66 protein-coding genes, 2 tRNA genes and 2 pseudogenes (1 of these 70 running past the window's edge) are annotated in these 55685 nt (G+C 72.6%); 59 read left to right on the top strand and 11 right to left on the bottom strand.

The annotated features are described in order from the left end of the window. From ACFXAM_RS06230 to trxA, 3 genes and pseudogenes are all read left to right on the top strand, one after another. Positions 1-605 (top strand): annotated as a pseudogene (locus ACFXAM_RS06230) (hypothetical protein); the annotation flags it as partial. 173 nt (positions 606-778) lie between these two features. Then, a complete protein-coding gene (gene trxB / locus ACFXAM_RS06235; protein WP_380287927.1) occupies positions 779-1744 on the top strand; it encodes a thioredoxin-disulfide reductase in 966 nt (321 codons plus the stop codon). Positions 1745-1881: 137 nt separating this feature from the next. Then, complete coding sequence (gene trxA, locus ACFXAM_RS06240) at positions 1882-2208, top strand: thioredoxin (protein WP_376086399.1); 327 nt, start codon at positions 1882-1884, stop codon at positions 2206-2208. A gap of 76 nt (positions 2209-2284) precedes the next feature. Here trxA and ACFXAM_RS06245 read toward each other — a convergent pair whose 3' ends face one another. From ACFXAM_RS06245 to rpmH, 9 genes are all read right to left on the bottom strand, one after another. Further along, positions 2285-2902, bottom strand: a complete 618-nt coding sequence (locus ACFXAM_RS06245) for a GNAT family N-acetyltransferase (protein ID WP_380287930.1) — start codon at positions 2900-2902, stop codon at positions 2285-2287. Positions 2903-3026: 124 nt separating this feature from the next. After that, positions 3027-4106 (bottom strand): ParB/RepB/Spo0J family partition protein, encoded by a 1080-nt coding sequence (locus tag ACFXAM_RS06250; RefSeq protein WP_380287932.1) that lies wholly within the window; start codon positions 4104-4106, stop codon positions 3027-3029. Then, on the bottom strand, positions 4103-5077 hold the full coding sequence (locus ACFXAM_RS06255; RefSeq protein ID WP_380287934.1) for a ParA family protein: 975 nt from the start codon (positions 5075-5077) through the stop codon (positions 4103-4105). Before ACFXAM_RS06255 ends, ACFXAM_RS06250 begins: the two co-directional genes overlap by 4 nt. Positions 5078-5368: 291 nt before the next feature. Further along, positions 5369-6211, bottom strand: coding sequence for a 16S rRNA (guanine(527)-N(7))-methyltransferase RsmG (gene rsmG / locus ACFXAM_RS06260; protein WP_380287936.1), 843 nt, complete (start codon positions 6209-6211; stop codon positions 5369-5371). Positions 6212-6385: 174 nt separating this feature from the next. Beyond that, positions 6386-6916 (bottom strand): protein jag, encoded by a 531-nt coding sequence (locus ACFXAM_RS06265; protein WP_380287938.1) that lies wholly within the window; start codon positions 6914-6916, stop codon positions 6386-6388. Positions 6917-7001: 85 nt separating this feature from the next. Then, positions 7002-8216 carry a membrane protein insertase YidC gene (gene yidC / locus ACFXAM_RS06270; RefSeq protein WP_380287940.1) on the bottom strand — a complete coding sequence of 405 codons (1215 nt, stop codon included), beginning with the start codon at positions 8214-8216 and terminating at the stop codon, positions 7002-7004. Continuing rightward, positions 8213-8584: a membrane protein insertion efficiency factor YidD gene (yidD, locus tag ACFXAM_RS06275; protein WP_380287942.1), complete on the bottom strand. Its 372-nt coding sequence runs from the start codon at positions 8582-8584 to the stop codon at positions 8213-8215. Before yidD ends, yidC begins: the two co-directional genes overlap by 4 nt. Further along, entirely contained in the window at positions 8581-9009 is a 429-nt protein-coding gene (gene rnpA, locus ACFXAM_RS06280) for a ribonuclease P protein component (RefSeq protein ID WP_380287944.1), read from the bottom strand. The genes yidD and rnpA overlap by 4 nt, the downstream gene beginning before the upstream one ends. 18 nt (positions 9010-9027) lie before the next feature. Continuing rightward, positions 9028-9165: a 50S ribosomal protein L34 gene (gene rpmH / locus ACFXAM_RS06285; RefSeq protein ID WP_030059672.1), complete on the bottom strand. Its 138-nt coding sequence runs from the start codon at positions 9163-9165 to the stop codon at positions 9028-9030. Between the two features lie 354 nt (positions 9166-9519). Here rpmH and dnaA point away from each other — a divergent pair, with 354 nt between their 5' ends. The 14 genes and pseudogenes from dnaA to ACFXAM_RS06355 all read left to right on the top strand — a co-directional run bounded on the left by dnaA (position 9520) and on the right by ACFXAM_RS06355 (position 26545). Next, complete coding sequence (dnaA, locus tag ACFXAM_RS06290; RefSeq protein ID WP_380287946.1) at positions 9520-11346, top strand: chromosomal replication initiator protein DnaA; 1827 nt, start codon at positions 9520-9522, stop codon at positions 11344-11346. A gap of 951 nt (positions 11347-12297) precedes the next feature. Next, positions 12298-13428, top strand: coding sequence for a DNA polymerase III subunit beta (gene dnaN / locus ACFXAM_RS06295; RefSeq protein WP_380287948.1), 1131 nt, complete (start codon positions 12298-12300; stop codon positions 13426-13428). A 188-nt stretch (positions 13429-13616) separates the two neighbouring features. Continuing rightward, positions 13617-14513 (top strand): annotated as a pseudogene (gene gnd, locus ACFXAM_RS06300) (phosphogluconate dehydrogenase (NAD(+)-dependent, decarboxylating)); the annotation flags it as partial. A 43-nt stretch (positions 14514-14556) separates the two neighbouring features. Beyond that, entirely contained in the window at positions 14557-15690 is a 1134-nt protein-coding gene (recF, locus tag ACFXAM_RS06305; RefSeq protein WP_380287950.1) for a DNA replication/repair protein RecF, read from the top strand. A 154-nt stretch (positions 15691-15844) separates the two neighbouring features. Beyond that, on the top strand, positions 15845-16366 hold the full coding sequence (locus ACFXAM_RS06310) for a DciA family protein (RefSeq protein ID WP_350543082.1): 522 nt from the start codon (positions 15845-15847) through the stop codon (positions 16364-16366). Between the two features lie 278 nt (positions 16367-16644). Beyond that, the gene (gyrB, locus tag ACFXAM_RS06315) at positions 16645-18675 is read left to right on the top strand and encodes a DNA topoisomerase (ATP-hydrolyzing) subunit B (protein WP_380287953.1); all 2031 of its coding nucleotides are present in this window, start codon (positions 16645-16647) and stop codon (positions 18673-18675) included. Between the two features lie 121 nt (positions 18676-18796). Next, positions 18797-21337, top strand: a complete 2541-nt coding sequence (gene gyrA / locus ACFXAM_RS06320) for a DNA gyrase subunit A (protein ID WP_380288087.1) — start codon at positions 18797-18799, stop codon at positions 21335-21337. Between the two features lie 157 nt (positions 21338-21494). Next, positions 21495-22229 (top strand): DUF3566 domain-containing protein, encoded by a 735-nt coding sequence (locus ACFXAM_RS06325; RefSeq protein ID WP_380287955.1) that lies wholly within the window; start codon positions 21495-21497, stop codon positions 22227-22229. Positions 22230-22505: 276 nt separating this feature from the next. Next, positions 22506-23900: a class I SAM-dependent methyltransferase gene (locus ACFXAM_RS06330; protein ID WP_380287957.1), complete on the top strand. Its 1395-nt coding sequence runs from the start codon at positions 22506-22508 to the stop codon at positions 23898-23900. Positions 23901-23916: 16 nt separating this feature from the next. Further along, positions 23917-23993 (top strand) — tRNA-Ile (locus ACFXAM_RS06335). A 140-nt stretch (positions 23994-24133) separates the two neighbouring features. After that, positions 24134-24469 carry a DUF6191 domain-containing protein gene (locus ACFXAM_RS06340; RefSeq protein WP_380287959.1) on the top strand — a complete coding sequence of 112 codons (336 nt, stop codon included), beginning with the start codon at positions 24134-24136 and terminating at the stop codon, positions 24467-24469. Between the two features lie 257 nt (positions 24470-24726). After that, entirely contained in the window at positions 24727-24855 is a 129-nt protein-coding gene (locus ACFXAM_RS06345; protein ID WP_014137031.1) for a DLW-39 family protein, read from the top strand. Positions 24856-25037: 182 nt separating this feature from the next. Next, positions 25038-25110, top strand: a tRNA-Ala gene (locus tag ACFXAM_RS06350). Positions 25111-25258: 148 nt separating this feature from the next. Further along, positions 25259-26545 (top strand): tyrosine-type recombinase/integrase, encoded by a 1287-nt coding sequence (locus ACFXAM_RS06355; protein ID WP_380287961.1) that lies wholly within the window; start codon positions 25259-25261, stop codon positions 26543-26545. 55 nt (positions 26546-26600) lie between these two features. On the opposite strand, the gene ACFXAM_RS06360 is transcribed toward ACFXAM_RS06355, so the two are convergent. Then, positions 26601-26858: a hypothetical protein gene (locus ACFXAM_RS06360; protein ID WP_380287963.1), complete on the bottom strand. Its 258-nt coding sequence runs from the start codon at positions 26856-26858 to the stop codon at positions 26601-26603. A gap of 127 nt (positions 26859-26985) precedes the next feature. Then, the gene (locus tag ACFXAM_RS06365) at positions 26986-27417 is read right to left on the bottom strand and encodes a hypothetical protein (protein WP_380287965.1); all 432 of its coding nucleotides are present in this window, start codon (positions 27415-27417) and stop codon (positions 26986-26988) included. 281 nt (positions 27418-27698) lie between these two features. On the opposite strand from ACFXAM_RS06365, the gene ACFXAM_RS06370 reads away from it, so the two are divergent. The 42 genes from ACFXAM_RS06370 to ACFXAM_RS06575 form a co-directional block, all read left to right on the top strand. Continuing rightward, complete coding sequence (locus ACFXAM_RS06370; protein WP_380287967.1) at positions 27699-27938, top strand: helix-turn-helix domain-containing protein; 240 nt, start codon at positions 27699-27701, stop codon at positions 27936-27938. A gap of 292 nt (positions 27939-28230) precedes the next feature. Next, positions 28231-28563: a hypothetical protein gene (locus tag ACFXAM_RS06375; RefSeq protein ID WP_380287969.1), complete on the top strand. Its 333-nt coding sequence runs from the start codon at positions 28231-28233 to the stop codon at positions 28561-28563. Then, positions 28560-29171 carry a hypothetical protein gene (locus ACFXAM_RS06380; RefSeq protein ID WP_380287971.1) on the top strand — a complete coding sequence of 204 codons (612 nt, stop codon included), beginning with the start codon at positions 28560-28562 and terminating at the stop codon, positions 29169-29171. The genes ACFXAM_RS06375 and ACFXAM_RS06380 overlap by 4 nt, the downstream gene beginning before the upstream one ends. Beyond that, complete coding sequence (locus tag ACFXAM_RS06385) at positions 29168-29533, top strand: hypothetical protein (RefSeq protein WP_380287973.1); 366 nt, start codon at positions 29168-29170, stop codon at positions 29531-29533. The genes ACFXAM_RS06380 and ACFXAM_RS06385 overlap by 4 nt, the downstream gene beginning before the upstream one ends. Then, positions 29533-29724, top strand: a complete 192-nt coding sequence (locus ACFXAM_RS06390; RefSeq protein WP_380287975.1) for a hypothetical protein — start codon at positions 29533-29535, stop codon at positions 29722-29724. Before ACFXAM_RS06385 ends, ACFXAM_RS06390 begins: the two co-directional genes overlap by 1 nt. Before the next feature lie 222 nt (positions 29725-29946). Continuing rightward, complete coding sequence (locus ACFXAM_RS06395) at positions 29947-30372, top strand: hypothetical protein (RefSeq protein WP_380287976.1); 426 nt, start codon at positions 29947-29949, stop codon at positions 30370-30372. Next, on the top strand, positions 30369-30860 hold the full coding sequence (locus tag ACFXAM_RS06400) for a hypothetical protein (protein WP_380287977.1): 492 nt from the start codon (positions 30369-30371) through the stop codon (positions 30858-30860). The genes ACFXAM_RS06395 and ACFXAM_RS06400 overlap by 4 nt, the downstream gene beginning before the upstream one ends. Before the next feature lie 81 nt (positions 30861-30941). Then, on the top strand, positions 30942-32567 hold the full coding sequence (locus ACFXAM_RS06405) for a hypothetical protein (protein ID WP_380287979.1): 1626 nt from the start codon (positions 30942-30944) through the stop codon (positions 32565-32567). 17 nt (positions 32568-32584) lie between these two features. Then, on the top strand, positions 32585-32764 hold the full coding sequence (locus ACFXAM_RS06410; protein WP_380287981.1) for a hypothetical protein: 180 nt from the start codon (positions 32585-32587) through the stop codon (positions 32762-32764). Next, positions 32761-34293, top strand: coding sequence for a hypothetical protein (locus ACFXAM_RS06415; RefSeq protein ID WP_380287983.1), 1533 nt, complete (start codon positions 32761-32763; stop codon positions 34291-34293). The genes ACFXAM_RS06410 and ACFXAM_RS06415 overlap by 4 nt, the downstream gene beginning before the upstream one ends. A gap of 55 nt (positions 34294-34348) precedes the next feature. Further along, a complete protein-coding gene (locus ACFXAM_RS06420) occupies positions 34349-34528 on the top strand; it encodes a hypothetical protein (protein WP_380287985.1) in 180 nt (59 codons plus the stop codon). A gap of 61 nt (positions 34529-34589) precedes the next feature. After that, positions 34590-35252: a hypothetical protein gene (locus tag ACFXAM_RS06425; RefSeq protein WP_380287987.1), complete on the top strand. Its 663-nt coding sequence runs from the start codon at positions 34590-34592 to the stop codon at positions 35250-35252. A 62-nt stretch (positions 35253-35314) separates the two neighbouring features. Next, positions 35315-35911 carry a hypothetical protein gene (locus ACFXAM_RS06430; protein ID WP_380287989.1) on the top strand — a complete coding sequence of 199 codons (597 nt, stop codon included), beginning with the start codon at positions 35315-35317 and terminating at the stop codon, positions 35909-35911. After that, complete coding sequence (locus tag ACFXAM_RS06435; RefSeq protein ID WP_380287990.1) at positions 35908-36198, top strand: hypothetical protein; 291 nt, start codon at positions 35908-35910, stop codon at positions 36196-36198. Before ACFXAM_RS06430 ends, ACFXAM_RS06435 begins: the two co-directional genes overlap by 4 nt. After that, complete coding sequence (locus ACFXAM_RS06440; protein WP_380287992.1) at positions 36195-36404, top strand: hypothetical protein; 210 nt, start codon at positions 36195-36197, stop codon at positions 36402-36404. The genes ACFXAM_RS06435 and ACFXAM_RS06440 overlap by 4 nt, the downstream gene beginning before the upstream one ends. A 119-nt stretch (positions 36405-36523) precedes the next feature. Then, entirely contained in the window at positions 36524-37258 is a 735-nt protein-coding gene (locus ACFXAM_RS06445) for a DNA-methyltransferase (RefSeq protein ID WP_380287994.1), read from the top strand. An 18-nt stretch (positions 37259-37276) separates the two neighbouring features. Beyond that, entirely contained in the window at positions 37277-37996 is a 720-nt protein-coding gene (locus ACFXAM_RS06450) for a hypothetical protein (protein ID WP_380287996.1), read from the top strand. Then, positions 37993-38283: a hypothetical protein gene (locus tag ACFXAM_RS06455; protein ID WP_380287998.1), complete on the top strand. Its 291-nt coding sequence runs from the start codon at positions 37993-37995 to the stop codon at positions 38281-38283. Before ACFXAM_RS06450 ends, ACFXAM_RS06455 begins: the two co-directional genes overlap by 4 nt. 2 nt (positions 38284-38285) lie before the next feature. Then, positions 38286-38561 (top strand): hypothetical protein, encoded by a 276-nt coding sequence (locus tag ACFXAM_RS06460; RefSeq protein WP_380288000.1) that lies wholly within the window; start codon positions 38286-38288, stop codon positions 38559-38561. Between the two features lie 3 nt (positions 38562-38564). After that, complete coding sequence (locus ACFXAM_RS06465; protein ID WP_380288002.1) at positions 38565-38789, top strand: hypothetical protein; 225 nt, start codon at positions 38565-38567, stop codon at positions 38787-38789. 2 nt (positions 38790-38791) lie between these two features. Then, complete coding sequence (locus ACFXAM_RS06470; protein ID WP_380288004.1) at positions 38792-38959, top strand: hypothetical protein; 168 nt, start codon at positions 38792-38794, stop codon at positions 38957-38959. A 97-nt stretch (positions 38960-39056) separates the two neighbouring features. Continuing rightward, positions 39057-39335, top strand: a complete 279-nt coding sequence (locus ACFXAM_RS06475; RefSeq protein WP_380288006.1) for an HNH endonuclease — start codon at positions 39057-39059, stop codon at positions 39333-39335. 259 nt (positions 39336-39594) lie between these two features. Further along, entirely contained in the window at positions 39595-40083 is a 489-nt protein-coding gene (locus tag ACFXAM_RS06480) for a phage terminase small subunit P27 family (RefSeq protein WP_380288008.1), read from the top strand. A 22-nt stretch (positions 40084-40105) separates the two neighbouring features. Next, positions 40106-41938: a terminase large subunit gene (locus ACFXAM_RS06485; RefSeq protein ID WP_380288010.1), complete on the top strand. Its 1833-nt coding sequence runs from the start codon at positions 40106-40108 to the stop codon at positions 41936-41938. A gap of 19 nt (positions 41939-41957) precedes the next feature. Further along, on the top strand, positions 41958-42149 hold the full coding sequence (locus ACFXAM_RS06490; protein WP_380288012.1) for a hypothetical protein: 192 nt from the start codon (positions 41958-41960) through the stop codon (positions 42147-42149). Then, on the top strand, positions 42140-44176 hold the full coding sequence (locus ACFXAM_RS06495) for a phage portal protein (protein ID WP_380288014.1): 2037 nt from the start codon (positions 42140-42142) through the stop codon (positions 44174-44176). Before ACFXAM_RS06490 ends, ACFXAM_RS06495 begins: the two co-directional genes overlap by 10 nt. A gap of 13 nt (positions 44177-44189) precedes the next feature. Beyond that, positions 44190-44837 carry a hypothetical protein gene (locus tag ACFXAM_RS06500; RefSeq protein WP_380288016.1) on the top strand — a complete coding sequence of 216 codons (648 nt, stop codon included), beginning with the start codon at positions 44190-44192 and terminating at the stop codon, positions 44835-44837. Positions 44838-44873: 36 nt separating this feature from the next. After that, positions 44874-46094, top strand: coding sequence for a phage major capsid protein (locus ACFXAM_RS06505; protein ID WP_380288018.1), 1221 nt, complete (start codon positions 44874-44876; stop codon positions 46092-46094). A 16-nt stretch (positions 46095-46110) separates the two neighbouring features. Further along, positions 46111-46497, top strand: a complete 387-nt coding sequence (locus tag ACFXAM_RS06510) for a hypothetical protein (RefSeq protein WP_380288020.1) — start codon at positions 46111-46113, stop codon at positions 46495-46497. Then, on the top strand, positions 46494-46919 hold the full coding sequence (locus ACFXAM_RS06515) for a Rho termination factor N-terminal domain-containing protein (RefSeq protein ID WP_380288022.1): 426 nt from the start codon (positions 46494-46496) through the stop codon (positions 46917-46919). Before ACFXAM_RS06510 ends, ACFXAM_RS06515 begins: the two co-directional genes overlap by 4 nt. Positions 46920-46921: 2 nt before the next feature. Beyond that, positions 46922-47473: a hypothetical protein gene (locus tag ACFXAM_RS06520; protein WP_380288024.1), complete on the top strand. Its 552-nt coding sequence runs from the start codon at positions 46922-46924 to the stop codon at positions 47471-47473. Beyond that, positions 47470-47805: a head-tail adaptor protein gene (locus ACFXAM_RS06525; protein WP_380288026.1), complete on the top strand. Its 336-nt coding sequence runs from the start codon at positions 47470-47472 to the stop codon at positions 47803-47805. Before ACFXAM_RS06520 ends, ACFXAM_RS06525 begins: the two co-directional genes overlap by 4 nt. Continuing rightward, entirely contained in the window at positions 47806-48144 is a 339-nt protein-coding gene (locus ACFXAM_RS06530) for a hypothetical protein (RefSeq protein WP_380288027.1), read from the top strand. A gap of 2 nt (positions 48145-48146) precedes the next feature. After that, the gene (locus ACFXAM_RS06535; protein WP_380288029.1) at positions 48147-48569 is read left to right on the top strand and encodes an HK97-gp10 family putative phage morphogenesis protein; all 423 of its coding nucleotides are present in this window, start codon (positions 48147-48149) and stop codon (positions 48567-48569) included. A gap of 17 nt (positions 48570-48586) precedes the next feature. After that, positions 48587-48988, top strand: a complete 402-nt coding sequence (locus ACFXAM_RS06540; protein WP_380288030.1) for a DUF3168 domain-containing protein — start codon at positions 48587-48589, stop codon at positions 48986-48988. Positions 48989-49010: 22 nt separating this feature from the next. Further along, positions 49011-49424: a phage tail tube protein gene (locus ACFXAM_RS06545; RefSeq protein WP_380288031.1), complete on the top strand. Its 414-nt coding sequence runs from the start codon at positions 49011-49013 to the stop codon at positions 49422-49424. A 38-nt stretch (positions 49425-49462) separates the two neighbouring features. Continuing rightward, positions 49463-49867 (top strand): hypothetical protein, encoded by a 405-nt coding sequence (locus ACFXAM_RS06550; protein WP_380288033.1) that lies wholly within the window; start codon positions 49463-49465, stop codon positions 49865-49867. Between the two features lie 68 nt (positions 49868-49935). Next, on the top strand, positions 49936-50172 hold the full coding sequence (locus ACFXAM_RS06555; RefSeq protein ID WP_380288035.1) for a hypothetical protein: 237 nt from the start codon (positions 49936-49938) through the stop codon (positions 50170-50172). Between the two features lie 3 nt (positions 50173-50175). Continuing rightward, positions 50176-52137, top strand: coding sequence for a hypothetical protein (locus ACFXAM_RS06560; protein ID WP_380288037.1), 1962 nt, complete (start codon positions 50176-50178; stop codon positions 52135-52137). Positions 52138-52158: 21 nt separating this feature from the next. Further along, the gene (locus ACFXAM_RS06565) at positions 52159-54891 is read left to right on the top strand and encodes a hypothetical protein (RefSeq protein ID WP_380288039.1); all 2733 of its coding nucleotides are present in this window, start codon (positions 52159-52161) and stop codon (positions 54889-54891) included. A gap of 11 nt (positions 54892-54902) precedes the next feature. Next, positions 54903-55415, top strand: coding sequence for a hypothetical protein (locus ACFXAM_RS06570; RefSeq protein WP_380288041.1), 513 nt, complete (start codon positions 54903-54905; stop codon positions 55413-55415). 78 nt (positions 55416-55493) lie between these two features. Further along, a protein-coding gene (locus ACFXAM_RS06575; protein WP_380288043.1) for a peptidoglycan-binding protein crosses the window boundary here: on the top strand, positions 55494-55685 show its 5' portion. The gene runs 897 nt beyond the window's last position; only the first 192 of its 1089 coding nucleotides appear in the window; its start codon is at positions 55494-55496; the stop codon falls past the right edge of the window.

The following is a 55685-nucleotide window of genomic DNA, read 5'->3' on the forward strand; positions in this document are numbered from 1 at the left end:
CCACCGGACCGGGCCGGGCCGCCCGGCCCCGCCGCCGGCGGGCCCTGCTGCTCGGCTCGGCCGCCGCGCTGCTCGCCGTCGGCCTCGGCGGCGTCCTCCTCGCACGGCCCTCCGCCCCCGAGCGGCAGGGCCTCGGCGTCGCCGCCGACGCCCCCGCCAACGCCCCCGCAGCCGCCTCCGCGGCCCCGGGAACCTCGCAGGGCTCCACCGGCGACGGCAAGGCCGACCACGGCCCCGGCGCCACCGTCTACCGGGAGGAGCAGCTCGCCGCCCAGGTCCGGGAGCTGCTCGCCGGTACCGCCCCCACCCGGCCCGAGCGACCCGTCGGACCCTCCACCGGCGACGGCGCCGCCCCCTCGGACGGCTCCGGGGCGACCGCCGTCCCGCCCGCCGAGGGCGGCCAGGGCCTGACCGGCGGCCGCTCCGCCCCGGCCTGCCCGCCGCCCAGCACCGCCGCCCTGCTGGCCGGCGACCTCGGCAGCTACGCCGGGGCCCCCGCCGAACTGCTCGTCTACGCCCTGCCCGGCCGCCCCGACCAGCTCGACGTCTACCTCCGCTCCCCCGGCTGCGCCATCCTGCTCCACCGCACGGTCCCGGCCGGCTGACCGGTGGTTCCCGTGCGATCCATGCCACCGACCGCGCGACACTCCCAGAGTCCGGGCGCCTGGTACTGATCCTCCTGGGAATGCGAGACACTGGTCAGTCGTTGTCCCGGGCGGCGGAGCAGGACCGCCCTCCCCGCAGCAAACGCGGGTCGCGATGCGAACCAGGAGATGCAGTGAGCGACGTCCGTAACGTGATCATCATCGGTTCCGGCCCGGCCGGCTACACGGCTGCGCTCTACACGGCCCGTGCCTCCCTCAAGCCGCTGGTCTTCGAGGGAGCCGTCACCGCCGGTGGTGCGCTGATGAACACCACCGAGGTCGAGAACTTCCCGGGCTTCCGGGACGGCATCATGGGCCCCGAGCTGATGGACAACATGCGGGCGCAGGCCGAGCGCTTCGGCGCCGAGCTGGTCCCGGACGACATCGTCGCCGTCGACCTCACGGGCGACGTCAAGACCGTCACCGACTCCGAGGGCAACGTCCACAAGGCCCGCGCCGTGATCGTCACCACCGGCTCCCAGCACCGCAAGCTGGGCCTTCCCAACGAGGACAAGCTGTCCGGCCGCGGCGTCTCCTGGTGCGCGACCTGCGACGGCTTCTTCTTCCGCGACCAGGACATCGCGGTGGTCGGCGGCGGTGACACCGCCCTGGAGGAGGCGACCTTCCTGTCCCGCTTCGCCCGCAGCGTCAAGGTCATCCACCGCCGGGACACCCTGCGCGCCTCCAAGGCGATGCAGGAGCGCGCCTTCGCCGACGAGAAGATCAGCTTCGAGTGGGACAGCGCGGTCGAGGCCATCCACGGCGACCCCAAGCTGTCCGGCGTCACCCTGCGCGACACCACCACCGGCGAGACCCGTGAGCTCCCGGTCACCGGCCTGTTCATCGCCATCGGCCACGACCCGCGCACCGAGCTCTTCAAGGGCCAGCTGGAGCTCGACGCCGAGGGCTACCTCAAGGTCGAGGCGCCCTCCACCCGCACCAACATCCCGGGTGTCTTCGCCGCCGGCGACGTCGTCGACCACACCTACCGCCAGGCCATCACCGCCTCCGGCACCGGCTGCTCCGCCGCCCTGGACGCCGAGCGCTACCTGGCCTCGCTGGCCGACCTGGAGGCCCAGGCCGCCACCGTCGCGGTCTGACCCCACCGACCCCACCGTCCGGGTGGGCGTGTTCCACGTGAAACACGCCCACCCCCGCCGGGCCGAAACAGAACCGCCCCGCGCGGTGTTGTAGACCTGGCAGAGCCCCCCTCCCGCTTGACCCCTTAGGAGTGATCGTGGCCGGCGCCACCACCACCGTGACCGACGCGACGTTCGATGCCGACGTCATCAAGAGCGACAAGCCCGTCCTCGTCGACTTCTGGGCCGAATGGTGCGGCCCGTGCCGCCAGGTGGCCCCGGTCCTGGAGGAGATCGCGGCCGACGAGAGCGACAAGCTCACCATCGCCAAGCTCGATGTCGACGCCAACCAGCAGACCGCCGCGGCGTACAACGTCATCTCCATCCCGACCCTGATCCTCTTCAAGAACGGCGAGCCGGTGAAGCAGATCACCGGTGCCCGTCCGAAGGCCGCGCTGCTGCGCGAGCTGGACGGCCTGATCTGAGGCGGCTCCCCCGCAACGCCACGAGGGGCGGGACTCCCCACCGGGAGTCCCGCCCTCGTGGCGTTGCCGGCCGCGTTCAGAACGGCCGCAGCGCCGGTTCCTTCCGCCCGCCGCCCAGCAGCCGCTCCAGCGCCCCTTCGACGTCCCCCCGCCAGGAGAGGGTGGTCCGCGCCTCCAGCCGCAGCCGCGGGTAGCGGTGGTGCGGACGGACCGTCTTGAAGCCGACCGCCAGCAGGTGCTCGGCCGGCAGCACACAGCTGACCGGCTGCCGCGCCACCGACCCGAACGCCTCGATCGCCCGGAACCCCCGCCCCAGGAGGTCCTTGGCCACCGTCTGCACCAGCACCCGCCCGATCCCCTGCCGCTGGAAGCCCGGCAGCACCCGGCTGACCATCAGCTGGACCGCGTCCGAGGAGACCGGACTGGTCGGGAAGGACTGCGCCCGCGGCACGTACGCGGGCGGGGCGTAGAGCACGAAGCCGGCCGGCCGGTCGTCCACGTAGACCACCCGGCCGCAGGAGCCCCACTCCAGCAGCACCGCGGAGATCCACCCCTCCTTCTCCAGCTCGGGCTTGCCGGACTCGACCGCCGCCCGGCCGCTGACCGGGTCCAGCTCCCAGAACACGCAGGAACGGCAGGTCGACGGCAGGTCCGCGAGGTTGTCCAGCGTCAGCGGAACGATCCGGCGTCCCATGCCCCGCACCTCCTCGTCCACTCCACAGTCGAGCATTCCCCCCGAACGCCGACGGGTGCATGTTTCACGTGAAACAGCGCTCACGCGGAACATGCACCCGTCTCCACCGCACGGTCGACCGGCCTCAGCCCTGCGACAGCCGCAGCCCGTCGTCGCCGGGCGCCATGCTGTCCAGGATCCGGTTGAGGTCCTCCACCGAGCCGAACTCCAGGACCACCTTGCCCTTGCCGAGCTTGCCGCCCCGCTGCGAGACCTCGACCTTGACCCGGGTCTCGAAGCGGTCGGAGAGCCGGCTCGCCAGGTCGTTGAAGGCCGGCGACAGGATCTTGCCCGCCTTGGGCGAGGGCCGCCTGGGCTTCTCCTCGCGCTCCATCAGCGCGACGATCTCCTCGGTGGTCCGCACCGAGAGCCCCTCCGTGACGATCCGCTTGGCCAGCTCCTCCTGCCGCTCGACGTCCGGAGCACCGAGCAGGGCCCGGGCGTGGCCGGCCGTCAGCACCCCTGCGGCCACCCGCCGCTGCACCGCCGGCGACAGCTTCAGCAGCCGCAGGGTGTTGGACACGTGCGAGCGCGAGCGCCCGATCCGGTCCGCCAGCTCGTCATGGGTGCAGGAGAAGTCCCGCAGCAGCTGGTCGTAGGCGGCCGCCTCCTCCAGCGGGTTGAGCTCGGCCCGGTGCAGGTTCTCCAGCAGGGCGTCCAGCAGCAGCTTGTCGTCCTCGGTGGCCCGGACGATCGCCGGGATCTGCTCCAGCCCGGCCTCCCGGGAGGCCCGCCAGCGCCGCTCGCCCATGATGAGCTCGAAGCGTCCCGGCGCCGCCTGGCGCACCACCACCGGCTGGAGCAGGCCCACCTCCTTGATCGAGGCGACCAGCTCGGCCAGCTTGTCCTCGTCGAACACCTCGCGCGGCTGGCGCGGGTTCGGGGTGATCGCGTCCAGCGGCAGCTCGGCGAAGTAGGCGCCGGCCACCCGCGCGAGCTCCGCCTCGGCGGCCTGCTCCCGCAGGCTCTCCGCGGCCGCCTTGGCCGCCAGCGTCCCCCGGCCGGACGGCAGCACCGGCACCGCGGTCGGCGAGACCGCTCCGGGCGAGGCCACCGGGGCCGCCGCCGGCTGCGCCGCGGCGCCGGTCCCGGCTCCACCGCCCGCCGGGGCGGCGGGGCCGATCAGCGCCCCCAGCCCTCGTCCCAGACCCCTGCGACCACTCACCGATTGCCCTCCGTCGTACCGTGCTGTGCTCCCGGGGCGCCCTGCCCCGAACCGTCCCGCTGCTGCCCCACCAACGAGCCGCCGGCCCCCGCGGACACCGCCCGCAGCGCCAGCTCCCGGGCGGCCTCCAGGTAGGAGAGCGCACCGGTGGAGCCCGGGTCGTAGGTGAGCACCGTCTGACCGTAGCTGGGCGCCTCCGAGATGCGGACCGAACGCGGGATCGCGGTGCTCAGCACCTCCTGGTGGAAGTGCGTCCGGACCTCCTCCGCCACCTGGGCGGCCAGCCTGGTCCGGGCGTCGTACATGGTGAGCAGGATGGTGGAGACGTGCAGCACCGGGTTGAGGTGCGCCCGGACCAGCTCGACGTTGCGCAGCAGCTGGCCGAGGCCCTCCAGCGCGTAGTACTCGCACTGGATCGGGATCAGCACCTCCTGGCCGGCGACCAGGGCGTTGACCGTCAGCAGGCCCAGCGAGGGCGGACAGTCGATCAGGATGTAGTCCAGCGGCTGCTCGTAGGCGGCGATGGCCCGCTGCAGCCGGCTCTCCCGGGCCACCAGCGACACCAGCTCGATCTCGGCGCCCGCCAGGTCGATGGTGGCGGGGACGCAGAACAGCCCCTCGACCTCGACCACCGGCTGCACCACGTCGGCCAGCGGCTTGCCCTCCACCAGGACGTCGTAGATCGACGGAACCTCGGCGTGGTGGTCGATGCCGAGCGCGGTCGAGGCATTGCCCTGCGGGTCGAGGTCGATCACCAGGACGCGCAGGCCGTGCATGGCGAGCGAGGCGGCGAGGTTGACGGTGGTGGTGGTCTTGCCCACCCCGCCCTTCTGGTTGGCCACCACCATCACCCGGGTGGCAGCGGGGCGGGGAAGTCCTTCGCCCGCTCGGCCGATGGCCTGGACCGCAGCCTGGGCAGCACGCGCGATGGGCGTGTCATCGATCTGGTCGATGGTCTCCGAGTCCTGCATGGGGCTCAGTGTTTCACGTGAAACCGGAGCGGCAACAGTCGCCGCCCGGCTGCGCGAGAGGATTCCCGAGAGGAGAGAGCGACGTTTCACGTGAAACACCATGCCCGCAATGTCGGAATTCTGACGATGCGACACTCCGGTGGTCCGATGTCGACCTCTCGGCCTTCCCCCCGTCACCCGGATGCGGGAGAACCCGCCGCCACCCCGGGCCGGAGGACCGCGCCGGTGCCGGAACGAACGGGCGGGGAGGTCCCGAGGACCTCCCCGCCCGTGGCGGTCGTCACGTCCGGCTCAGCGGCCGCGCCGCCGGGGGCTGCGGCCCCGGTCGCCCCCGCGCACGGGGCCGCCACCGGCCCGGCCGGCCTTGGCCGCGGCCCTGGCCCGGCGGGTCGCCGCCTTCACACCGCCCGGGCTCTCCCCCACCTTGACCTGGACCACCCGGGTCGAGGTCTCCAGGGTGCCCTCGCCGACCGCGATCACCGACCACTCCACCGCACCGAGCTTCGCCAGCCCGGCCCGGGAGTCGGCCAGCTCCTGCTCCGCGCTGTCGCCCTTGAGCGCCAGCATCTGGCCGTGCGGCCGCAGCAGCGGCAGCCCCCAGCCGGCCAGCCGCTCCATCGGGGCCACCGCCCGCGCGGTCACCACGTCCACCGCCAGCTTGCCGACCATCTCCTCGGCCCGGCCGCGGAGCACGGTGACGTTCTCCAGCCCCAGCTCGCGGACCACCTCCTCCAGGAAGGTGGTGCGCCGCAGCAGCGGCTCCAGCAGCGTCACCGAGACGTCCGGCCTCGCCAGCGCCACCGGGATGCCGGGCAGACCGGCGCCGGAGCCGACGTCGCAGAGCGTCGTCCCGCCCGGCAGCAGCTCGGCGAGGACGGCGCAGTTCAGCACGTGGCGGTCCCAGAGCCGGGGCACCTCGCGCGGCCCGATCAGCCCCCGGGTCACCCCCGAGGTGGCCAGCAGCTCGGTGTAGCGGACCGCGGCGTCGAACCGCTCGCCGAAGACCTCCCGGGCCACGGCCGGCGGTGCGGGCGGCGGCTCGACCGCCGGACGCCCGCCGACGGCCGCGCCCTCGGCACCCGGACCCCCGGCGCCCGTCTCCGGCCCGCCGGCAGGCGCGCTCTCCGTGTCCATCTCGAACTCTCCGCTCCCCGGATCCACCGACCCGCTCCTGCACCGTTTCACGTGAAACATCTCTCGCCGGGCCACCGCCCGCGAAGGGACGACGACCCCGTCCGCGCGGGGCGGACGGGGTCGGGTCCTCGTGTCGCATACCGACCGCCAAAGCCGCCGGCGGTCACCCTGCCGTCAGGCCGGGAGCACGACCACGCACCGCTGGGGCTCCTCGCCCTCCGACTCACTGCGCAGACCGGCCGCGGCCACCGCGTCGTGGACGACCTTGCGCTCGAACGGGGTCATCGGGCGCAGCTTGACCTGCTCCCCCGAGCTCTTCACCTGGTCGGCGGCCTCGGCCCCGAGGGTCGCCAGCTCCGAACGCTTGCGGGCCCGGAAGCCGGCGATGTCCAGCATGAGGCGGCTGCGCTCGCCGGTCTCCCGGTGGACGGCCAACCGGGTCAGCTCCTGCAGCGCCTCCAGCACCTCGCCGTCCTGGCCGACCAGCCGCTGCAGGGAGCGGTCGTTGCCGTCGCTGACGATGGAGACCAGGGCGCGGTCGCCCTCGACGTCCATGTCGATGTCACCGTCGAGGTCGGCGATGTCGAGCAGACCCTCCAGGTAGTCCGCCGCGATGTCGCCCTCCTGCTCCAGGCGGGCGACGAGGCTCTCGTCGGCGCTGTCGGCGGCCTCGGCCTCGACGGCGGAGGTGGTGCCTTCCGTCACTGATGGACTCCTTCGGAGATGGGGCCCGGGTGGTGGGCCGGTAACGAGGTTCAGGGGGCCGTGGGACCGGTCCGGTGCGGACCGGTCACTTCTTCTTCGGCCGCTGACCGCCGCCGCGCTTGGGCTGCTGCCGGCCACCGCCCTGCTGACGGGCCGGGCCCGACTTGGCACCGGCGGGGCGCGCCGCGGTCTGCTTGGCCGCACCCGTGGCACCGGCCGCACCGGTGCCGGAGGTGCCGCCGGAGGTCCCGGTGCCGGAGGTCCCGGTGCCGGCGGAGTCCGCCGGGGCGGCGTCGGCGGGCTGCTCGTCCGGGGCGTCCTTGGTCAGGCTGGTGGTCTGGCCGCCGGTGTGCTGGCGCTGCGACTTCGTCTGCTTCCGCGGCTGCTGCCGGCGCACCTGCACCGACTCCTCGACCACGGCCTCGGCGGTGACGGCGGACTTCTTCGCGGGGAGCAGGCCGAAGAGCGGGCCCTTGATGACCGAGCCGTCCGGGTTCAGCCGGCCGGCCTTCTTCAGGCGGGCCTGACGCTCGTCCCAGGCCTTGCTGCCCGGCGTCGGGTTGTTGCGGATGACGATCAGCTGCTGGCCCATCGACCAGACGTTGGTGGTCAGCCAGTAGACCAGGACACCGACCGGGAAGTTGATGCCCATCACGGCGAACATGATCGGGAAGACGTACATCAGCATCTTCTGCTGCTGCATGAACGGCGTCTTCACCGTGAGGTCGACGTTCTTGGTCATCAGCTGGCGCTGGGTGACGAACTGCGACGCCGACATCAGGATGATCATCACCGCGACGACGATCTTGACGCTGACCTCGCTGCTGCCCACGAAGGTGGCCGAGAGCGGGGCACCGAAGATGTGCGCCTTGCCGGCGCTCACCAGCAGGTCGCCGTCGATCACGCCGATGGCCTTGCCCTTGGCGACCGAGGCCAGCACGCCGTAGAGCGCGGTGAAGAACGGCGCCTGCACGAGGATGGGAAGGCAGCTGGAGAACGGGTTGGTACCCGCCTCCTTGTACAGCTTCATCATCTCTTCGGACTGGCGCTGGCGGTCGTTCTTGTACCGCTCCTGGATGGCCTTCATCTTCGGCTGGATCGCCTGCATGGCCCGGGTCGCCTTGATCTGCTTCACGAAGAGCGGGATCAGGCAGATCCGGATGACGACCACCATCGAGGCGATGGCCAGACCCCAGGCCCAGCCACCATCCGGGTCGAAGACGTGGCTGTACAGCGAGTGGAACTGGACGATGATCCAGGACACCGCTGTGTACAGGGGGTTGAGGAAGGAGAACGTCACCGGTCAGGCTCCTTGGACATTGGGATTGGCCCCATGGGGCCAATGGTCGCCGGGCCCTCTGGGTCCGGACCGGCGGGGGGCGTGATCACCGGCTGTTCGGCGGCGGCCCGGCCGTTCAGCCGGTCCCGCAGCCGGCGGTGCCACGCCGGATGCTTGCGCGGCGGGACATGATCGACCCCGCCGGGAGTCCACGGATTGCAGCGCAGGATGCGCCACACGGTCAGGGCGCCGCCCTTCACCGCCCCGTGCGTCTTCACGGCCTCGAAACCGTAGTGCGAGCAGGACGGGTAGTAACGGCACACCGGACCGAGCAGTGGGCTGATGGTCCACTGGTACACCCTGATCAGACCCATCAGCAGGTACTTCATCGCCCTGCTCCCGTCGGCGCCGAGGCGGCGTGCTCGACCTTGAGCAGCCGTTTGAGCGCCGCGTCCAGGTCGCGTTCGAGTTCCTGGTACGAGGCGGACGCGGCCGGGGGCAGCGCACGCACCACTATCAGGCTACCGGCGGGCAGCCGGGACAGACGATCACGCACGAGGTGACGCAACCGGCGCTTGACCAGGTTGCGGGTGACCGCCGGGCCGACGGCCTTGCTCACGACGAAACCCGCACGCGCCGAAGGAGTCCCCTCGGCGACGTGCGGGCGGATGTCGCTGGTCCGGTCGGTGCGGCCCCCGGGGGCGTCCTCTCTGGCGAGGTGGACGACCAGCAGGGGCCTACCGGCCCGGCGACCGCGTTTGACCGCGGTCGCGAAGTCCTGGCGCCGCCGCAGCCGATTCTCGGAGGGCAGCACAACAGACTCTGGTGCGGATCAGGCGGACAGGCTGGCGCGGCCCTTGCCACGGCGGGCGGCCAGGATGGCGCGGCCGGCGCGGGTACGCATACGCAGCCGGAAGCCGTGGGTCTTCGCGCGACGACGGTTGTTCGGCTGGAAGGTGCGCTTGCTCACTCGGGGGCTCCTGAGGTGAATCGTAGGATGACGGGGAGTCGCTTGGCCGTCACCGTGCGTCCGCGTGATCTCCCCATGTATCGGAAATCCGGCCCATCGCCCCAGTTCGGCTGGGGTTGGAGGCAATCCACGGCGCCCGTGCTGCGCGCCTTATGGAGCGGGTGGACCCGCGGACATGCGGCAGCGGCCATCGACAACTCGACCTGGTTACGGTACGCGGGACGGGGCGCGAGGGTCAAACCAGCCGTCCGGAGGCCGCTTACCCACAGCCTGTGGACAACGACTTGATCCGGCTCTGTTCGCTGACTACCGTTGCAGGACTTGTCTGGTTTGTTCATCGGAAAGCGTGCACCAGTGGCTGATGTCAACAGCGACCTCGTCCCGGTCTGGGCGAGGGTCGTCGAGCGGCTGGTCGGCGACCCGGACATCGGGGAGATGGACAAGCAGTGGGTGCAGCGCACCCAGCCCATGTGGATGATGCACGACACCGCCCTGCTGGCGGCCCCCAACGAGCGGGCCAAGCAGGTGCTGGAAGGGCGGCTGCTGCCGCAGCTGACCGAGGCGCTCTCCCGCGAGCTGGCCCGCCCGGTGCGGATCGCCGTGATGGTCGACGCCAACGCCGTGCCGACCGCCCCCGCGTCGCAGGCCCCCGCCGAGCCGTACCCGAACCCGTCCGAGCAGGACGCCGGCGGCTACGGCGGCCAGGGCTACCCGCAGCAGTCCTACGACCAGGACTACGAGCAGGGCTACGACCAGGGCTACGAGCGGCCCCGCTACGACGACGGCGGCTACCAGCAGCACCCCGCCCCGTACGGCGGCCCGGCGGGCGGCGCCCAGGCCTGGCCCGGCTACCAGGAGCAGCCGCCGGCCTACCGCGAGCCCGAGGAGCCGGCCCCCCGGCCCGCGCCGCGGCACGTCCCCGCGCCGCCCTCGACCACCCAGGGCGACCTCTTCGGCGGCGCCTACGGCCCGGGCCCGGGCGAGCACCCGCGGACCGCCTCCGGCCGCCGCTCCCCCGGGGCCCGCCCGGCCGCCGCCCGCGGCGCGGACAAGGCCCCCGCGGAGCGCGCCACCGACCGCCCCGCGGTCCCCGGCGTGCCCGCCCCGCCCGGCGCGCCCCCGGCCGGCGGCTCCCGCAAGGACGAGCCGGCCGCCAGGCTGAACCCCAAGTACCTGTTCGACACCTTCGTCATCGGCGCGAGCAACCGCTTCGCGCACGCGGCGGCGGTGGCGGTCGCCGAGGCCCCGGCCAAGGCGTACAACCCGCTCTTCATCTACGGCGAGTCCGGGCTGGGCAAGACCCACCTGCTGCACGCCATCGGGCACTACTCGCGCAGCCTCTTCCCGGGCACCCGGGTGCGGTACGTGTCCTCCGAGGAGTTCACCAACGAGTTCATCAACTCCATCCGGGACGGCAAGGCGGACACCTTCCGCAAGCGCTACCGGGACATGGACATCCTGCTCGTGGACGACGTGCAGTTCCTGGCGAGCAAGGAGTCCACGCAGGAGGAGTTCTTCCACACCTTCAACACCCTGCACAACGCCAACAAGCAGATCGTGCTCTCCTCCGACCGGCCGCCCAAGCTGCTGACCACGCTGGAGGACCGGCTGCGCAACCGCTTCGAGTGGGGACTGATCACCGACGTCACCCCGCCGGAGCTGGAGACCCGGATCGCGATCCTGCGCAAGAAGGCGATCCAGGAGCAACTCAACGCCCCCGCCGACGTGCTGGAGTTCATCGCGTCCCGGATCACCCGGAACATCCGGGAGCTGGAGGGGGCCCTGATCCGGGTCACCGCCTTCGCCAACCTCAACCGGGCCCCGGTGGACCTGGAGCTGGCCGGGATCGTCCTCAAGGACCTCATCCCGGGCGGCGACGAGGACGCCGGGCCGGAGATCACCGCCCAGGTGATCATGCAGCAGACCGCCGCCTACTTCGGGCTCGGGGTGGACGACCTCTGCGGATCCTCGCGCAGCCGCGTGCTGGTGACCGCGCGTCAGATCGCCATGTACCTCTGCCGGGAGCTCACCGACCTCTCGCTGCCGAAGATCGGCGCGCAGTTCGGCGGCCGCGACCACACCACGGTGATGCACGCCGACCGCAAGATCCGGTCACTCATGGCCGAGCGGCGCTCGATCTACAACCAGGTCACCGAGCTGACCAACCGCATCAAGAGCTAGCGGGACGGCCCCCGCGGGGCCGGCCCGGCGTGGCCGGAAAAGGGCGTCAGGAGCGATCCTGACGCCCTTTCGGCATATCCACAGGTGTGCACGGCGGTCCGCCGGGGCAGGGATGCGGGTGACGGACGCTCCGCCAGTCCACAGCCCGCGCCGAACATCTGACCAGGGATTCGAACGCCCCCGGTGCGCGAGGCGGAAATCCACAGGCCGGACGGGTTCTCCGTCGTCCACAGGCCCGGGCGCCGTGAGTTATCCAGAATTCCTCCACAGGGCGCCCGCCGCTACGCTCTTCCGCGCAGGTCAGGTGCCTGTGGACTTGTGCACAACCGTTGTCCACAGGGTGTGGACAAGTGCCGGCCCGTCAGTGGGCCGTTCGGGTTGTCCACCGGTTGTCCCCAGGCCGGGCGGGGTTATCCCCAGGTTGTCCACAGCTGCATCCACAGTTCGACAAGCTTCTGCCCTCGTTCATGCCCAGGTGTGAAAGCCGTCACGAAAAGTTGACCGGAGCCCGTGGATAACCGGGTCCGGATCTGGGGACGGTGCTGGGGATAACCTGTGGATACCCAGCGTGCCCTGTGGGTAACGCTCCGCCGTCCACAGCGGGCCGTGTTCGTCCACAGCCGCGGTCCACAGCTCCTGTGGACAAAAAACCGGGCCTGACCTGCGCAAACAGGGTTATCCACGGTTTCCACAGGCCCTACTACTACCACTACACCTATAGACCGTTCGCCTCGTTCAAAAGCGGGTGGGGGCCAAATCTGTGGACAACCGCTGCCCGACATCCGTTCGAGTTGCTTCCGCCCGTCTGCCCCGTCTGTCGGTGGAGTACGTCAGACTGTCCTCGGCGACTGGAAGCGGAGCGGCGGAGCTCGGTGGACAGCCGCGGCGAAGACCAAGATCAGAAGAACCAGACGTGCGAGCGGGAGCGCTCGATCCAGGAGGCGGTTACCGGTGAAGTTCCGGGTGGAGCGTGACGTCCTCGCGGAGGCGGTGGCCTGGGCTGCCCGCAGCCTCCCGGCACGGCCGCCGGTGCCGGTGCTGGCCGGCCTGCTGCTGACGGCCCAGGACGGCAGCCTGGCGCTGTCCGGCTTCGACTACGAGGTCTCGGCCCGGGTCGAGCTGGAGGCCGACATCGAGGAGGCCGGCACCGTGCTGGTCTCCGGCCGGCTGCTCAACGACATCTCGCGCAACCTTCCCAACAGGCCTGTGGAGATCTCCACCGACGGCCAGCGGGTCAGCGTGGTCTGCGGCAGCTCCCGGTTCACCCTGCCGACCCTGCCGGTGGACGAGTACCCGGCACTGCCCCAGATGCCGACCGCGACCGGCACCGTGCCCGGCGACGTGTTCGCCTCCGCGGTCAGCCAGGCCGCCGTGGCCGCCGGCCGCGACGACACCCTGCCGGTGCTCACCGGCGTGCGGGTCGAGATCGAGGGCGACCGGATCACCCTGGCCGCCACCGACCGCTACCGCTTCGCCGTCCGCGAGCTGCTGTGGAAGCCCGAGCAGTCCGACATCTCGGCGGTCGCGCTCGTCCCGGCCAAGACCCTCCAGGACATCGCCAAGTCCCTGGGCAGCGGCGACAACGTGTCCATCGCGCTCTCCTCGGGCGGCGCGGGCGAGGGCCTGATCGGCTTCGAGGGCGCCGGCCGGCGGACCACCACCCGTCTGCTGGAGGGCGAGTTCCCGAAGTACCGCAGCCTCTTCCCGACCGAGTTCAACGCGATCGCGGCGATCCAGACCCAGCCCTTCCTGGAGGCCCTCAAGCGCGTCTCCCTGGTCGCCGAGCGCAACACCCCGGTCCGGCTGAACTTCGAGGAGGGCGTGCTCACCCTGGAGGCCGGCTCCGGCGACGACGCCCAGGCCACCGAGCGGATCGACGCCTCCCTGGAGGGGGACGCCATCTCGATCGCGTTCAACCCGGGCTACCTGGAGGAGGGCCTCAAGGCCATCGACTCCGCCTACGCCCAGCTGAGCTTCACCACCCCGACCAAGCCCGCGCTGCTCAGCGGCAAGGCCGCGGTGGACGCCGAGGCGGACGAGGCCTACCAGTACCTGATCATGCCGGTCCGCCTCTCCGGCTGAGCCCGCCGCGCTCCGGGCAGGTCCGGCCGCCACCGGACCTGCCCGGAGCCGTTCGCCCACGGCTCCGTCCACAGCCCTGTGAACAAACCTGTGGAACCTCCCCCGGTCGGCCCGACCACGAGGAGGCCCTTCCGCTCCAGCACGTAGGCTCAAGGAGGCGCGGCAACGGCGCCGCCCGCAGGGACGTCACCACAGGTAAGGATTTGGCTATGGAGCTCGGCCTCATCGGTCTCGGCAAGATGGGCGGCAACATGCGCGAGCGGATCCGCCGCGCCGGCCACACCGTCATCGGCTACGACCGCAACCCCGACATCTCCGACGTCGAGAGCCTCCAGGAGCTGGTCACCAAGCTGCAGGGCCCGCGCGTCGTCTGGGTCATGGTCCCGGCCGGCGCCGCCACCCAGGCCACCGTGGACGAGCTGGCCGAGCTGCTCTCGCCCGGCGACGTGGTCGTCGACGGCGGCAACTCCCGCTGGACCGACGACATCAAGCACGCCGAGGCGCTGGCCGCCAAGGGCATCGGCTTCGTCGACTGCGGCGTCTCGGGCGGCGTCTGGGGCCTGGAGAACGGCTACGCGCTGATGTACGGCGGCGACGCCGAGCACGTGGCCAAGGTCCAGCCGGTCTTCGACGCGCTCAAGCCCGAGGGCGACTTCGGCTCGGTGCACGCGGGCGCGGTCGGCGCCGGCCACTTCGCCAAGATGGTCCACAACGGCATCGAGTACGCGATGATGCAGGCCTTCGCCGAGGGCTGGGAGCTGCTGGAGGCCGCCCCCGAGGTCACCGACGTCCGCGAGGTCTTCCGCAGCTGGCAGGAGGGCACCGTGATCCGCTCCTGGCTGCTCGACCTGGCCGTGCGCGCCCTGGACGAGGACGAGCACCTGGGCAAGCTCAAGGGCTGGGCCGCCGACTCCGGCGAGGGCCGCTGGACCGTCGAGGCCGCGATCGACCACGCCGTCCCGCTGCCGGCCATCACCGCCTCGCTGTTCGCCCGCTTCGCCTCCCGCCAGGACGACTCGCCGCAGATGAAGATGATCGCCGCGCTGCGCAACCAGTTCGGCGGCCACGCGGTCGAGTCGAAGTAGTCCCCGCAGGTCCCTCCACAGAAGGCGAGCGCAGTCCACCGCCATGCACGTCGCGCACCTGTCGCTCGCCGACTTCCGTTCCTACGCCCGGGCCGAGGTCCCCCTCGACCCGGGCGTGACGGCGTTCGTCGGCCCCAACGGCCAGGGCAAGACCAATCTGGTCGAGGCGGTCGGCTACGTCGCCACCCTGGGCAGCCACCGGGTCGCCACCGACGCCCCGCTGATCCGGCTGGGCGCCGAGCGCGCGGTGATCCGCACCTCCGTGGTGGACCGCGGCCGCTCCACCCTGGTCGAGCTGGAGATCACCCCCGGCAAGGCCAACCGGGCCCGGATCAACCGCTCCGACAACGTCCGCCCGCGCGACGTGCTGGGCCTGCTGCGCACCGTGCTGTTCGCCCCCGAGGACCTCGCCCTGGTCAAGGGCGACCCGGGGGAGCGCCGGCGCTTCCTGGACGAGCTGCTGACCGCCCGCGCGCCCCGGCTGGCCGGGGTCCGGCAGGACTACGAGCGGGTGCTCAAGCAGCGCAACGCCCTGCTGAAGACCGCCGCGATGGCCCGCCGGGCCGGCGGCGGCAAGGGCGCCGACCTGTCCACCCTGGAGGTCTGGGACGGCCACCTGGCCCGGGCCGGCGCCGAACTCACCGCCTTCCGGCTCCAGCTGGTGGCCGCCCTCCAGCCGCTGGTCACGGCCGCCTACGGGCAGCTCGCGCCGGGCGGCGGCGACACCGCCCTGGAGTACCGCAGCTCCTTCGAGGGCGAGCTGCCGACCAGCCGCGAGCAGGCCGAGGAGCAGCTGCTGGAGGCGCTGCGGACGGTCCGCAAGCAGGAGGTCGAGCGCGGGGTCACCCTGGTCGGCCCGCACCGCGACGAGCTGCTGCTCAAGCTCGGCCCGCTGCCCGCCAAGGGCTACGCCAGCCACGGCGAGTCCTGGTCCTTCGCGCTGGCGCTGCGGCTGGCCTCCTACGAGCTGCTGCGGGCGGACGGCGGCGAGCCGGTGCTGGTCCTGGACGACGTCTTCGCCGAGCTGGACGCCGCCCGCCGCGACCGGCTGGCCGAGCTGGTGGCCGGCGGCGAGCAGGTGCTGGTGACCGCGGCGGTGGCCGAGGACGTGCCGAAGGCGCTGGCCGGCGCCCGGTACGCGGTCGCCGACGGCGCCGTCCGGCGCGTCACCGGCTGATCGCGCCGCACCGCGCTCCACGGACCGCCGCCGGCGGTCGCACACCCCGCACCCGTAGCCCCGGGGACGCCCACCCGTGCCGTCGCGCGCCCTCCCGGCTCCCGTACGCTGGACGGCTCACCGTTGTCCACAGGGTGGGGATAAGGAGATCGCCGTGAGCGATTCGGCGGAGCACCCCGGGCCGACCGGTGCCGACCTGGCGCGCTCGGCGCTGCGGGCGGCCCGGGCTCAGGCCCGCCAGCGCGGTGAGCAGGTGCGCGAGAAGCGCGAGGCGAAGCGGCACGGTCTGCGCAGCGGGGCCCGCTCGGACGGCCGTGACCCGGTGCCGCTGGGGGCGGCGCTGACCCGGCTGCTGACCGAACGGGGCTGGGAGTCCTCGGCCGCGGTCGGCGGGGTGATGGGCCGTTGGCCGCAGATCGTCGGACCGGACATCGCGGCGCACTGCACCCCCACCGCCTACGACGACGAGGCCGCGGTGCTCACGGTGCAGTGCGACTCCACCGCGTGGGCCACTCAACTCCGCTGGCTGGCAAGGCAGTTGGTGGCCCGTCTGAACCACGAGCTGGGCCACGGCACGGTCCGCACCATCAAGGTGCTCGGCCCCGCGGCCCCGGTGCGCGGCTACGGCCGGCTGCGCGCCCCCGGCAGCAAGGGCCCCGGCGACACCTGGGGATAGCCGCCGCCCGCCCGCCTCCGCCCGGCCCGGGGCGGTCGGTCCGGGAGCGGAGCGGACCGTGATCCTCCGGAACCCCTGACGGCCCTGCCAGGCGGCCTGAGCCCCCCGAGCGAGTATCGGGACATGTCCCGAGGGGATTCAGGGCGCCATTTCTGCCCTCAGAGGCTGCCAAACGCCCATCGATGTCAGTCGTACCGGTAGACTGGGGGCCAAACACTGTTGCTAGTGGCAACCGAGTCGAAACGCCGTGGTCGCACGCCCGCCCGTAGGAGGCGGGGATGCGGCCCGCGCTGTGCCAGAGAGGGCGCTTCGTGGCCGATTCCGGCAACCCCAGCCAGATCCCAGACCAGACCGACCAGTCCGACAGGTCGTACGACGCCAGTGCCATCCAGGTGCTGGAGGGCCTCGACGCCGTCCGCAAGCGCCCCGGCATGTACATCGGCTCGACCGGTGAGCGCGGCCTGCACCACCTGGTGCAGGAGATCGTGGACAACTCCGTCGACGAGGCGATGGCCGGGCACGCGGACACCATCGACGTGACCCTCCTCGCCGACGGCGGCGTGCGCGTGGTCGACAACGGCCGCGGCATCCCGGTCGGCATCATGCCGGGCCAGGGCAAGCCGGCCGTCGAGGTCGTGCTGACGGTTCTGCACGCGGGCGGCAAGTTCGGCAACGGCGGCTACGCGGTCTCCGGCGGTCTGCACGGCGTCGGCGTCTCCGTCGTGAACGCGCTCTCCACCCGCCTCGCGGTGGAGATCCACACCGACGGCCACCGCTGGACGCAGGAGTACAAGGCCGGCACCCCGACCGCCCCGCTGTCCCAGCACGAGGCCGCCGAGCGCACCGGCACCAGCGTCACCTTCTGGGCCGACCCGGAGATCTTCGAGACCACGGTCTACTCCTTCGAGACGCTCTCCCGCCGCTTCCAGGAGATGGCGTTCCTCAACAAGGGCCTGACCATCGCCCTGACCGACGAGCGCCCCGAGCACGTCGACGAGGAGGGCAAGCCGCTCTCCGTCACCTACAAGTACGACGGCGGCATCGCCGACTTCGTCGCCCACCTCAACTCCCGCAAGGGCGAGGTCGTCCACCCCTCGGTGATCGACTTCGAGGCGGAGGACAAGGACAAGGCGATCTCGGTGGAGATCGCCATGCAGTGGAACTCCTCGTACACCGAGGGGGTCTACTCCTTCGCCAACACCATCCACACCCACGGCGGCGGTACCCACGAGGAGGGCTTCCGCGCCGCGCTGACCGGCCTGGTCAACCGCTACGCGCGGGACAAGAAGCTGCTCCGCGAGAAGGACGACAACCTCTCCGGCGAGGACATCCGCGAGGGCCTGACCGCGATCATCTCGGTCAAGCTCGGCGAGCCGCAGTTCGAGGGCCAGACCAAGGACAAGCTCGGCAACACCGAGGCGAAGACCTTCGTCCAGAAGGTCGTCCACGAGCACTTCGGGGACTGGCTGGACCGCAACCCCAACGAGGCCGCGGACATCATCCGCAAGTCCATCCAGGCCGCCACCGCGCGCGTCGCCGCCCGCAAGGCCCGCGACCTCACCCGCCGCAAGGGCCTGCTGGAGTCCGCCTCGCTGCCCGGCAAGCTCAGCGACTGCCAGTCCAAGGACCCGGCCGAGTGCGAGATCTTCATCGTCGAGGGTGACTCCGCCGGCGGCTCGGCCAAGCAGGGCCGCGACCCCCGCACCCAGGCCATCCTCCCGATCCGCGGCAAGATCCTGAACGTCGAGAAGGCCCGGATCGACAAGGTGCTGCAGAACACCGAGGTCCAGGCGCTGATCTCGGCCTTCGGCTGCGGCATCCAGGAGGACTACGACGAGTCCAAGCTGCGCTACCACAAGATCGTGCTGATGGCCGACGCCGACGTCGACGGCCAGCACATCCGCACCCTGCTGCTGACCCTGCTGTTCCGCTTCATGCGGCCGCTGGTCGAGTCCGGCTACGTCTACCTGGCGATGCCGCCGCTGTACAAGATCAAGTGGGGCAAGGACGACTTCGAGTACGCCTACTCCGACCGCGAGCGCGACGCGCTGATCGCCGCCGGGGTCGAGGCGGGGCGCCGCCTTCCGAAGGACGACGCGATCCAGCGGTTCAAGGGTCTCGGCGAGATGAACGCCGAGGAGCTCCGGGTCACCACCATGGACGCCGAGCACCGCCTGCTCCTCCAGGTCACCCTGGAGGACGCCGCCCGCGCCGACGAGCTGTTCTCGGTCCTCATGGGCGAGGATGTCGAGGCCCGCCGCTCCTTCATCCAGCGCAACGCCAAGGACGTCCGCTTCCTGGACGTGTGACGCCTGCCCGCAGGCCCCGCACGTACCAGTCCGCGTGAAAGGAAACTGACCACCAGTGGTCGACGACAACCGTCCCGAAGGCGAGCAGCCCGAGACCCCCGAGGCCGCCGCCACGGTGACCATGCGCATCGAGCCGGTCGAGCTCGAAACCGAGATGCAGCGCTCGTACCTCGACTACGCGATGAGCGTCATCGTCAGCCGGGCGCTGCCCGAGGTGCGCGACGGCCTGAAGCCGGTGCACCGCCGCGTGCTGTACGCGATGTACGACGGCGGCTACCGCCCCGAGAAGGGGTACTACAAGTGCGCCCGCGTCGTCGGCGACGTCATGGGCAACTACCACCCGCACGGTGACACCTCGATCTACGACACCGTGGTCCGCCTGGCCCAGCCGTGGTCGATGCGGATGCCGCTGGTGGACGGCAACGGCAACTTCGGCTCCCCGGGCAACGACCCGGCCGCGGCCATGCGCTACACCGAGTGCAAGATGGCGCCGCTGGCCATGGAGATGATGCGCGACATCGACGAGGAGACCGTCGACTTCGCGCCCAACTACGACGGCCGCTCGCAGGAGCCCACCGTCCTGCCCGCGCGCTTCCCCAACCTGCTGGTCAACGGTGCCACCGGCATCGCGGTCGGCATGGCCACCAACATCCCGCCGCACAACCTGCGCGAGGTCGCCTCCGGCGCGCTCTGGTACCTGGAGAACCCGGAGGCCTCCGCCGAGGACCTGCTGGACGCCCTGATCGAGCGGATCAAGGGCCCGGACTTCCCCACCGGCGCGCTGATCGTCGGCCGCCGCGGCATCGACGACTACTACCGCACCGGCCGCGGCTCGGTCACCATGCGCGCCGTGGTCGAGGTCGAGGAGATCCAGGGCCGGCAGTGCCTGGTGATCACCGAGCTGCCCTACCAGGTCAACCCGGACAACCTCGCGCTGAAGATCGCCGACCTGGTCAAGGACGGCAAGATCGCCGGCATCGCCGACGTCCGCGACGAGTCCTCGGCCCGCACCGGCACCCGCCTGGTGGTCGTGCTCAAGCGCGACGCGGTCGCCAAGGTCGTGCTGAACAACCTCTACAAGCACACCGACCTGCAGACCAACTTCGGCGCCAACATGCTGGCCCTGGTCGACGGCGTGCCGCGCACCCTGTCGCTGGACGCCTTCATCCGGCACTGGGTCAACCACCAGGTCGAGGTCATCGTCCGGCGCACCACCTTCCGGCTGCGCAAGGCCGAGGAGCGCGCCCACATCCTGCGCGCGCTGCTGCGCGCCCTGGACATGATCGACGAGGTCATCGCGCTGATCCGGGCCTCGGCGAGCGCCGACGCCGCCCGCACCGGCCTGATGGAGCTGCTCTCGATCGACGAGCTCCAGGCCAACGCGATCCTGGAGATGCAGCTGCGCCGGCTGGCCGCCCTGGAGCGCCAGCGGATCACCGACGAGCACGACGAGCTGCAGCGCAAGATCGACGAGTACAACGCGATCCTGGCCTCGCCGACCCGCCAGCGCGGGATCATCTCCGAGGAGCTCACCGCGATCGTCGAGAAGTACGGCGACGAGCGGCGCTCCACCCTCATCCCCTCCGACGGCGACCTCTCCATCGAGGACCTCATCGCCGAGGAGGACATCGTTGTCACCATCACCCGCGGCGGCTACGTCAAGCGCACCCGCTCCGACCTCTACCGCTCGCAGAAGCGCGGCGGCAAGGGCGTGCGCGGCGCCCAGCTCAAGCAGGACGACATCGTCGACCACTTCTTCGTGACGACGACCCACAACTGGATCCTGTTCTTCACCAACAAGGGCCGGGTCTACCGCGCCAAGGGCTACGAGCTGCCGGACGCCGGCCGCGACGCCCGCGGCCAGCACGTGGCCAACCTGCTGGCCTTCCAGCCGGACGAGCACATCGCCCAGGTGAAGGCGATCCGCACCTACGAGGACAAGCCCTACCTCGTCCTCGCCACCCGGGCCGGCCTGGTGAAGAAGTCCCCGCTGAAGGACTACGACTCCCCGCGCTCCGGCGGCCTGATCGCGATCAACCTGCGCCAGGACGACGAGGGCCGGGACGACGAGCTGATCGGCGCCGAGCTGGTCTCCGCCGAGGACGACCTGCTGCTCGTCTCCAAGAAGGCGCAGTCGATCCGCTTCACCGCCACCGACGAGGCGCTGCGCTCCACCGGCCGCGCCACCTCCGGCGTCAAGGGCATGGCCTTCCGCGAGAACGACGAACTGCTCTCGATGAACGTGGTCCGTCCGGGCACCTTCGTCTTCACCGCGACCGACGGCGGCTACGCCAAGCGCACCGGTGTGGACGAGTACCGTGTCCAGGGACGCGGCGGCTACGGCACCAAGGCGGCGAAGATCGTCGAGGGCCGGGGCTCGCTGGTCGGCGCGCTCGTCGTCGACGAGACCGACGAGATCATGGCGATCACCCTCTCCGGAGGAGTGATCCGCACGAGGGTTTCCGAGGTTCGTGAAACCGGACGTGACACCATGGGCGTCCAACTGATCAACCTGGGCAAGCGCGATGCGGTCGTGGGCATGGCCCGCAACGCGGAGGCCGAGGACGAGGAGTCGGCGGAGGACGAGGTGGCGGGTACCGAGTCCACCGAGGTGGCCGAGGGTACGGAGACGGAGCCGGGCGGCGGGACCGCCCAGGCCTGACCTCGTACCGCGTCGGCCGGTACCGTCACGTCCGTACATCCGTACACGACGTGGCGGTACCGGCCGCCGACCAGTTCCGGGCAATCCCGCCGGGCGCTGGATGACGAGTGACGAAGCAGGGCGGTGCGCCGTCCTGGCGGGAAGTGCGGGAGGACCAGTGAGTGGAGCCACGGGTGCTGGGGGAGGCGCCGCCGGCGGCCGTCCGGGCGCAGCACAGGGCGGCGGGGCGTACGGCGTGCCGCAGCCGCCGGCCGAGCACCCGGCCGCGTCCACCTCGCTGATGCCGCCGGTCGGCGGGGCGGGCCAGGGCGGGACGTACGGTGGCCAGCCGACGCCCCCGCCGGGTGCCCCGGCGGCGGGCGGCAACGGCTTCTCCCAGCCGACCACCTACGCCAAGGGGCAGCCGACCCCGCCCCGGGGCACCCGGGTCGGCGGCGGCAACACCCCGCCCGGCGGGACGCCCGCCGCGGGCGTGCGCCGTCCGGCCGCGCCGCCGGCCGCCGGCGGTGGCCTGGGCCGGACCAGGAAGGCCCGGCTGCGGGTGACCAAGGCCGACCCGTGGTCGGTCATGAAGGTCAGCTTCCTGCTGTCGCTGGCGGTCGGGATCATCATCATCGTGGCGGCCGCGGTGCTGTGGATGACGCTGGACTCGCTCGGCGTCTTCGACTCGCTCGGCAAGACCCTGAAGGACGTCACCGGCTCGGACACCAACGGCGGCGGCCTGAACATCATGGACTACGTGGGCTTCGGCAAGGTGATGACCTTCACCTCGCTGATCGCCGTGGTCGACGTGGTGCTGCTGACCGCGCTCTCCACGCTCTCGGCGTTCATCTACAACGCGGCGGCCGGCTTCACCGGCGGCATCGAGCTCACCCTGGCCGAGGAGGACTGATCCCCCGGGCCTGACCCGGGATCAGTTCCCCTCCCCCCTCGGGGATTTTCCGTCCGTGGACGGAATCAGCGGGCCCCACCGGCTGTTGCAGCCGGTGGGGCCCGTCGGCATTCGGGTGACAGCCGCACGGCGCGGCGTGCCGCCCGGACGGGCCGGGGGAGCGGTGGGCTTAGCTTGGTCCGCTCGTTCCGCGTCACCCGGCCGCCACAGGCCTCCCCGGTTCCCACCGGACGGGTCCGGGACGGCTGCTCAGGCACGGCAGGACGGAGACGCGCGATGGCGGAGCTCGCAAAGCGGCTGGTCGAGGCCCTGGACGGGCTGCTGGGGGTCCCGGTGCCACTGCGGGTGCAGGCCTGGGACGGCAGTGCGGCCGGGCCGCCGGGGGCGCCCACGGTGGTGCTGCGCAACCGCCGGGCGCTGCGCCGGCTGCTCTGGCGGCCGGACGAGCTGGGCCTGGCCCGGGCCTACGTCTCGGGGGACCTGGAGGTCGCCCCGGGCTCCGACCTGTACGAGGTGCTGCGGGCCGTCGCGCACTTCGCCGAGCTTCCCGAGATCCGCCGGCTGCGGCTCGGCCCGGGCGACGTGCTGGGCGTCCGGGGGCGCCGGGCGGTGGGCGCGCTGCTGCGGGCCGGGGCGCTCGGGCCCGATCCCGCCCCGCCGCCGGAGGAGGCCCCGGTGGGCCGGGGGCGGCTGCACAGCCGCGGCCGGGACCGGGCGGCGATCCACCACCACTACGACGTCGGCAACGACTTCTACGGCCTGGTGCTGGGCCCGTCGATGGTCTACTCGTGCGCCTACTGGGAGCCCGGCGCGAAGAGCCTGGAGGCGGCGCAGGAGGCCAAGCTGGACCTCATCTGCCGCAAGCTCGGCCTGCGGCCCGGGATGCGGCTGCTGGACGTCGGCTGCGGCTGGGGCTCGCTGGTGCTGCACGCGGCCCGGCACTACGGGGTGACGGCGGTGGGCGTCTCGATCTCCGAGGAGCAGGTCGCGCTGGCCCGCCGGCGGGTCGAGGAGGCCGGCCTGGCGGACCGGGTGGAGATCCGGCTGCAGGACTACCGGGAGATCCCGGACGGCCCGTTCGACGCGATCTCCAGCGTGGGCATGGCGGAGCACGTCGGCGAGGCCCAGTACCGGGTGTACGCGGAGGGCCTGTACGGGCTGCTGGTCCCGGGCGGCCGGCTGCTCAACCACCAGATCGCCCGCCGTCCCGGCCACCCCGGTGAGCCGTACCGCCCCAGCCCGTTCATCAACCGCTACGTCTTCCCGGACGGCGAACTGTCCCCGGTCGGTTCCACGGTCTCCCGGCTGGAGGAGGCCGGCTTCGAGGTGCGCGACGTCGAGTCGCTCCGCGAGCACTACGGGCTGACCCTGCGTGAGTGGGTGGCCAACCTGGAGGCGCACTGGACGGAGGCGGTCGGGCTGGTGGGGCGCGGCCGGGCGCGGGTCTGGCGGCTCTACATGGCGGCCTCGGCGCTGGCCTTCGAGGAGAACCGGATCGGGGTCAACCAGATCCTCGCGGTGCGCACCACCGCCGAGGGCGCCGCGCACCTCCCGGCGACCCGCGCGGAGTGGCTGACCGCCGTCGGCACCGCCTCCGACCTGCCCGTCCCGGAGGGCCCCGCCGCAGGCCCGGCCGTAACGGATTTGGGGGATCGGGGATCGGTCCGCTAATCTTTCAGTGCGGCAAGGGGCTATAGCTCAGACGGTTAGAGCGCTTCCCTGATAAGGAAGAGGCCACAGGTTCAAGTCCTGTTAGCCCCACCACCGCGAAGGGCCCGGAGCACTGCTCCGGGCCCTTCGGCGTTCCGCCGCCGGTTCCGGGGAACCCCCGGCTGCGGCCGGGTGTTCTACCGGTGGAGGCCGGGGTCCGCCCCGGCGGCGTCCGACGGTGAGGCGGTGGCGCAATGGGTCTGGTCTTCGCGATGACCATCCCCGGCCTGGTCTGCGTCCTGGTGGTGCTGGCCTTCGTCGATCAGCTGGCGCTCCGGGCGCGCCGCTCGCGGCTGGTGCCGTGGCGGGGGACCGGCCGGGAGGGGCAGATCTCGGCGACCGGTTTCGAGCAGCTGCACGCGCAGTTCGCGGCCGGGAAGCAGCACCAGCTCGACGAGCGGCAGAGCTCGCTGATGCTGCGCGACGAGGAGGACGACGGGGCGCCGCCGCGCACCCGGGTGGACCTGGCGTCGGGGGTCGTGGTGCTGGTGCGGCCGCCCGGCGGGGCGGCCGATGGGCGGGAACGGTGAGGGCTCCGCGCGGGCTCCGTGCCGGGCCGACCGTACGACAGGAGGTGTGGCGTCAATCCTCCGGCCGGACGGGTCGGTTGGAGGCAGCGGTGGCTGGTCACGATTGGGACACCGGTGTGTATCATCGGCCGCAAGGGCAGTCCGGCATCCCGACCGCCCGTTCGTGCTCGTAACACAACCACGGACTCGTCGGCCCGATCGGATCGATCGGCGCACGGCTGCTGAGTCCGTCAACGCAAGAAGGACGAGGTCCCGCGGTGAAGAAGCTTCTCCTGGTCGCCCTGGTCGCCCTCGGCGGCTTCTTTGTCTACCGTCAGGTCCAGGCGGACCGCGCCGAGCAGGACCTGTGGACCGAGGCCACCGACCCGGTTCCGGCCGGTCGCTGAGGCCCCCGGCGATCTGACGATCGACAGTCTTCGGGAGGCGCCGCAGGTGCCTCCAGGGCCGGTCGGGTGACCGGGTCGGCCGGAGTTTCCCGGCCCCGCACGGCAGGAGTGCCGGGAGGGGGCACCGGATCGGTGCCGGGACCGGGTACCCTGGTGTCCGGCGGCGCGCCCGGTGCCGCCCCGGGGCTTTAGCTCAGTTGGTAGAGCGCTGCCTTTGCAAGGCAGATGTCAGGAGTTCGAGTCTCCTAAGCTCCACATGCCCCACAGTAGGTGGGCAGTAGCACCACGAAGGGCCTGACCAGCAGAAAGCTGGTCAGGCCCTTCGTCGTTCCCGGGCTCGGCCCGGGGATCCGCCGCTGTTGTTACAGCACCGATTTACACACCATCGGCGTACTCTCATCGCATGGCATCTATTCGCGTTCGGGAACGCAAGCGAGGTGGTTGCACCTACACCGTCACATGGCGTGAGGGTGGAGGCCGGAACGACCCGGACCAAACCGAGAAGTTCGACGACGAGACGAGCGCCGAGCGCTTCAAAGACCTCGTCAACGGGCACGGCCAGCACTGGCCGCCCAACTGGATCAAGGGGGTGGGCTTCGTCGACCCGGCGGCCGCTGAGCCGGAGGCGCCCGCGGTCGATCCGGCGCACATGTTCGCGGCCTACGCCGAGAAGCATGTGAGCCTCCTCACGGGTATTGAGGGCGGCACCAAGCGGAAGTACTACAGGATGGTCCGCGACGTCATGGTCCCCTGGTTCCGGGACAAGACGATCACCGACGGGCCGGACGCCATCACCGAAGAGGACGTGAAGGCGTGGCTCATCGACATCAAGGAGGGCTCAGCGGCCCCGCACGACCCGCCCGGCCGCAAGCGCAAGGCGTACTCCGCCAAGACCGTGAGAGACCACCACGGCCTCCTCAGCGCGATCCTCGGATCGGCTACCCGAGGACAGACCCCGCTGCGCCGGTACAACCCCTGCTCCGACACGAAGCTGCCGCGGACCGACGACGGCGACAGCGAGGAGAAGACCTTCCTTGAGCATTGGGAAGCCGGGTTGCTCTTGAGACACCTTGCCGCTGACGCCGTCGACCTGGTTCAGGTCATGCTCGGCACAGGGCTGCGGTGGGGCGAGGTGTCGGCGCTCCAGGTGCGCGACGTCGACCGCGTCGGCGGCCGGCCCGTCCTCAGGGTCTCCCGCACGTGGAAGGAGGACGAGAACGGCAAGCGGATCACCGGCGCGCCCAAGAGCGTGAAGTCCCGTCGCACGCTCATCCTGACGCCCTACCTCGCCTCGATCCTCGCCCGCGCCAGCCGGGGGAAGAAGAAGACCGACCTGCTGTTCTGTGCCGTCGAGGGCGGCCCGTGGCTCCCTGGCACGTTCCGCCGGCTGCGGTGGCTCCCCGCCATCGAAGCCGCCGCCGCCGAGGGCATGCTGAAGCAGCCCCGACTGCACGACTGCCGGCACACCCACGCCGCGTGGCTCGTTGCCCGCAACGTCCCGTTGCCTGCGATCTCGGCCCGTCTCGGACACGAGAGCATCCAGACCACCATCGACGAGTACGGCCACCTGCTCGCGATCCTGGACGACGACCTGGTCGCCGCCGTCGCGTACTCGATGGAGGCCGCCCTGGACCCGGTGATCCCGGACGACGTCAGGGGCGCACTGGAGCTGGAGGCCACGCCGGTCTAGCCGAAGACGCCGCTGCGCCCCGTCTCAACGAGCGGGGCGCAGCGGCGTGTCTGGGTCAGGCGGCGGCGTGGTCGGAGGCCTGGGGGAGGGTGAGTGCCCCGGCTGCGATCTGTCGTACGCGCGAGGCGAGGACGTCTGCTGCACGGTCCGGCGTCGTGTTGGTGTCGGCCATCCACCGTCCGATCAGTCCCGCCATGCTGGCTGCGGTGGTGCCCGGCACTATCCGGGGGTCGGTCAGCAGCAGGAGCCGGCCCCGGATGACCAGGATCGAGACGGGGGCACCGTCGTCGAGCAGGGCAGACACGGTCTCCACGGTTTCCACACAACCCCCTTGCCGGCGGCCACGCTGCCGCCCTGTTCTCGCGAGGCCGGGATCGACCGTACACCCGTTCGACTGGCGAAAACAGGAGGTATCTACTCCGTATCAGAATTGCTCAAGCTTAAACATTTCTTGAGCTAGATTTTTCGTCTTCGGCAGCAATGAGTGCCTCGATTACGGCCCTGGTGCGCGGCAGATCGGACGGGTCCATGTCAGCCAAGTGCCCAACGATGGCTCTTACGTCCGGCGGCAGGTCGGCCAGCTCGGTGGGGACGTACTGCAAGAACTCCTCGGCGGCCGCGGCTTGAACCTGTCGCAGGGGAAGCCTGATGCCGGCCGAGAGCGCACGGAGAACCTGAGGCTCTGGGGCGCGGGTGATCTTCCCTTTTGAGAGCTTATTCAGGTAGCTCAGCCCTGGGGCGTACCCAGTCTCTGGGTCTACCGCTGCTTCGCTGAGTTCCCGGAACGACATGCGGGTCAGGGCGTCACTCACCAGGGCTGACAGTGGCCCGAGCCTGGGTGAGGGGTCGCTTGTCTTCCTGGCCTCCGACATGCTGGCTCCTCCTTCGCACGCTTCCCCGCCGGCCGCTGCCCTGGGGCGGGTACTCGGGCTGCCTGTGGCACACCCGTCCCCGGACACGCTACAGGCGCCGCTGTGTCGGCGGACACGCGATCTCGCCAAAGATCAGTTCCGTACCCGAACGCGGACGTGGCGCTTGCCGTGGTGTTCTCGAATGAGAACAGCTATGCTCCGTTCCGGAACGCGAGCCGCGCTGAGCGACATCGAGCGACACCGAACGGCCTCGCGCGGCACAGAAGAAGGAGCCGCCACCCATGACCACCCTCACCCTCACCGCTCCGCTGACGTACACCCAGCTCGCGGAGTACCTCGCCATCGAGGAGGGCTGGCTGCGCCGGCACATCAAGCGCCTGCCGCACCAGAAGTACGGCAGGAGCGTTCGCTTCTCGGCGGACGACATCGAGGCCATCCGCCGCCTGCACACCCACACCCCCGCGCCGGCCGCGCCGGACGGCCTGCCCGACGCGCTCGTCCCGCGCGGGGCCCGGCGGTAGGTGCTCCGACCGTGACAGACCGCCCGTCTCCCCTGGGCACTACGACCCGCATCCGTCTCGACGGTCCCCCCACCGACGTCGCCGCCATCCTCGCCGCGCTGCGCACCGCTCAGGGCCTGGCCGTGGTTCGGATCTCCCGGCCCGCCGATGGTGACCGCGACGGCGAGGTCCGCCAGTACGTCAGGGTCCGGACTCCCCCGCCGGATCAGACACCCCAGTAACACAAGGGCCGCCCCCGGTGGCACCCGGAAAGCGGCCCGGCCCTACCCAGCACTCAACGGAAGTAGGACCCGTGAAGAACGGTACCAACCCCAGCCAGCTCCGGGCGCAGCACACTGTGCTGCGCACCGTGCAGCGGCTCATCGAGGCCGCGGCGAGCCGGCGCGCGCCGGCGCCCGCGTGGACGATCCACCCCGATGGCACGGCCGAGGGGCGTTTCGCCGGCCCGGACGCGGTCGTCGCCATCAACGTCTGGCGCCAGGCCATCCCGTCCGCCGCCGTCTCGACGGCCCGGCGGGACGACGGCCTGGAGTGGACCCTGACGATCGCCCAGGGCGACGTCTGCGTGGTCGTCTTCGCCCACGTCCCGTTCAGCACCCCGGCGCTGGCGGGGGTGACCGCGTGACCGGCACCACCATGACCTACGACCGGGCCGTCGAGATCCTGCGGGGAGTCCGCTCCGACGGCGCCGGATCGCCGCCGCTGGAGCGCCTCGCCGCCATCTACACCGGCGACCTGGATGCCGTCGTCCCCCGGGCGCTCACCTGGTCGCAGCGCACCCGCAGGACCGCCCGGCGTCTGCTGGCCACGGTGCTCCCGGTGCTGCGCGAGCTGGTGGCGGAGATCGTGGACCTGGACCGCCGTGTCCAGGCGGCGGACACCCGGATCGAGGCCCTCGAAGCGCGGCCGCTGCCGCTGGCCGCCGACGCCGACGACCACGCCCGGCTCGCCGCTGCCCTCGACGTCGCACAGCGGCTGACCGCGCGGCTCCAGCCGGCGCCCCGATCGGTGACCGTCGAGACGGTCCCGCACGCGCCCGGCCCCACCATCTTGGTGCACGCCCTCGACAACGGCCCCGCCGTCGAGGCCTGGGCCGCCCTGCTCGGCGCCTCGATCGAGCGGAAGAAGTCCGGCGGCGGGTACGTCTACTTGACCGCGACGTGCACGCTCGACGGGATCCCGGTCAGCTGCCAGACCATCATCCTGCCGAGCTTCACGGCGGTGACCGCGTGACGGGCGACCAGCACACCCTGCACACCGCTGAGCTGGTCGTCCGGGCGGTCCTCGGCCGGCCCGGCGCGACGCCGGCCGAGATCGTCCGGGCGCTGGACGCCGCCGGCGCGCTGCACACGACCCCGCTCACCGTGTACCGGGCGGAGTGGGAGACCGACCCGCTCGGCCTGTACGTCTCCCGCGAGGTCGCGCAGGACCGCTGTCTCCTGGACGTCGTCGAGCACCAGCCGGGCGCCCGGCTGGTGTGGGCGCCGGTGAACGACGACGAGCCGGACGGCGAGCTGTACCTCTCCGCGGACGGCGCGAACACCGAGTACTACGTCAGCCCCATCCCGTTGAGGCGTACGGCGGAGGAGATCTGATGCTCCGCTGGCTCCTTGCCCTGTGCATCATCGCCGCTCTCTGCCTCGTCGTGGCGTGGGTCGAGCAGCTCATCGCCGAGGCCAGACAGGCGCGGGCGCAGCAGGCCTGGCAGGCCGAGCGCGCCGAGGACGACCTGGTCGCGCTCCTGGCCGTCGCCGACGGCCTCAGACCGACCCCGTTCCGGCCGTGACTCCGGACCCGGGCACGGCCCGCGGCCCCCTCCTCGTCGGGCTGCACGTCGTGTTCGGGTCCGGCCCGCCGTACGGACCGCACGTGCCCCCGACTGCGGACTACGACTGCCCGTGCGGTCACCGCGATGCCGCGCTCGGCGCGGCCGCCGTCCGGCACCTGGTTGACGTCGCCGGGCCCGCACACCTGACCGTCTGCCCCCTCCGCCCCCGAGAGGACCCTCATGTCTCCCATACTCGTCGACCTCGCCACCGGTGAGGTTCCGTCCTGGACCGGCCCCGAGCACTACCGATGGGCGCAGCAGCGCCTGCGGATGGCCTGGGAGGACGACCGCTCGCCGGAGAGCATCGCGCACCTGGTGGCCGAGGCCGGTGTGCACGCCACCCTCGCGCTCGCCGCCGCGACCGCGCTCGGCTCCCCCATCACCAACGGCATGGACCTCGCCGACTACGACGAGTGGGTCCAGGCCGCGTCCGAGACCCGCACCCCGCCGCCGGCCGCCCCGGCCACGGGTCTGCACGCCGTGCTGATGGACGCCCTGTTCCTGTGTCTGCCTGCGGACCTGCGCGAGCACTCCCAGCGGGACCGCCTCGCCGCGCACCTGACCACCGCCCTGATCGCCGCCGGATACAAGGACGCCGCCCGATGAGCACCACCACCGCCCACCTGGACCTCCGCACCGGCGAGGTCCTGCCGGACGTCGACCCCGAGGCCTTCGCCGACTTCCTGATGCAGCACATGGGCGGCCGGGTCCACGAGGCCGCGTCCCGTGAGCTGCGCGAGCTGAACCGCGCCGTCTCCGAGCACGGCAAGAAGGGCACCTTGGCCGTCATCGTCACGGTGGAGGCCCCGAAGGGGCACGTCGAGGGCGGCCCGCTGTCCATCTCGGTCGCCACCGTGCTGAAGGCGCCCAAGGCGATCACGCCGGCGACCGTCTACTACCTCGACGCCGACGGCCACACGAGTCGGCGCGACCCCCGGCAGGGCGTCCTGTTCGACGACCCGACCGCGGCCGAAGCGCGGGTTCGGACGGCCGTCGCGGCCGCGCTGCGCGGCCGCGCGGACGACGTGCCCGCGGACCTCCTGGAGGACCTGGTCGTCGGCCTCGCCGCCGCCGGCCTCGCCCCGCAGTCGTAGAGCGCCTGCCCTGCACGGCCGGTGGGCGCGGCGGCACCGTCCCGCGCCCACCGGCACCACCCCCGGACCACCTGGAGCATCATGCCGCGGCCCGCCGTCGCCGCCGCCGTCCAGCCCGATCCGCCCCTCGGCACCGGGCAGACCCCGGCGCCCACTACCGCCCCCATCGCCTCCCCCTTCTGGACCCGCTTCCCTCACCACTGGGTCGCGCAGGTGACCGGCGATCACCTGCGCGCGGTCACCCTGACCGGCGACTACGCGCGCCTGCGGGACGGCTACTGCTGGGCCTCCGACCGCACCCTGGGCGAGGCGCTCGACCTGCACCCGGACACCGTCGGCGCGGCGCTGCGCCGCGCCGAGGCGCTGGGCATGGTCCGTGCCGTCCAGCGTCCCGGCGGCACGTCCGCGCGCGTCCTCGTCCTGCCCTCCGAGGACGACGACGTGCTGTGGGTGTGCGTCAGCTCCTACGCCCGCAACGCCCTCTTCGGTGCGTTGTTCTCCGCCTACTGCGTGCTCGCCGTACGCGCGCACCTCAACGAGCCCAGCAGCGTGGGACTGATAGCCACCCTCGCCGGCATCGGCGAGAAGGAGGCCCGGGCCGCCGTCGCCGAGTTGGTCTCCTCGGGCTGGATCAGCCGCGCCGACTCCTCCGGCCGCGCCGCCCGCTACACCGTCCACCACGCCCCGATCCCCGGCGTCCCCACCCAGCTCCTCCTCGACTTTCCGCAGCCACGCCAGACCAAGAGCCGCCGCTGCGCCCCGCCGCCGGTCGCCCCGCGCGCCGAAGTCGACGGCCAGATCGCCCTGTTCGACCTCGACGCGCTGACCGACACCCCTGCCGGATCGACCGTCACCACCCCTGCCGATCCGACCGTCACCACCCCTGCCGGATCGACCGGACGAACAAGATCACCTCAACAAGATCTCTCTAACAGGCCCCGCCCCGTGGGTGGTTGCGGTGCCGGCGTAGCCGATACGTCCGTACCGCGCGTCACGGGCGCGCCCGCGAGCACCCGCGAGGCCGCCGCCGGGCCCGGCCGCGCATCGACTGCGCCGGAACCGCGAACCGCACCTCTGCCCCCGCTGCTGATCACCGCCGCCGCCCACCACGTCCTCGCCCAGGCCCCAGGCCTGGCCGACCGGATGAGCCGCTGGGAGCAGCGGGAGGCCGCCCGGGCGATCGGCCAGGCGATCGAGGACGTCGACGACGTCGGCCGGGTCGCCGAGCGCGTGGCACGCCGCTGGGCCAGCGCGGACCCGGCCGACATCCGCCGCCCGTACGGCTGGCTGGTCCGCCGCGGCCTGACCCGCCGCGGCTGTGACGACCCGGTCTGCGAGTCCGGGTGGGACACCGCCCGGCAGGCAGACTGCCGGACCTGCACGAAGGTGCTGGCCGACCGCCGCGAGGGCGCCGCGGCCCGCCGGGCGCAGCACCGCCCGCGTCCCGTACCCGCGCCCCGGCCGGCCCCCGCCCCGGCGTCGGCGCCGGCCGCTGTCCCGGCGCCGCGCCGCCTCTGCCCCACCCACCGCGCGACCACCCTGCCGTGCGCCCTGTGCCAGGCCGCGGCCGCCGTCCCGCCCGCCGAGCCTGACGCCGCCCCCATCGGCCGCGCCTACCGCGAGCAACTCGCCGCCCGCCGCCTGGAGCGCGAGGCCGCCGCAGACGCGGACTGGGCGGGCCGGCACGGCATCGCCTGGACCGCCTGACCCCCGAGGAGACCACCGTGCCCACCACCCACCCCGACACCACGATCCGCGACCACACCCCGACCACCATCCCGGGCCGCCCGGACCCCTGGGGCCCGCCCGTCTGCCACTGCGGCGGCTGGTGGCCGTGTGCCCCGCTCACCCAGGCCGCCGAGGTCACCCCGATCGGCGGCGGCTGGAGCATCACCCCGCGGTGAACGCCCTGGCCGTCCTCGCCGCCACCGCGCCGGTCGCCGTCGCCGGCCTGGCCGTCCTCGGCCGCAGCCCCGCCGGCCCCGCCGGTTCCGACTTCCCCGACACCCGCACCGCCGCCACCCACAGCGGCCTCATCCCCGGGAGCAGCCCCGTGTCCACCCCGCAGCAGCCCTACCTCGACCTCGACGCCGTCCGACGGCGGGCCGACGCCGCGACCCCCGGCCCCTGGCACATCGAGGAAGACCGCCACGACCTCGTGCGCCGGGTCACCGACACCTCCGGCACGCTCGACATCAACCTCGGCTACCTCGGCAACCGCACCCTGGCCGACGCCGAGTTCATCGCCCACGCCCGTACCGACCTGCCCACCCTGATGGACCGGCAGGACTACCTCCGCGCCGCACTCAACGAGACCGCCCTCGGCCGCGCCCACGCCGAAGACGCCGCCGACAGCCTGCGCGCCCGCCTCCACCCCACCCACATCGACGAATACCGCAACGCCCAGGAGCAGCCCGCCAACCCAGCCCCGCTCGACCCCGCCGACGTTCCCCGCCGGCTCGTTGCCGCCGAGGCCCTGATCGACGCCGCCGAGACCCGGCCGCTCACCGCGTGGGAGGCCGAGGAAGTACGCTCGCTCGCCCGCGCGGTCCGCGGCAACATCCGCCGCGAAGCCCAGCTCACCCGCTACGGCAACGCCTGGCGCTCCGCCCGGTACCGCGCCGCGCACCAGCGGTCGGTCCTCGCGGACCACCGAGTCGAGGTCAGCACCCTCCGGGCCCGCATCTCAGCAGTGGAGGCAGCCCTGCACCGCTACGTGGGCTGTGCGTCCACCACCGCGACAGCGCTCCGGGTCGAGGTCGACGCGGCGCTCCACCCGACCACCGGAACTATCCCGCCCCGCTCACCCCACCCCGGCCAGCCCGAGGATCGCACCGCGCCCGCCGCCCGCCCGGCACCCCGCCACCCCACCCCGGCCGCGCTCGACAAAGCCGCCCGCCGCCGCCTCGACCACCTGATCCGACGCGCCTCCCGCGCCCTCGGCCCCGCCGAGCAGACCACCCTGCTGCGCCTGTGGGAGCAGCACCAGGCCGCTGCCGAGCAGGACCGCCGCTCCGCCGCCGGCGCCCGCCAGGCGAGCCTTCGCATCACCGACATGCTGCGCGACGCCCAAGACCAACTCCTCAGCTACCAGGCCGTGTTGGCCCTGATCGCCGAGTACCGGGCGGCGACCGGCGCCCGGCTGCGCCGTACGACCGCCGCGTACGAGTCCACGATCCTGGAGGCCCGCCGGCAGGCCCGCCGCGCCGACTCGACCGCCGCCGTCCTCGGCGAGATCCTCCGCCGCGTGGCCGACCGCTGCGCTGCCACCGACCCGGCGCCCACGGCCAGCGACCTCGCCGCCGAGATCACCTCCCTGGTCTCCCTGCACGCCGTCCTCGACACCGCCGGCATCGACGTGACCGGCGACCTCGCCCCAGCCCGGCTCCGGGCCGCCCTCGACCGAGTTACCGCCCCTACCCCGACCAGCTGACGCCCGTCAACGGCCGCCCGGTACCCCGGGCTGCCCCACCCCGAAGGAGACCGCCGTGGCCTGGACCGAGTACGCCGACTGTCCGGCCTGCGGACGCCCCGTTGCCGTCTACACCCCCCGCCACGGTGACGGCACGATCCGCCTCACCCGCTGGCACAAGACCGCCGACGGCCAGTGGTGCCGCGTCGAGCTGGACATCGGCGACCACGACATCCGCAAGACGCGCCACCCCTGACCCGCCCGCCTGCCGCCCGGCCACCACCGGCCGGGCGGCCCGCACCACCAGGAGGACCACCGTGGCCTGCCAGCTCTGCACCCGCCCCACCGCCGGTCGGCTCTGCACCCCCTGCGGCACCCGCCTCGGCCGCCACCTCGCCGACCTGCCGCCCCTCTACGCCGCCCTCGCCGCCTACCTGCGCCCCTCCGCCCAGGCCGCCGACCGCCTCGGCACCCGCCCCACCACCCCGGCCGACGCCCCCCTGCCCGTCGACCTGGACGTCCTCGACCTCATCGGGCCGGGCGGCGCCGTCACCGTGCTGGAGACGTGGCGCCAGGCCTTGCACGAGGACCTGGAGCTGCACTGGCCCGACCCCTGGGGCCACCCGGACGGCCGCCTGCTGCGCGCCACCCGCGGCCTCCACCAGCACCTCACGTATATCCGTCTGGACTGGCCCGCCGCCGGCGACTGCGCCCGCGAGGTCCACCAGCTGCACGCCGCGGCCACCCGCCACGTCGCCCCCACCGACCGCCCCACCGACCGCCCCACCGTCGTCGGCCACCACCCCGACCCGGCCCGCCCCGGCGACGCCCCGTGCGGCGGCCGCCTCGAACTCCCTCGCGGCTCCTCCGCGCTGCGCTGCGCCCGGTGTCACGAGACGTGGGGCCCGCTCCAGTGGCTCACGCTGCGCCGCGCCCTCGAACGCGCCCGCGCCCGCGCGGCCGACCAGCCCGCCGCCTGACCCTCGTTGACACCGCTCACCCCCGGCAGGGTGAGCGCCACCACCACCCGGAGTGCCCTCACATGACCACGCTCACCATCGGCGGCGTCTACGCCGCCACGCTCACCGGCCTCGCCGGCCCCTGGACCATCCACGGCCACGCGACCATCTGGTCCGCCACCGACACCCCGGCCGGCACGCTTCTGCTCCTGGAGATCACCGACGCCCCCGGGCCGACCATGGTCGGCGCCGCCGCCCACCACACCACCTACGCCGCCGGCATAGTGAGCCGGCTCCCCGACGGCCGCCGCCAGCTGGTGGGCCCCATCACCCCGCAGCCCGGCCCCACCCTCATCGGCCTCGGATGGACCACCCGCACCCACCGCGACCCCGCCGACGCCGCCCACCACATCGAGATGGCCGACAAGGCCCTCGCCGACTGGACGCCCCTCCCCGCCGGCGGCTCACCCCTGGACGTGAGCGCCCTCCCCCACCTCGCCCGCGCCGCCGCCCGCTCCGCCGAGCTGCGCACCGTCGAGGGTGAGCGCGACGACCTGGTCCGCCGGCTGCGCGCGGGCGGCGTCGCCCGGGACCTCGTCGCCGAGATCGACGGCCGTGACCCGTCCCGCATCACGCAGCTCTGCCGCCCGTCCGCCGGCCGTGCCAAGGTGGACGCATGAGCATGCTGAACCTCGGCCTCATCGCGTCCGCGTGGAGTACGGGCCTCCGGGCCGCCGTCGACGAGGAATGGCAGCGCGAACGGCTCCGCTCCACGGCACAGGCGCTCGGCCTCACACCGGAGCGGGCGGACGCCCTGCTCCTCCAGGCGCAGGGCCTGCGGGCCGGCAGCAGCCCGTCCGCCGAGGACTTCGCCGCCGCCCGGTCGCTGATCACGATCGAGGCCATGGGACCAGCACCCACCCACCCCGACCCCCTCTCGCGTCTCGCCCGGCGGGACCCCGAGTGACGACCGGCCCCCGGACCCGCGTCCCGCCCCCCGGCCGGATCACCCGCGCCCAGCTGGAGGCGCTCGGCGTGCCCGCCGAGACCGTCCGCACTTGGGTGCACCGCAGCCGCCTGGCCCGGGTCGGCGGATCCCCGCGGTACCCCGAGTACGACGCCACCCAGGCCCTCGCCCTCGTCGAGGCCTGGCGGCCCCGAAAGCCCGCTTGACGGGTCCGGTCACCCAATGCAACGATCTTGGCACCACCCGTCTGTCCACAGCGCGGGTGACGACTTCGAGAGGCCTCCGGCACCCGCCGGGGGCCTCTCGCCATTCCCGGAGGATGTCCATGGTCTGGACCCTGCACGAAGGAGACGCGCTCACCACCCTCGGCACCATCCCGAGCGCCACCATCGACGCCATCATCACCGACCCGCCCTACAACTCCGGCGGGCTCACCCCCCGCCAGACCACCGGCGACACCGCCCGCGGCAAGTACGTCAACGGCAGCGCGAAGCACGACCTGCCGGACTTCGACGGCGACCAGCGCGACCAGCACGGCTACCTCGCCTGGCTGTCGCTGATCCTCGCCGAGTGCTACCGCACCGCCGTCCACGCCGCCCCGCTGCTGGTCTTCTCGGACTGGCGGCAGGTGCCCACCACCTCCGACGCGATCCAGGCGGCCGGCTGGACCTGGCGCGGCATCGTCCCCTGGCACAAGCCCATTGCGCGCCCCGCCCGCGGCGGCTTTCAGCGGGCGTGCGAGTACGTGCTGTGGGCGACCAAGGGGCCCGTCGACACCGCCCGCAACCCCATCTTCCTCGGCGGTCTGTTCAGCGCGAGCCAGCCCCGCGGCAGCGCCCGCGAGCACATCACCCAGAAGCCCGACTCGCTGATGACCGAGCTGGTCCGCGTCGCCGCCCCGGGCGGCGTCGTGCTGGATCCCTTCACCGGGTCCGGTTCCACCGGCGTCGCCGCGCTGCTCTCCGGCCGCCGCTTCGTCGGCATCGAGGCCTCGCCCGCGTACGCCGACGTCGCCCGCCGGCGCCTCACCCTCGCCGCCACGAAAGCGGCTCCGGCCTGACCTGGGGAGGTGGCGACGGTGCTCCCGTCAGGACTTCAGACCGTCACCTTGCACGGCCGCCTCACCAGCCCGGCCGGCGCCCGGGGCCGCGGCCGCGTCACGCTCACTCCCGCGCCGGCCCGCATCACCAGCGCCGCCCACGGCGTGATCGTCCTCGGCAGCGACAGCGTCACCCCCGACGCCGACGGCGCCTGGTCGATCACCGTGCTGGCGACCGACGCCGCCGACTGCACCCCGACCGGCTGGACCTACACCCTGACCGAGGCCCCGATCGGCGCCCCACCCCGCGCCTACCCGATCAGCCTGCCCGCCGCCGCCCCGGACGTCGACCTCGCCGACATAGCCCCCACCACCCCGGCCGCCGGCGACTACGTCGTCGTCACCGGACCGCCCGGACCGGCCGGCCCCCAGGGCCCGCCCGGTGCCCAGGGCGAGCGCGGGCCCACTGGCGACACCGGCCCGGCCGGCCTCCAGGGCCCGAAGGGCGACCCCGGCCCGCAAGGCACACCAGGCGCCACCGGCGCCACGGGAGCAACCGGCCCGCAGGGCCCACCCGGGTGGGGCACCCAGGCCGACTACGACGCCCTCGCCGCCCGGGTCGTCGCCCTGGAAACCGCCGTCGCCTCCTTCAACAGCCTCTTCACCGACCTCGCCAACCGCGTCGGTGGCCAGTTCGGGTTGGAGAACCGTATGACGTCCGCCGAGAACCGCATCACCACACTGGAGGCCGCACCGTGACGACCACCCCCACCCCCAACGTCCTCTCCCGCCACCGCGCCCCCACGTCGCCCGCCGCGACGGCCACGACCGCCGCCGTACTCCTCTCCTACCGCAACGAACTCCTCGCCGGCGGCGTCCCCACGCCCGTCGCCGACGAGCTGGTCCTCGCCGCCGGCCGCACCGTCGTACACACCAACGGCCTCACCGCCGCCCCGCAGAACGGCATCACGGTGTCCCTCGCCCCCGCCGACACTGCCACCGGCTCGTGCCGCTGCGCCCGGTCCCGCAACACCGAGGGACGGTGACCATGTCCGGCTTCCCGTCCTCCATCACCCACGCCCAGAAGCTGGCGGCCGTGCGCGCCCTCGGCCTGGACCCGCTCCTCGTCAAGGACATCGCCTTCGACGCAACGGAGGGCGTCCTCGTCACGGTGTTCGTGCGCGACAGCAAGGGCCGCATCATCGTCCAGGGGCGCGACCAGGCGGCCGAGGCCACCCTGGTCATCCCCTACGCCGACGAGCCGCCCGTCCGCCGCCACGTCGGCACCTACGGCGACCCGGCCGCCACGATCCCCGGGGAGTGAGCCGTGCCCGACACCGCCCGCTACTCCGTGACCAGCCGGGTCGGCCATCGCGCGGTCGCCTACCGCGAGCCGCTGGCCGACCCGTTCGTCCGGCACACCATCGTGATCGGCTGGCCGGACCTGCTGCGCGGCCTGCTGCGCCGCCGCCTGGAGGTCACCGTCACCGTGGACGGCGACCGCGACGCCATCAGGCACGTGCTCAACCTGCCGACTCCGGAGAGGAACTGACCATGCCGGACCCGCGCCCGACCCCGGCCAGCCCGGTCTCCGAACTCGGGGCCATGGCCATCCAGATGCACGAGCTGTTCACCGAGTACCAGGCGGCTGGCTTCACCCGCCCCGAGGCCCTGGAGCTGGTGAAGGCCCTGCTGGTCGCGCAGGTGCGCCGTGCCCAGTAGGGCCCCCCGTCGCTGCACCACCCCCGGGTGCCCCGGCGACGCCACACCAGGCACCCGCACCGGCAAGTGCCCCCCCTGCGCCCAGGCAGCCCCCCGGGTGCACCGCCCCTCCTCCACCGCCCAGGGCTACGGCTCCCGGCACCGCGACCGCTTCCGCGCCGCCGTGCTGCGCCGTGACCCGCGGTGCGTGCTGTGCAGAACGGTGCCAGCCACGGAGGCCGACCACTACCCGCTGAGCCGCCGCGAGCTGGTGCAGCGCGGTCTGGACCCCGACGACCCGCAGCACGGCCGAGGCCTGTGCAAGCGCTGCCACAGCCGCGAGACGGCCGAGCACCAGCCCGGCGGCTGGGCCGCCCAGCCCGGGCCGGCCTACTGACCGGTGCGCGCGCCCTCTGACCTCGTGACCGTCGGTCATCGGGGTAGGGGGCGTCGAATTTCTGGGGTGGGGCCCCGGCGAACGCGGGGGGGAAGCCGCTCTCTCGCCCACGAGTTTTCGGATCCGCCGTACCGGGCCCCTTCCGCCACGCTGTGTGACTGCCCCAGGGGCCGCCTCACCCACCGCCACCACCCGGCCTGCCCGGCCGCCGCCCACCGGCCGGCCACCGGGCGGGCCGGGCCTCTGAGAGGAGGAGCCCATGGGCAAGCGAGGGCCGGCGCCCAGGCCGACCGCGCTGAAGCTGCTGCACGGCGTCGACAAGCACAACCCCGGCCGGGTCAACAAGGCCGAGCCGCAGCCCGCAGCCGAGGCGATCGAGCCGCCGGTGTGGCTGTCCGACCAGGCCGTCGAGGTCTGGGACCGCTACGCCCCCGACCTCATCGACAAGGGGGTCCTGACCGCCTGGGACGTCGAGGCGATGGCCTGCTGGTGCGACGCGGTGATTCGCCGCCGCGACGCCGCCGGCCACGTCGAGCGCGAGGGCGCCGTCGTCGAGTCCGACGTCTTCAACAAGAACGGCGACGTGTCCGGGACCCGGCTCGGCAAGAACCCGTGGCTGCTGGCGCTCGACGCCGCCGACGCCCAGGTCGCCCGCTACGGGGCCCGCTTCGGGCTGACACCGTCGGACCGCTCGCAGCTGTCTATCGGCGCGGACACGGGCCTCGGCGCGGAACGCCTGCTGTCCTGACCGGCCCGGGACGGGAGGGGTGATGGCCGCACCCACCACCACCTCCTCCCGCCCCGCCCGCCGCACCACCACGACCAGGCCGCCGTCCTCCGCGCGGCCGCGCCGCCGCGCGCTGCGCCCGGACCCCAACCGGCGCTGGCGCCCCGCCTCGCGCAAGGGCGGGCCGTGCGGCTACACCCTCGACGGCAAGACCTGCGCGAAGCGTGGCGCGCACTACTGTGAGCCGCGCGCCGACCGCGTCGTCAAGTTCTTCGCCGAGCTGCTCGTCCACCCCGCCGGCGCCCTCGCCAACACCCGCTTCGAGCTGGCGGACTGGCAGGAGTACGAGGTCATCCGGCCCCTGTTCGGCGAGGTCCACTGGTCCGACCAGTGGGGCCGGTACGTGCGCCGCTACACGCGCGCGAGCCTGGTCATGGCGAGGAAGAACGGCAAGAGCGCGCTCCTGTCGGGCATCCTTCTGTACCTGCTCGTCGGCGACGGCGAGGAGTCCGCCGAGGTCTACGGCGCCGCCGCCAACACCCGCCAGGCGTCGAAGGTGTTCGAGCCGTGCGTCAAGATGGTGCGCAAGTCACCGGTTCTGGCGCGGCGGCTCCAGCACATCAAGAACGCGCGGCGCCTGGTCGACGAGCAGAGCGGCTCCCACTACGAGGTCATCCCGTCCGACGCGGACGTCGAACTCGGCCACAGCCCGCACGCGTTCTGCCTGGACGAGGTGCTCAGCCAGCCGGACGGCTCGCTGTGGGAAGCGATGTCCACGGCGACCGGCGCGCGCACGCAGCCGCTACTGCTCGCCATCACCACCGAGACGAAGGACGGCGCGTCGTTCGGCTCGGAGATGATCGACGAGGCCGACCGCGTCCTTGAGCAGCCGGAGCGGGCGCCCCACCACTTCGTGTTCGTCCGCAAGACCCCCCGCACCCAGGAGGAGCTGGACCGGCTCCACAGGCTGTTCCCCGGCCGGCCGGACCTGCCGGTCTCCCTGGACATCTGGGACGAGGCCAACTGGTACTGGGCCAACCCGGCGCTCGGCACCTTCCTGAGCCTGGCCGCGCTGCGCCAGGACGCCGTCGAGGCCAAGCTCAAGCCTGCGGCGGAGGCCGGCTTCCGACAGTTCCGCCTCAACCAACGCGTCAGCCTCACCTCGCGGTGGATCCACATGGACCTGTGGAACGCCCGTATCGGCGAGGCCGGGGCGGCGCCGGGCCCGGACTGGATCGCCGAGCGCCTGGCCGGGCAGCGCTGCTGGGGCGGCCTCGACCTGTCCAGCAAGCTCGACATGACCTCCTTCGCACTGGTCTTCCCCGGCGGCGAGGTGTCCTGGCGGTTCTGGATCCCCGAGAGCGTGGTGCCCACCCTCGACGACCACACCGGCGGCCTGGTCGGCGAGTGGTGCGACGACGGGTGGATCACCACCACCGAGGGCGACACCATCGACTACGACCGCATCTACGACGACATCGAGGCCGACCACCGCCGCTACGGCATCGTCGACATCACCTACGACAAGTGGAGCGGCGAGCCGGTCCGGCAGGAGATCGTCAAGCGGACCCGGCTCAAGATGGTGGAGTCCGACACCACCTACCTGCGGATGACCCCGCCCATGTCCGAGCTCGAACGCCGCCTCAAGGCCGACGAGCTCATCCACTTCGGCCACCCCGTCGCCCGGTGGATGGCCGACGTCGTCGAGTGCAAGCGCCCGCGCGACGACCCGGACCGCATGCGCCCGGTCAAGCCCGACCGCTCCAAGACCGGCAAGCGCATCGACGGCATCCCCGCCCTGCTGTTCGCCCTGGACGGCGCGCTGCGCGGCATGCCCGCCCCGTCCGTGTACGAGTCCCGCGGCCTCGCGGGCTGACCCCGAAAGGAGGCGGCCCGTGGACCTGTGGGACTGGCTCGCCCTCGCCGGCCTCGCCCTGCTCGGCGCCGGCCTCGCCCTGCTCGCACCCTGGCTCGGCCTCGCCGTCACCGGCGCCCTGCTCGCCACCGCCGGCATCGTCGGCGGCACCCACGCCGAACGCGCCGCCCAGCGCGACCAGCGCGCGACGGGGGGCCGGCGATGGGACTGATCCGCTCGGCCGCCCGCGGCCGCACCGGCGACACCTCCGGCCTCGCCCAGCCCGACCGCTGGCTGGAGGACTGGTTCGCCGGCGCCCGCTCCGCCTCCGGCATCCACGTCACCCCGAGCACGGCCATGCACTACAGCGCCTGGTTCGCCGGCGTGCGCGTCATCAGCGAGGACGTCGGCTCCCTGCCGCTGCACCTCTACGAGCGCCTGGAGCGCGGCAAGGACCGCGCCCGCGCGCACTCCCTCTACCGGGTCCTGCGCCACCAGGCCAACCCCATGATGTCCTCGCAGGCCCTGCGCGAGACGCTCACCCACCACGCCGTCACCTGGGGCAACGGCGTCGCCCAGCTCGTCACCCACCCGCGTACCGGCGTGATCGAGGAGATCTGGCCGCTGCGCCCGGACCGGCTGCGCATCTGCACCAAGCGCCTCGGCGGCGGCCGCTTCACCCGCGTCTACCAGTACCGCGACGACGTCAACGGCATCGAGGCGACGCTGATGCCGGACGAGGTCCTGCACGTGGCCGGCCTCGGGTTCGACGGCGTGCGTGGCTACCCCGTGGTGGAGCTCGCCGCCAACAGCATCGGCCTCGGCCTGGCCACGGAGACGCACGGCAGCAAGGTCTTCAGCAACGGGTCGGCGCCGGGCGGTGCGCTCACCCACCCCGGCATCCTCAGCCCCGAGGCCCGCAAGCGCATGGCCGCGGACTGGGAGGACATCCACCGCTCGATCGACAACGCGCACCGGGTGGCGATCCTGGAGGAGGGCGTCACCTGGGCACAGGTCGGCATGCCCAACGACTCCGCGCAGTTCCTGGAGACCCGCAAGCTCCAGGTGACCGAGATGGTCCGCTGGCTGCGCCTGCCGAGCCACAAGGTGTCCGACCTGGAGCGTGCCACCTTCAGCAACATCGAGCAGCAGCAACTCGACTACGTCAGCAGCGCGTTGCGCACGTGGCTGGAGCGGTGGGAGAACGCCATCTTCACCCAGCTGCTCACCAGCAGCGAGCGGGAGCGGTACTTCGCCGAGCACCTGGTCGACGTCCTGCTGCGCGGCGACACCCTCACCCGCTACCAGGCGTACGCGGTCGGCCGGAACAACGGCTGGCTCAGTGCGAACGACGTCCGGGAGAAGGAGAACGAGAACCCGGTGCCCGGCGGGGACACGTACTTGGTGCCGCTCAACATGGTGCCGGCCGACCAGGCGGCCGCGCCCGCCGCGCCGGACCCGGCCCGGGCGGCGACCTCCGCGCGCGGGCACCGGTCGGCGGCCGCCCGCCGGCGGATCGCCGAGCGGTACGCGCCGCGCATCGCGGCCGCGGACGCCGAGCTCGTCGAGCTGGAGACCACGCACGTCACCAAGCTCGCCGCCGAGCACCTGCCCGCCCCCGACGGAGAGGACGACGCGCGCGGCCGGGCCCGGTCGGTGCTCGGGTTCCTCGCCGCGCTCCAGGCGCTCTACGACGGCCTCATCCAGGAGCGCACCCTCGCGAGCTGGTTGCCGATCTTCACGGCGCTCGCGGAGGACATCGCCGAGGAGGCCGCCAAGGAGACGCCCGGCGACGGCCCGGGCGGGCCGGTCGACCTCGCCACCTGGGTCCACGCCTACACCGCCTCCCACGTCGCCTACCGCGTTGCCTCCTCCGTCGGCCAGCTGCGCAAGGTCGTCGAGGCGGCGCCGGCCGATCCGGCCGCCGAGGTCGCCGCCCGGCTCGCGAAGTGGGCCGCGGAGCGGCCCGGCCAGCTGTCGAAGTGGCAGACCTCCCAACTCCCCAACGCCGCGGCCCGCGAGGTGTGGCGCGAGCACGGCGTCGAGCGGCTGGTGTGGAACACGTCCGGCTCCAGCGACTGCCCGTTCTGCGAGCGCATGGACGGGCGCACCGTCGCGATCGACCGGCCGTTCGCCGCGGCCGGCAGCAAGGTCACCGGCGACGGCGAGGGCGACGACGCGCCGCAGCTCGACGTCCACCGCGACCTCCACCACCCGCCCCTGCACCCGGGCTGCGACTGCCAGATGGACCCCGACTGACCAGGAGACCCCGATGTCCCGCCACTACCTGCGCGGCTACGCCGTGCGCGCCGCCGACGGTTCGGCGGAGAGCGGTCCGATCCCCTTCGTCCTGGCGACCGCCGGCCGTAAGGCGGACGGCATCGACCTGCGCATGGACACCCTCGACCTCGCCCGCTACCTCAGCAACCCGGTGCTCGGCTACGGGCACGCGTACTGGGGGAGGGACGGCCTGCCGATCGGCCGCGTCGTCGACCCCCGGGTCGACGACGACCGGCTCCTCGGCCGCCTGGAGTTCGACCCGGACGACGAGTTCGCCGTCACCGTCGAACGCAAGATCCGGGCCGGCTTCCTCAACGCCGTGTCGGTCGGGTTCGACGCGTTCGACATCGAGGCCGGCGTCCCGCGCAGGTGGGAGCTGTTCGAGACCAGCGTCGTGCCGATGCCGATGGACCCGGACGCCGTCCAGGACGCCGAGGGCCGCGCCCTCGCCCGCGCCCTCGGTGGCCTGCGCGCCGGCAAGGTCCTGTCCGCGAAGAACAAGACCCTCCTCCAGGACGCCATCGAGGCGCTCACCGCCCTTATGGACGCCGCCGCCGAGGAGCCCGGCGCCGACGACACCGGCGACGGCCGCAGCGTCGACCCGGCCTACGCACACCGCCTCGCCCGCCTCCGGCTCTGACCCCACCCCCGCACCACCCACCGAAAGGACACACCCGTGCCCGACACCATCCGTGACCTGCGCGAGCGCCGTACCCAGCTCGGCGCCCAGGCCCAGGCCATCCTCGACGACGCGCGCACCGCCGGCCGCGCCATGACCGGCGAGGAAGAGCAGAAGTTCGACCGCCTCCTCGACGAGCGCGACAGCCTCGACGCCACCATCACCCGCGCCGAGCGGCTGCGCGAGGACGACCGCGCCGACGCCGCCCGCACCGCCACCGACGACACCGGCACCGGCACCGGTGGCGACGCCGAGCTCCAGGAACGCGCCTGGAACTCCTACCTCGTCGGCGGCCGCGCCGCGCTCACCCCCGAGCACGCCCGCGCCCTCAACATGGGCAGCGACCCCGAGGGCGGCTTCCTGCTCGCCCCGCAGGACTTCGTCACCAAGCTGCTCCAGGCCGTCGACGACCAGGTCCACATCCGCGGCCTCGCCACCGTCCAGACCATCACCACCGCCGAATCCCTCGGCGTGCCGACCCTCGACACCGACCTCGGCGACGCCGACTGGACGAGCGAGGTCGGCACCGGCACCCAGGACGACGCGCTGCGCTTCGGCCGCCGCGAGATGCGCCCCCACCCCCTCGCCAAACGCGTCAAGACCTCGCGCACCCTGCTGCGCCGGGCCGCGATCAGCCCCGAGACCATCGTCCGCGAGCGCCTCGCCTACCGGTTCGGCGTGACGCAGGAGCGCGCGTTCATGACGGGCGACGGCAACCAAAAGCCCCTCGGGCTGTTCACCGCCTCGGCGGACGGCATCCCGACGTCGCGCGACGTCTCCACCGGCGCGGCCACCGGGTTCACCGGCGACGGCCTGATCGACGCCAAGTACACCCTGAAGGAGGCGTACTGGCCGAAGGCCCGATGGGCCTTCCACCGCGACGCGATCCGCCGCATCCGCAAGCTGCGCGACGACACCGGCGGCGCCGGCCAGGGCAACTACCTCTGGCAGCCGGGCCTGACCGCCGACCGCCCGGACACCATCCTCGAACTCCCCTACCTCGTCTCCGAGTGGGCCCCGAACACCTTCACGAGCGGCCAGTACGTCGGCATCCTCGGCGACTTCTCCTACTACTGGATCCTCGACGTCCTCGCCCTTGAGGTGCAGCGCCTCAACGAGCTGTACGCCGAGGCCAACCAGGTCGGCTTCATCGGCCGCCTGGAGGTCGACGGCATGCCCGTCCTCGCCGAGGCCTTCGTCCGCCTCAAGACCGCCTGAGCCCGAGGAGCCCACCGTGCGTACCGACATCGTCAACCACGCCGACCCGGCGCCGAGCCTCGCGCCGGCCGCCCGCACCGCGTCCGCCAACGGGACCGGCGTCGACCTCGCCAACTACGACGCCGCCGCCGTGCTGGTGGTCGCCGGGGCGTGGACCGACGGCACCCACACCTACGAGCTCCAGGACTCGGACGACAACGCCGCGTTCACGGCCGTGGCCGACGCCTACCTCGACGGCGCCGAGCCGGTCGTCTCCAGCGCCGGCACCGCCTCCCAGGTCTACAAGATCGGCTACAAGGGCGTGCGCCGCTACCTGCGCGTCGCGGTCACCGTCGCCGGCGCCACCACCGGCGCCGTCGGCGCCGCCGTCATCGTGCGCGGCAAGCCGCGGGTGAAGCCGTGAGCAGCGACCGCATCACGATGCTCACGCTGGCCGCCTCGCCCGAGGGCACCCTGGAGCCCGGCCGCACCTACCGCGTGCCCGAGGACGTCGCCGTGCCCCGGGCGCTGGAGCTGGTGGAGGGCGGCTACGCCGTCCTCGCCGGCGGCACCCTCACCACGGCCGCGCCGCTCATCGACGACGGCCCGCCGCCGCTCGTCGTCCCGCCGCTCGACGCCGCCGGCACCCCCGTGCCGTCCGGGGCGGCGGGCGGCGACACCGGCTCGGCCGCCGAGCAGGCGCCGCCCGCGCTGAAGGGGATGACCGTCGAGCAGCTACGCGCCTACGCCACCGAGAACGACATCGACCTCGCCGGGGCCACGAAGAAGGCCGAGATCCTCGCCGCCATCGAGGCCGCCGAGACCGGCGACGGCGGCGGGGGCTGACCGTGCCCTACGCCATCGCGGACGAGCTGCGCCTGCTCGTCCGGCCGGACGGCGCCTTCACCGCGGATGAGGCCGCGCTCGCCGATCTCCTCCTCGACCTGGCGGCCGGCGCCGTCGAGGAGGAGACCGGCCAGAGCCTGGAACACTCCACCGACGCCGTCCTGCTCGACAGCACCGGCGGCGTGCGGCTGGTCCTGCCGCGCTGGCCCGTCACTGCGGTGTCCGCCGTCACCCTCACCAACAGCGGCACCACCCTGGTCGCCGGCACCGACTACACCTGGTCGGCGGCCGGCATCCTCTACCGGCGTGGAGCCTGCTGGCCACACGGCCCCCGCGCGGTCGATGCCCTCGTCAGCGCCGGCCATGCCCCCGTCCCGCGCGGCGTACGCGCGATCGTGCTGCGCCTCGCGAAGGCGGCGATGCTGACGCCCGGCGTCCTCTCCCAGGAGACTCTCGGGGATCACTCCGTCACCTACGCCTCCCCGGAGGAGGCCGGCATGGTGCTCACCGAGGCCGACCGGCGGACGCTGTCCGCCTACCGGGCCCGCACATGATCGGCGTTGCCCACAAGCTCAACCGCACGCTGGAGGTGTGGCGGCCGCACACCGAGCCGGACGGCCTGGGCGGCCAGCGCACCACCCTGCTGCACGTCGGCGAGGTGCGCGCCAAGGTCGACCAGCCCTCGGCCGGTGACCGGCTCGTCGCCGCGCAGAGCGGCGGCCGCCACACCCACACCGTCTACCTGCTGCCCGACGCCGACGTCGCCCGCGGTGACGAGCTGCGCGGCGCCGGTCAGACCCTCACCGTCCACCACGTCACCGGCCCGTCCTCGCCGAACTACCGGCGGGCCGAGGCCGAGCTGACGCAGTCCGAAGGAGTGCCGTAGATGGCCGCCCTCACCCTGACCGTCGTGCCGATCGCCGGCGGTGCCTCCCAGACCGACAACCTGGTCGCCGCGTCGGCCGGCGGCGACACCGCCCCCACCGGCCCCGGCCGCTTCCTGGTCGTGAAGAACGCCGATGCGTCCTCGCACACCGTGACGGTGTCCACCCCCGGCACCGTCAACGGCCTCGCCGTCGCCGACGCCACCGTCACCGTCCCGGCCGGGAAGACCAGCCAGATCCCCCTCGCCGGAGTCTTCGCCGGCCCCACCGCCCGCCGCGCGAACATCACCTACGACGCCGTCACCAGCCTCACGGTGGGCGCGTTCGAGCTGGGGACCTGACCATGGCGCGCGGCCGCCGCCCGGCCGGCGGCGGGGCCCGCAGCGGCCTCACCGTCCAGATCCACGGCCTGGAGCGCCTCGTCGAACAGCTCGAAGCGATGCCCGAGCGGGTCCAGGCCGCGCTGCGGCGCGTCGTCAAGGAGTCCGCCGAGGACGTCCAGCGCGAGACCCTGCTCAACGTCCGCAAGGACACCGGGTTCCTCCAGAGGGCCCTCGACATCCGCTACAGCAGCAACAGCCTCAAGGCCGAGGTCGGCTGGTTCAACCGCGACTCGTACTACGCCGCGTTCCACGAGTTCGGCACCAAGTCGATCAGCGCCAAGCCCGCGCTCGGCCCGGCCATCGAGGGCGAGCGCAACAGGATCAGGGACCGCGTGATCGCCGAGGTCAACAAGGAACTCCAGCAGCTCGGCGGCGGCAGGTGAGCGCGGCCGCCGCCCCGATGGCACCCCTTCAGGCCGCCGTCTACACGCAGCTCACCACCGACGCCGAGCTGCGGGCCATGGTCACGGGCGTCTACGACTACGTCCCCGAGGGCACCGCGTACCCGTACGTCGTGATCGGCGAGGCGATCGAGACGCCCGACAACCGGCACCACGGGTTCGGCCGGCAGACCGTGCTCACGCTCCACATCTGGTCGCAGTACCGCGGGTACAGCGAGGCCCTGGCCATCGGCGCCCGGGCCATGGCCGTCCTCGACCACCAGCCGCTCACCATCAGCGGACTCCACCACGTCAGCACCCGGTACGAGATGGGCCAGACCCTGACCGACCCCGAGCCGCCGGGCGACATCCGGCACCTGGTCCAGCGCTACCGCATCACCACCGAACAGCCCACCGGCTGATCCCGACCACCTGGAGGTACCCATGGCCGGCATCGACGGCTTCGGCACCAAGCTCCGCCGGGGCGACGGAGCCACGCCCCAGACCTTCACCGACATCGCCGAGCTCACCAGCATCGGCGCGCCGACCCTCGCCCGCGACACCTACGAGGTCACCACCCACGGCAGCCCCGAGCAGTGGCGCGAGTTCATCGGCGGCCTCAAGGACGGCGGCGACGTGTCCGGCGACGTCAACTACATGCCGAGCGCCCACGACTTCCTCGTCGCCGACTTCGACGACAAGGAGCCCCGCGACTACCAGATCGTGTTCCCCGACCTCGAGCAGACCACCTGGACGTTCAAGGCGATCCTCAACAAGTTCGAGCCCAGCGCGCCGTTCGACGACAAGCTCACGGCGTCGCTGGGCTGGAAGGTCTCCGGCAAACCGACCCTGTCCTGACCCCACCATCCCCGCCCGACCACCCGAAGGAGAGCGCTGTGGCGCTGCTGAGCAAGGACCAGATCAAGACCGCCGACGACCTCGGCTACGAGGACGTCCCCGTGCCGGAGTGGGGCGGCGAGGTACGCGTGCGCGGCCTGTCCGGCGCCGAACGGGAGCGGTGGGAGCAGTCGATGCTCGTCGCCGGCCCGAACGGCACCCGGGTGCAGCGCCCGGGCGCGACCGACAACCGGGCCCGCCTGCTGGTGATGTGCCTCGTCGACGAGGCCGGTGAGCTGCTGTACACCGAGGCCGACATCAAGGACCTCAACCAGAAGAGCGCGGCCGCGCTGGACCGGCTGTTCGACGTCGCCCGGCGCCTGTCCCGCCTCGGCAAGAACGAGGCGGAGGAGGCCCAGGGAAACTCGAACGCCGCCCAGAGCGGCAATTCCACTTCCGCCTAGCGCTCGCCCTCGGCTGCACCGTCGCCGAGCTCCTTCAGCGCATCAGCAGCGCCGAGCTCACGGACTGGATGGCCTACGAGCGCCTCACCGGCCCCATCGGTCCGGAGCGCGGTGACGTCCTGCACGGCGTGCTGACCGCCGTCGTCCACAACACCGCGGCCAGGCGCAAGCGCGAGCCGCGCGACTTCATCCCGCGGTGGGCCGGCCGGGCCAGGCGCCAGACCTGGCAGGAGATGCTCGCCGCCGTCAAGGCCGCCAACCGCACGCTCGGCGGTGTGGACAAGCGCACCCGAAAGGAGGGCTGACCCATGGCCACCCTGGAGGAACTGCAAGTCGCCGTGTCGATGGACGCCGACAGCCTCGGTGCGGACGCCGAGCGCGGCGCCAGCAAGGTGCAGTCCGCGCTCGGCGGCATCGCGGCCGCCGGCGCCGGCCTCGCCGTCGGCGGCGCGTTCGCGCTGGCGCTCGACAGCGCCATGGACATCTCGTCCACCACCACCAGCTTCGAGACCGAGCTGGGGCTGACGAAGGAGGCCGCCGCCGAGGCCGGCAGGTCCGCCTCGGCAGTGTTCAGCGCAGGGTTCGGCGAGTCGCTGGAGGAGGTGCAGGAGGGGCTGGTGGCCGTGCGCGGATCCATGTCCGACATGGCCGACGCCTCCGAGACCGACCTCCAGCGGGTCACCAAGGAAGCCCTCGCGCTGTCCAAAACCTTCAAGTTCGACATCGCGGAGTCGACCGACGCCGCCGGCAACCTGGTCAAGCTCGGCCTCGTCAAATCCTCCGAGGAGGCCTTCGACCTCATGACCGTCGCGGCCCAGAACATGGGGCCCAAGCTGAGAGAGGAGATCCCCGCACTCACGTCCGAGTACGGTGAGTTCTTCCACCAGCTCGGCTTCGATGGACCGGCGATGTTCGGCATTCTCACCCAGGCGGCCAAGAACCCCGCGTTCGAACTGGACAAGCTCGGCGACGCCTTCAAGGAGTTCTCGCTCCGAATCGCCGATACTGCCGCCGTGGAGGAGCCCCTTAAAGGCCTCGGGCTGGACGTTCTAGAAATTCAGAAGCTGATCAACAGCGGGCAAGGTGCCACCGCATTCGACCAGGTTACCCAGGCGCTGCGGGAAGTCGAGGACCAGACCACCCGCACGACCGCCCAGGCCGCGCTTTTCGGCGGCCCGGGCGAGGACATGGGCAACAGCCTGTTGCTGATCGACGCCGCCGGCGCGGCAGCCTCCGGCGGGCTGGAGGACGCGGCCGGCGCCGCCAACAAGGTAGCAACCAGTCTGGCCGCCAGCCCCGCGCAGCAGTGGGATGCGGTGATGCGCACCCTGTCCACGACCCTCGGCCAGACCCTCGCACCTGCGATCACCTGGGTCTCCGACCTTCTCCAGAAGAACCCCGAGTTGCTGAACGCGATCACGCCGGTAGTGCTGGCGCTGGTCGCCGCGCTCGCCGTCTGGGCGGCCGTCCAGTGGGTGCTCAACAGCGCGCTGCTGGCCAACCCGCTGACGTGGATCGTCCTCGGGATCGTCGCACTGGTCGCGGCCATTGTCGTGATCGCCACGAAAACCACATGGTTTCAGGACCTCTGGAAAGGTGCGATGGACGGAATTTCCGCCGCCTGGAACTGGACATGGAATCTCCTGAAAGCCGGATGGGATCTCCTGGCCAATCTTTTTCTCAACTGGACCGGGCCCGGCTTGGTGATCAAGCACTGGGAGACGATTAAATCCGCTTTCTCCATGGCGGTGAACTGGGTATCGGGTGTCGTCAAAAGCGGCATGGAAATGGTCGGCGGCTGGTTCAACACGCTCGGCGCGATCCCCGGCCGGGTGGGCGCCTGGTTCGGCGACATCGGCGACAAGATCGCAGCGCCCTTCCGGGCCGGTTTCGCCGCAGTCGCGAGGTTCTGGAACTCCACGATCGGCGGCTTCACCTTCTCCATCCCGTCGTGGGTGCCCGTGGTCGGCGGCAAGTCATGGAGCATCCCTGACATCCCGATGCTCGCGCAGGGCGGCATCGTGCCCTCCACCCCCGGCGGCATGCTCGCCCTCGTCGGCGAGGGCGGCCAGGACGAGGCCGTCCTGCCCCTCGACCGGCTCGACGGCATGCTCGCCTCCGTCGCCGGAGCCGCGCAGTCCGGCGGCGACCGCGGCCCCGCCCGTGTCGTCCTCGACGTCACCGGCGCCGACGGCCTGTTCAAGAAGCTGATCCAGCACATGGTGCGCACGTCCGGCGCCGGCAGCGTCCAACGGCTGCTTGGCTCGTAACCCCGAAGGAGGCGGAGCGCCTTGCCCGATGTGCGTGTCGAGCTGCGGCTCGGCAACACCTGGAACGACATCACCCCGGACGTGCGGGTCGACCCGATCGAGATCACCCACGGACGCGCCGACGAGGGCGCGCGCGTCGAGCCGAGCCGCTGCACCCTCACCCTGGACAACGCCAGCGGCGCCTACGCGCCCCGCAACCCGCGCGGCCGCTACTACGGCCAGATCGGCCGCAACACCCCGCTGCGGGTCTCGGTCGGGGCCGGCGACTCCTACCTCGACGTGCCCGGGACCGCCGGCGGCCGGGCGGCCACACCGGACCACCCCGACCTGCACATCACCGGGGACCTCGACGTCCGCGTGCTGCTGGAGGACGTCTGGGTACTGCCGGGCGACGACATCGAGCGCGTGATCGTCGGCCGGTACGACAACACGGTCAACCCGATCGGCAGGTCCTGGCGGTTCAGCCACATTAACGGCTGGCCGAGGCTGGTGTGGTCGGAGGACGGGACAGCCGGCACCGTCCGGTTCGCGACGCCCGACTTCGTCGTGCCCCGCCCGTCCGGACGGCTGGCCCTGCGTGCCACCCTCGACGTCGACGACGGGGCCGGTGGCTGGACCGCCCGCTGCTACGTCGGAGGCGAGGACCTCACCGGCCCGTGGACGCAGGTCGGCCCCGCCATCACCGGCACCGGAACGACGAGCGTTGCCCCCGCCTCCGGCACGCCGCTGGAGATCGGCCACCAGTCCCGGTACACCGCAGCGGGGGCGGAGCCGATGGCGGGGCGGGTCCGGGCCGTGGAGGTCCGGCGCGGTATCGACGGCCCGCTCGTGGCCGCGCCCGACTTCACCGCCCTGTCCCCCGGAACCCCGGCGTTCGCCGACGGCGCCGGCCGGGCCTGGACAGTCACCGGCGGCGCCCGGGTCGACAACTTCCGCGCGCGGTTCATCGGAGAAGTCGCGGCGTGGTCGACCGTCAGCGACCCGTCCGGGGCGGACATGCGCACCGTCATCGAGGCGGCCGGCCCGATGCGCCGTCTCGGACAGGGCGCCAGCGCCCTCGACTCCACCCTGCGGCGCAGCATCCCGAGCGGGCGGCCGGTGGCGTACTGGCCGATGGAGGACGGCCGGTCGTCGACGCAGGCCGCGTCGCCGATCCCGGGCGTCGGCCCGCTGGAGGCCGTCGACCTGGCGTTCGCGTCGGATTCGGACCTGCCCGGGTCGCGGCCGCTGCCGGTGCTCGGCGAGCATGCGGTGATCCGGGGGACGGTGCCGCGGCCATCCGCCGCGGACTTGGACTTCTGGGAGATCCGCTTCTTGTTCAACCTGGACGCCCTGCCCACGTCCGAGCAGACGTTCCTGGTGTGGACGACGTCGGTCGGCGCGCAGTGGGTGCTGACCCTCAGCGAAGGGTTCCGTCTGTACGTGGTGGACGCAGGCGGCACTGTCGTCTACGACCAGGGCCTGCCCGCCACGGGCGCCACCGGGGGGTGGACGCAGATGCAGATCTGGGTACGCCAGGCCGCGCCCGGTGACATCGAGGGCGCCATCATCTGGTACCGGGTCGGTGGGTCGACGTCGGCCGGCTGGGTGATCACCGCCGACGGAGAGATCGGGTCGGTCTCCGAGGTCAGCACCTGGTTCGGGCCGCTGCTCAAGGGCATGGCAATCGGGCACATCGGTGTGTTCGACAGGGCTGTCGACGTCTACAACCGGGCCGACAACGGGTACGAGGGGAACCGGGCGAGCGAGCGGTTCACGCGGCTGTGCCTGGAGGAAGGCGTGCCGCTCTCCACCGACTGGTCGGACCTCGACGCGGAGACGGCGATGGGCCCGCAGCGGCCGGACACGCTGCTCGATCTCCTGGGCGAGGCCGCCAAGACCGACGGCGGCGTCCTGGCCGACGGCCGGGCGTTCCTCGGGCTCTACTACCGGCCCCGCCACACCGTCTACAACCAGCCCGCGAAGCTCGCGCTCGACTGCCTCGTCCGCGGCGAGGTCGTGGCGCCGCTCGACCCGGTGGAGGACGACCAGGCGGTCCGCAACGACGTCACCGTCACGCGGATCGGCGGCTCGTCGGCGCGGGCGGTCGCCGAGGCCGGCCCCATGTCCGTGCTCCCTCACCCCGAGGGCATCGGACGGTACGACGAGGCCGAGGACTACAGCGTCCACCGGGACGCCCTGCTCGCCGACATGGCGGCATGGCGCCTGCACCTGGGCACCTACGACGGGCCCCGCTACCCGGAGCTGACCGTGAACCTGGCCGCCGGGCCGCACCTCATCCCCGCCGCCACCAGCGTCACCCTGCGCGACCGGATCACGGTGGCGCACCCGCCCGCGCCCGCGCCGCCCGACCAGCTCGACCTCCTCGTCGAGGGTTACACGGAGCTGCTCGGGCCCGGTCCGCAGTGGACGATCACCTACCACTGCTCGCCCGGCGCGCCGTGGCAGGTCGCGGAGACCGATCACCCCAGCCTCTGCCTCGCCGACACGGCCGGCAGCACCCTCGCCTCCGGCGCGACCGCCACCGCGACGTCCCTGTCCATCAGCACGACGTCCGGCCCGCTGTGGTCGACCGCCCCCGCCGACTACCCGCTCGACCTCATCATCGCCGGCGAGCGGATCACCGTCACCGCCATGACCGGCACCACCAGCCCGCAGACCGCCACCGTCACCCGCCACGTCAACGGCATCGTCAAGGCGCTGCCGACCGGGGCCGACGTGCGGGTGTGGCAGCCGGCCATCATCCCCCTGTAGGAGTCATCATCGTGAAGTTCCCGCCGTGGTCGGCCGGCCAGCGGATCACCTCCGCTCGCCTGCTCGACGCCCAGCCCGACTGGGTCATGAAGCCCGGCGACGAGTCGTCGACCACGTCGGTGCTCCAGGCCGACGACGACCTGACGCTCCCGGTCGTGGCCGGCGCCTACACCTTCACCGCGCAGCTGTTCATCGGCGCCGGCGACTCCGCCGCCGACATCAAGGCCGGCTTTGGCTTCCCCGCCGGCAGCGTCTGCCACTTCGGCTCGACCGGCGCGCACACCGGCGCACTCACGAGCGGCACAAGCGGCGTGAGCGAGCATTTCGCGATCCGCAACGCGTCGGCATCCTCCGTGCTGGGGTTCGCCGTCTCCTCCGGCGCCCCGACCTGGGCACGGCTGGAGGGCGTCCTCATCTCCGCCGGGACCGGCGCACTCACGCTCTGGTGGGCACAGAACGTCCCCTCCGCCACGGCCACCAAAATCCTCGCCGGATCCTGGCTGGAGCTGCGCCGCCGCAGCTGATCAGCCCGACCGTCCCGCACCACCCACCGCCCCCGGCGCCTACCCGGCACTGGGGGCTTTCCCATGCCTGGAGGCACCATGCAGTTCGTCCCCCGATCCGAGTGGGGCGCCCGCCAGCCCCGCAACGGCCACCCCGCGGTGCCCACCAACCAGGGCGTCAAGGTCCACTACCTCGGCGCCGCGTACAGCGCCGGCGAGCACGGCACCTGCGCCGCGTACATGCGCAAGGTCCAGAACAGCCACATGGACGGCAACGGCTGGTCCGACTTC

This window comes from Kitasatospora sp. NPDC059462 (assembly GCF_042749955.1).
Taxonomy (GTDB): Bacteria; Actinomycetota; Actinomycetes; order Streptomycetales; family Streptomycetaceae; genus Kitasatospora.

What these genes read in the sequence shown, in the direction of transcription:
- ACFXAM_RS06470 (WP_380288004.1), top strand. Translation starts at nt 38,792, where the DNA reads ATGCCGGACCCGCGCCCGACCCCGGCCAGCCCGGTCTCCGAACTCGGG.
- ACFXAM_RS06245 (WP_380287930.1), bottom strand. Translation starts at nt 2,902, where the DNA reads ATGGGACGCCGGATCGTTCCGCTGACGCTGGACAACCTCGCGGACCTG.
- ACFXAM_RS06545 (WP_380288031.1), top strand. Translation starts at nt 49,011, where the DNA reads ATGGCCGGCATCGACGGCTTCGGCACCAAGCTCCGCCGGGGCGACGGA.
- ACFXAM_RS06485 (WP_380288010.1), top strand. Translation starts at nt 40,106, where the DNA reads ATGGCCGCACCCACCACCACCTCCTCCCGCCCCGCCCGCCGCACCACC.
- gyrA (WP_380288087.1), top strand. Translation starts at nt 18,797, where the DNA reads ATGCGCATCGAGCCGGTCGAGCTCGAAACCGAGATGCAGCGCTCGTAC.
- ACFXAM_RS06530 (WP_380288027.1), top strand. Translation starts at nt 47,806, where the DNA reads ATGGCCGCCCTCACCCTGACCGTCGTGCCGATCGCCGGCGGTGCCTCC.
- ACFXAM_RS06395 (WP_380287976.1), top strand. Translation starts at nt 29,947, where the DNA reads ATGTCTCCCATACTCGTCGACCTCGCCACCGGTGAGGTTCCGTCCTGG.
- ACFXAM_RS06495 (WP_380288014.1), top strand. Translation starts at nt 42,140, where the DNA reads ATGGGACTGATCCGCTCGGCCGCCCGCGGCCGCACCGGCGACACCTCC.
- ACFXAM_RS06535 (WP_380288029.1), top strand. Translation starts at nt 48,147, where the DNA reads ATGGCGCGCGGCCGCCGCCCGGCCGGCGGCGGGGCCCGCAGCGGCCTC.
- ACFXAM_RS06445 (WP_380287994.1), top strand. Translation starts at nt 36,524, where the DNA reads ATGGTCTGGACCCTGCACGAAGGAGACGCGCTCACCACCCTCGGCACC.
- yidD (WP_380287942.1), bottom strand. Translation starts at nt 8,584, where the DNA reads ATGAAGTACCTGCTGATGGGTCTGATCAGGGTGTACCAGTGGACCATC.
- ACFXAM_RS06400 (WP_380287977.1), top strand. Translation starts at nt 30,369, where the DNA reads ATGAGCACCACCACCGCCCACCTGGACCTCCGCACCGGCGAGGTCCTG.
- ACFXAM_RS06390 (WP_380287975.1), top strand. Translation starts at nt 29,533, where the DNA reads ATGCTCCGCTGGCTCCTTGCCCTGTGCATCATCGCCGCTCTCTGCCTC.
- ACFXAM_RS06340 (WP_380287959.1), top strand. Translation starts at nt 24,134, where the DNA reads ATGGGTCTGGTCTTCGCGATGACCATCCCCGGCCTGGTCTGCGTCCTG.
- recF (WP_380287950.1), top strand. Translation starts at nt 14,557, where the DNA reads ATGCACGTCGCGCACCTGTCGCTCGCCGACTTCCGTTCCTACGCCCGG.
- ACFXAM_RS06405 (WP_380287979.1), top strand. Translation starts at nt 30,942, where the DNA reads ATGCCGCGGCCCGCCGTCGCCGCCGCCGTCCAGCCCGATCCGCCCCTC.
- ACFXAM_RS06540 (WP_380288030.1), top strand. Translation starts at nt 48,587, where the DNA reads ATGGCACCCCTTCAGGCCGCCGTCTACACGCAGCTCACCACCGACGCC.
- ACFXAM_RS06330 (WP_380287957.1), top strand. Translation starts at nt 22,506, where the DNA reads ATGGCGGAGCTCGCAAAGCGGCTGGTCGAGGCCCTGGACGGGCTGCTG.
- ACFXAM_RS06255 (WP_380287934.1), bottom strand. Translation starts at nt 5,077, where the DNA reads ATGCAGGACTCGGAGACCATCGACCAGATCGATGACACGCCCATCGCG.
- ACFXAM_RS06525 (WP_380288026.1), top strand. Translation starts at nt 47,470, where the DNA reads ATGATCGGCGTTGCCCACAAGCTCAACCGCACGCTGGAGGTGTGGCGG.
- ACFXAM_RS06435 (WP_380287990.1), top strand. Translation starts at nt 35,908, where the DNA reads ATGAGCATGCTGAACCTCGGCCTCATCGCGTCCGCGTGGAGTACGGGC.
- ACFXAM_RS06560 (WP_380288037.1), top strand. Translation starts at nt 50,176, where the DNA reads ATGGCCACCCTGGAGGAACTGCAAGTCGCCGTGTCGATGGACGCCGAC.
- ACFXAM_RS06500 (WP_380288016.1), top strand. Translation starts at nt 44,190, where the DNA reads ATGTCCCGCCACTACCTGCGCGGCTACGCCGTGCGCGCCGCCGACGGT.
- gyrB (WP_380287953.1), top strand. Translation starts at nt 16,645, where the DNA reads ATGCGGCCCGCGCTGTGCCAGAGAGGGCGCTTCGTGGCCGATTCCGGC.
- ACFXAM_RS06365 (WP_380287965.1), bottom strand. Translation starts at nt 27,417, where the DNA reads ATGTCGGAGGCCAGGAAGACAAGCGACCCCTCACCCAGGCTCGGGCCA.
- ACFXAM_RS06555 (WP_380288035.1), top strand. Translation starts at nt 49,936, where the DNA reads ATGGCCTACGAGCGCCTCACCGGCCCCATCGGTCCGGAGCGCGGTGAC.
- ACFXAM_RS06355 (WP_380287961.1), top strand. Translation starts at nt 25,259, where the DNA reads ATGGCATCTATTCGCGTTCGGGAACGCAAGCGAGGTGGTTGCACCTAC.
- ACFXAM_RS06480 (WP_380288008.1), top strand. Translation starts at nt 39,595, where the DNA reads ATGGGCAAGCGAGGGCCGGCGCCCAGGCCGACCGCGCTGAAGCTGCTG.
- ACFXAM_RS06370 (WP_380287967.1), top strand. Translation starts at nt 27,699, where the DNA reads ATGACCACCCTCACCCTCACCGCTCCGCTGACGTACACCCAGCTCGCG.
- ACFXAM_RS06460 (WP_380288000.1), top strand. Translation starts at nt 38,286, where the DNA reads ATGTCCGGCTTCCCGTCCTCCATCACCCACGCCCAGAAGCTGGCGGCC.
- ACFXAM_RS06430 (WP_380287989.1), top strand. Translation starts at nt 35,315, where the DNA reads ATGACCACGCTCACCATCGGCGGCGTCTACGCCGCCACGCTCACCGGC.
- rsmG (WP_380287936.1), bottom strand. Translation starts at nt 6,211, where the DNA reads ATGGACACGGAGAGCGCGCCTGCCGGCGGGCCGGAGACGGGCGCCGGG.